General features: G+C 71.1%; 50 protein-coding genes, 2 tRNA genes and 1 riboswitch (1 of these 53 only partly in view). Of the genes, 22 read left to right on the top strand and 30 right to left on the bottom strand.

What is annotated here, in order from left to right; translation table 11 throughout:
• Positions 1-91: 91 nt before the first annotated feature.
• On the bottom strand, positions 92-550 hold the full coding sequence (locus tag AB0C59_RS29405) for a MarR family transcriptional regulator (RefSeq protein ID WP_363009906.1): 459 nt from the start codon (positions 548-550) through the stop codon (positions 92-94).
• Between the two features lie 142 nt (positions 551-692).
• On the opposite strand from AB0C59_RS29405, the gene AB0C59_RS29410 reads away from it, so the two are divergent.
• Complete coding sequence (locus AB0C59_RS29410; RefSeq protein WP_363009908.1) at positions 693-1,910, top strand: MFS transporter; 1,218 nt, start codon at positions 693-695, stop codon at positions 1,908-1,910.
• Between the two features lie 84 nt (positions 1,911-1,994).
• Here the strand turns inward: AB0C59_RS29410 and AB0C59_RS29415 are convergent, their stop codons facing one another.
• The 6 genes from AB0C59_RS29415 to AB0C59_RS29440 all read right to left on the bottom strand — a co-directional run bounded on the left by AB0C59_RS29415 (position 1,995) and on the right by AB0C59_RS29440 (position 6,814).
• A complete protein-coding gene (locus AB0C59_RS29415) occupies positions 1,995-2,864 on the bottom strand; it encodes a GNAT family N-acetyltransferase (RefSeq protein ID WP_363009910.1) in 870 nt (289 codons plus the stop codon).
• A 165-nt stretch (positions 2,865-3,029) separates the two neighbouring features.
• Positions 3,030-3,512 carry an NUDIX hydrolase gene (locus tag AB0C59_RS29420; protein ID WP_363009912.1) on the bottom strand — a complete coding sequence of 161 codons (483 nt, stop codon included), beginning with the start codon at positions 3,510-3,512 and terminating at the stop codon, positions 3,030-3,032.
• 93 nt (positions 3,513-3,605) lie between these two features.
• On the bottom strand, positions 3,606-4,514 hold the full coding sequence (locus AB0C59_RS29425; protein ID WP_363009914.1) for a LysR family transcriptional regulator: 909 nt from the start codon (positions 4,512-4,514) through the stop codon (positions 3,606-3,608).
• A 232-nt stretch (positions 4,515-4,746) separates the two neighbouring features.
• Positions 4,747-5,940: a cystathionine gamma-lyase gene (locus AB0C59_RS29430; RefSeq protein WP_363009916.1), complete on the bottom strand. Its 1,194-nt coding sequence runs from the start codon at positions 5,938-5,940 to the stop codon at positions 4,747-4,749.
• Positions 5,937-6,428 (bottom strand): low molecular weight protein-tyrosine-phosphatase, encoded by a 492-nt coding sequence (locus AB0C59_RS29435; RefSeq protein WP_363009918.1) that lies wholly within the window; start codon positions 6,426-6,428, stop codon positions 5,937-5,939. The genes AB0C59_RS29430 and AB0C59_RS29435 overlap by 4 nt, the downstream gene beginning before the upstream one ends.
• Positions 6,429-6,436: 8 nt before the next feature.
• Positions 6,437-6,814 carry a phage holin family protein gene (locus tag AB0C59_RS29440; RefSeq protein WP_363009919.1) on the bottom strand — a complete coding sequence of 126 codons (378 nt, stop codon included), beginning with the start codon at positions 6,812-6,814 and terminating at the stop codon, positions 6,437-6,439.
• 59 nt (positions 6,815-6,873) lie between these two features.
• Between AB0C59_RS29440 and AB0C59_RS29445 the strand changes: the two genes are divergently transcribed.
• The 4 genes from AB0C59_RS29445 to AB0C59_RS29460 all read left to right on the top strand — a co-directional run bounded on the left by AB0C59_RS29445 (position 6,874) and on the right by AB0C59_RS29460 (position 9,200).
• Positions 6,874-7,191 (top strand): cupin domain-containing protein, encoded by a 318-nt coding sequence (locus AB0C59_RS29445; protein ID WP_363009921.1) that lies wholly within the window; start codon positions 6,874-6,876, stop codon positions 7,189-7,191.
• Between the two features lie 165 nt (positions 7,192-7,356).
• Positions 7,357-7,569 carry a DUF5326 family protein gene (locus AB0C59_RS29450; RefSeq protein ID WP_363009923.1) on the top strand — a complete coding sequence of 71 codons (213 nt, stop codon included), beginning with the start codon at positions 7,357-7,359 and terminating at the stop codon, positions 7,567-7,569.
• Positions 7,570-7,862: 293 nt separating this feature from the next.
• A complete protein-coding gene (locus tag AB0C59_RS29455; RefSeq protein WP_363010024.1) occupies positions 7,863-8,663 on the top strand; it encodes a helix-turn-helix domain-containing protein in 801 nt (266 codons plus the stop codon).
• 99 nt (positions 8,664-8,762) lie between these two features.
• Positions 8,763-9,200 (top strand): SsgA family sporulation/cell division regulator, encoded by a 438-nt coding sequence (locus tag AB0C59_RS29460; RefSeq protein ID WP_363009925.1) that lies wholly within the window; start codon positions 8,763-8,765, stop codon positions 9,198-9,200.
• A gap of 105 nt (positions 9,201-9,305) precedes the next feature.
• Here AB0C59_RS29460 and AB0C59_RS29465 read toward each other — a convergent pair whose 3' ends face one another.
• Positions 9,306-10,730, bottom strand: coding sequence for a YibE/F family protein (locus AB0C59_RS29465; protein WP_363009926.1), 1,425 nt, complete (start codon positions 10,728-10,730; stop codon positions 9,306-9,308).
• 71 nt (positions 10,731-10,801) lie between these two features.
• Positions 10,802-10,958: riboswitch (TPP riboswitch) on the top strand.
• Here AB0C59_RS29465 and thiC point away from each other — a divergent pair.
• Positions 10,951-12,753: a phosphomethylpyrimidine synthase ThiC gene (gene thiC / locus AB0C59_RS29470; RefSeq protein WP_363009928.1), complete on the top strand. Its 1,803-nt coding sequence runs from the start codon at positions 10,951-10,953 to the stop codon at positions 12,751-12,753. (Overlaps the previous riboswitch by 8 nt.)
• Positions 12,754-12,858: 105 nt before the next feature.
• Here thiC and AB0C59_RS29475 read toward each other — a convergent pair whose 3' ends face one another.
• The 3 genes from AB0C59_RS29475 to AB0C59_RS29485 form a co-directional block, all read right to left on the bottom strand.
• Entirely contained in the window at positions 12,859-13,728 is an 870-nt protein-coding gene (locus AB0C59_RS29475) for a hypothetical protein (protein WP_363009930.1), read from the bottom strand.
• A gap of 192 nt (positions 13,729-13,920) precedes the next feature.
• Positions 13,921-15,012, bottom strand: a complete 1,092-nt coding sequence (locus AB0C59_RS29480; RefSeq protein ID WP_363009932.1) for a metallophosphoesterase — start codon at positions 15,010-15,012, stop codon at positions 13,921-13,923.
• A 245-nt stretch (positions 15,013-15,257) separates the two neighbouring features.
• The gene (locus tag AB0C59_RS29485) at positions 15,258-16,370 is read right to left on the bottom strand and encodes a LacI family DNA-binding transcriptional regulator (protein WP_363009934.1); all 1,113 of its coding nucleotides are present in this window, start codon (positions 16,368-16,370) and stop codon (positions 15,258-15,260) included.
• Between the two features lie 458 nt (positions 16,371-16,828).
• On the opposite strand from AB0C59_RS29485, the gene hisC reads away from it, so the two are divergent.
• The 5 genes from hisC to AB0C59_RS29510 all read left to right on the top strand — a co-directional run bounded on the left by hisC (position 16,829) and on the right by AB0C59_RS29510 (position 25,453).
• Positions 16,829-17,902, top strand: coding sequence for a histidinol-phosphate transaminase (gene hisC / locus AB0C59_RS29490; protein ID WP_363009936.1), 1,074 nt, complete (start codon positions 16,829-16,831; stop codon positions 17,900-17,902).
• Between the two features lie 231 nt (positions 17,903-18,133).
• A complete protein-coding gene (locus tag AB0C59_RS29495) occupies positions 18,134-19,642 on the top strand; it encodes a cytochrome ubiquinol oxidase subunit I (protein WP_363009938.1) in 1,509 nt (502 codons plus the stop codon).
• A 20-nt stretch (positions 19,643-19,662) separates the two neighbouring features.
• Positions 19,663-20,679, top strand: coding sequence for a cytochrome d ubiquinol oxidase subunit II (gene cydB, locus AB0C59_RS29500; RefSeq protein ID WP_363009940.1), 1,017 nt, complete (start codon positions 19,663-19,665; stop codon positions 20,677-20,679).
• Positions 20,680-20,743: 64 nt separating this feature from the next.
• On the top strand, positions 20,744-24,238 hold the full coding sequence (cydD, locus tag AB0C59_RS29505; RefSeq protein ID WP_363009942.1) for a thiol reductant ABC exporter subunit CydD: 3,495 nt from the start codon (positions 20,744-20,746) through the stop codon (positions 24,236-24,238).
• A gap of 156 nt (positions 24,239-24,394) precedes the next feature.
• On the top strand, positions 24,395-25,453 hold the full coding sequence (locus AB0C59_RS29510; RefSeq protein ID WP_363009944.1) for a M23 family metallopeptidase: 1,059 nt from the start codon (positions 24,395-24,397) through the stop codon (positions 25,451-25,453).
• 27 nt (positions 25,454-25,480) lie between these two features.
• Here AB0C59_RS29510 and AB0C59_RS29515 read toward each other — a convergent pair whose 3' ends face one another.
• The 4 genes from AB0C59_RS29515 to AB0C59_RS29530 form a co-directional block, all read right to left on the bottom strand.
• A complete protein-coding gene (locus AB0C59_RS29515) occupies positions 25,481-26,359 on the bottom strand; it encodes an HAD hydrolase family protein (protein WP_363009946.1) in 879 nt (292 codons plus the stop codon).
• A gap of 96 nt (positions 26,360-26,455) precedes the next feature.
• Positions 26,456-27,358 (bottom strand): LLM class flavin-dependent oxidoreductase, encoded by a 903-nt coding sequence (locus AB0C59_RS29520; RefSeq protein WP_363009948.1) that lies wholly within the window; start codon positions 27,356-27,358, stop codon positions 26,456-26,458.
• A gap of 40 nt (positions 27,359-27,398) precedes the next feature.
• Positions 27,399-27,959, bottom strand: a complete 561-nt coding sequence (locus AB0C59_RS29525) for an RNA 2'-phosphotransferase (RefSeq protein ID WP_363009950.1) — start codon at positions 27,957-27,959, stop codon at positions 27,399-27,401.
• Between the two features lie 245 nt (positions 27,960-28,204).
• On the bottom strand, positions 28,205-29,962 hold the full coding sequence (locus AB0C59_RS29530; RefSeq protein ID WP_363009952.1) for an SDR family oxidoreductase: 1,758 nt from the start codon (positions 29,960-29,962) through the stop codon (positions 28,205-28,207).
• Positions 29,963-30,208: 246 nt separating this feature from the next.
• Here AB0C59_RS29530 and AB0C59_RS29535 point away from each other — a divergent pair, with 246 nt between their 5' ends.
• The 5 genes from AB0C59_RS29535 to AB0C59_RS29555 all read left to right on the top strand — a co-directional run bounded on the left by AB0C59_RS29535 (position 30,209) and on the right by AB0C59_RS29555 (position 34,201).
• Complete coding sequence (locus tag AB0C59_RS29535; RefSeq protein WP_363010026.1) at positions 30,209-31,174, top strand: ABC transporter ATP-binding protein; 966 nt, start codon at positions 30,209-30,211, stop codon at positions 31,172-31,174.
• Entirely contained in the window at positions 31,164-32,072 is a 909-nt protein-coding gene (locus AB0C59_RS29540) for an ABC transporter permease (protein WP_363009954.1), read from the top strand. The genes AB0C59_RS29535 and AB0C59_RS29540 overlap by 11 nt, the downstream gene beginning before the upstream one ends.
• Complete coding sequence (locus AB0C59_RS29545) at positions 32,069-32,980, top strand: ABC transporter ATP-binding protein (RefSeq protein ID WP_363009956.1); 912 nt, start codon at positions 32,069-32,071, stop codon at positions 32,978-32,980. Before AB0C59_RS29540 ends, AB0C59_RS29545 begins: the two co-directional genes overlap by 4 nt.
• A 10-nt stretch (positions 32,981-32,990) precedes the next feature.
• Positions 32,991-33,710, top strand: a complete 720-nt coding sequence (locus AB0C59_RS29550) for an ABC transporter permease (RefSeq protein WP_363009958.1) — start codon at positions 32,991-32,993, stop codon at positions 33,708-33,710.
• A gap of 405 nt (positions 33,711-34,115) precedes the next feature.
• Positions 34,116-34,201: transfer RNA gene (locus AB0C59_RS29555), tRNA-Ser, on the top strand.
• 18 nt (positions 34,202-34,219) lie between these two features.
• Here AB0C59_RS29555 and AB0C59_RS29560 read toward each other — a convergent pair.
• From AB0C59_RS29560 to AB0C59_RS29600, 9 genes are all read right to left on the bottom strand, one after another.
• On the bottom strand, positions 34,220-35,050 hold the full coding sequence (locus tag AB0C59_RS29560; RefSeq protein WP_363009960.1) for an HAD family hydrolase: 831 nt from the start codon (positions 35,048-35,050) through the stop codon (positions 34,220-34,222).
• Positions 35,047-36,324 (bottom strand): serine--tRNA ligase, encoded by a 1,278-nt coding sequence (gene serS, locus AB0C59_RS29565; RefSeq protein WP_363009962.1) that lies wholly within the window; start codon positions 36,322-36,324, stop codon positions 35,047-35,049. The genes AB0C59_RS29560 and serS overlap by 4 nt, the downstream gene beginning before the upstream one ends.
• Positions 36,325-36,946: 622 nt before the next feature.
• Positions 36,947-37,879: a prephenate dehydratase gene (gene pheA / locus AB0C59_RS29570; protein WP_363009964.1), complete on the bottom strand. Its 933-nt coding sequence runs from the start codon at positions 37,877-37,879 to the stop codon at positions 36,947-36,949.
• A 69-nt stretch (positions 37,880-37,948) separates the two neighbouring features.
• On the bottom strand, positions 37,949-39,379 hold the full coding sequence (gene efeB, locus AB0C59_RS29575; protein WP_363009966.1) for an iron uptake transporter deferrochelatase/peroxidase subunit: 1,431 nt from the start codon (positions 39,377-39,379) through the stop codon (positions 37,949-37,951).
• Between the two features lie 8 nt (positions 39,380-39,387).
• The gene (locus AB0C59_RS29580) at positions 39,388-41,460 is read right to left on the bottom strand and encodes a copper resistance protein CopC (protein WP_363010028.1); all 2,073 of its coding nucleotides are present in this window, start codon (positions 41,458-41,460) and stop codon (positions 39,388-39,390) included.
• A gap of 103 nt (positions 41,461-41,563) precedes the next feature.
• A complete protein-coding gene (locus tag AB0C59_RS29585) occupies positions 41,564-41,992 on the bottom strand; it encodes a copper chaperone PCu(A)C (protein ID WP_363010030.1) in 429 nt (142 codons plus the stop codon).
• Between the two features lie 20 nt (positions 41,993-42,012).
• A complete protein-coding gene (locus AB0C59_RS29590; RefSeq protein WP_363009968.1) occupies positions 42,013-42,687 on the bottom strand; it encodes an SCO family protein in 675 nt (224 codons plus the stop codon).
• A gap of 102 nt (positions 42,688-42,789) precedes the next feature.
• The gene (locus tag AB0C59_RS29595) at positions 42,790-43,518 is read right to left on the bottom strand and encodes a YcnI family protein (protein WP_363010032.1); all 729 of its coding nucleotides are present in this window, start codon (positions 43,516-43,518) and stop codon (positions 42,790-42,792) included.
• A 191-nt stretch (positions 43,519-43,709) separates the two neighbouring features.
• A complete protein-coding gene (locus AB0C59_RS29600; RefSeq protein WP_363009969.1) occupies positions 43,710-44,558 on the bottom strand; it encodes a hypothetical protein in 849 nt (282 codons plus the stop codon).
• Between the two features lie 198 nt (positions 44,559-44,756).
• On the opposite strand from AB0C59_RS29600, the gene AB0C59_RS29605 reads away from it, so the two are divergent.
• Positions 44,757-45,212 (top strand): ATP-binding protein, encoded by a 456-nt coding sequence (locus AB0C59_RS29605; RefSeq protein ID WP_363009971.1) that lies wholly within the window; start codon positions 44,757-44,759, stop codon positions 45,210-45,212.
• Between the two features lie 15 nt (positions 45,213-45,227).
• Here the strand turns inward: AB0C59_RS29605 and AB0C59_RS29610 are convergent, their stop codons facing one another.
• From AB0C59_RS29610 to AB0C59_RS29620, 3 genes are all read right to left on the bottom strand, one after another.
• Positions 45,228-45,686, bottom strand: a complete 459-nt coding sequence (locus tag AB0C59_RS29610) for a hypothetical protein (RefSeq protein ID WP_363009973.1) — start codon at positions 45,684-45,686, stop codon at positions 45,228-45,230.
• A gap of 122 nt (positions 45,687-45,808) precedes the next feature.
• Positions 45,809-47,296 (bottom strand): aminopeptidase P family protein, encoded by a 1,488-nt coding sequence (locus AB0C59_RS29615; protein ID WP_363009975.1) that lies wholly within the window; start codon positions 47,294-47,296, stop codon positions 45,809-45,811.
• A gap of 172 nt (positions 47,297-47,468) precedes the next feature.
• Positions 47,469-48,986 carry a PP2C family protein-serine/threonine phosphatase gene (locus tag AB0C59_RS29620; RefSeq protein WP_363009977.1) on the bottom strand — a complete coding sequence of 506 codons (1,518 nt, stop codon included), beginning with the start codon at positions 48,984-48,986 and terminating at the stop codon, positions 47,469-47,471.
• A gap of 489 nt (positions 48,987-49,475) precedes the next feature.
• On the opposite strand from AB0C59_RS29620, the gene AB0C59_RS29625 reads away from it, so the two are divergent.
• Together AB0C59_RS29625 and AB0C59_RS29630 are read left to right on the top strand one after the other, a co-directional pair.
• A complete protein-coding gene (locus tag AB0C59_RS29625; RefSeq protein WP_363009979.1) occupies positions 49,476-50,141 on the top strand; it encodes a bifunctional DNA primase/polymerase in 666 nt (221 codons plus the stop codon).
• Positions 50,142-50,400: 259 nt separating this feature from the next.
• On the top strand, positions 50,401-51,012 hold the full coding sequence (locus AB0C59_RS29630; RefSeq protein WP_363009981.1) for a hypothetical protein: 612 nt from the start codon (positions 50,401-50,403) through the stop codon (positions 51,010-51,012).
• A gap of 270 nt (positions 51,013-51,282) precedes the next feature.
• Here AB0C59_RS29630 and AB0C59_RS29635 read toward each other — a convergent pair whose 3' ends face one another.
• The 3 genes from AB0C59_RS29635 to AB0C59_RS29645 form a co-directional block, all read right to left on the bottom strand.
• On the bottom strand, positions 51,283-52,248 hold the full coding sequence (locus tag AB0C59_RS29635; protein ID WP_363009983.1) for a DUF5926 family protein: 966 nt from the start codon (positions 52,246-52,248) through the stop codon (positions 51,283-51,285).
• A gap of 183 nt (positions 52,249-52,431) precedes the next feature.
• Positions 52,432-52,974, bottom strand: a complete 543-nt coding sequence (locus tag AB0C59_RS29640; protein ID WP_363009985.1) for an ATP-binding protein — start codon at positions 52,972-52,974, stop codon at positions 52,432-52,434.
• Positions 52,975-53,189: 215 nt separating this feature from the next.
• A complete protein-coding gene (locus AB0C59_RS29645) occupies positions 53,190-53,999 on the bottom strand; it encodes a glycerophosphodiester phosphodiesterase (protein WP_363009987.1) in 810 nt (269 codons plus the stop codon).
• A gap of 314 nt (positions 54,000-54,313) precedes the next feature.
• Between AB0C59_RS29645 and AB0C59_RS29650 the strand changes: the two genes are divergently transcribed.
• The 3 genes from AB0C59_RS29650 to AB0C59_RS29660 all read left to right on the top strand — a co-directional run.
• On the top strand, positions 54,314-55,858 hold the full coding sequence (locus tag AB0C59_RS29650) for a trypsin-like peptidase domain-containing protein (protein WP_363009989.1): 1,545 nt from the start codon (positions 54,314-54,316) through the stop codon (positions 55,856-55,858).
• 397 nt (positions 55,859-56,255) lie between these two features.
• Positions 56,256-56,340: transfer RNA gene (locus AB0C59_RS29655), tRNA-Ser, on the top strand.
• A 91-nt stretch (positions 56,341-56,431) separates the two neighbouring features.
• Positions 56,432-56,835, top strand: the 5' end (the start) of a protein-coding gene (locus AB0C59_RS29660) for an OB-fold domain-containing protein (protein WP_363009991.1). It continues 625 nt past the right edge of the window; only the first 404 of its 1,029 coding nucleotides appear in the window; its start codon is at positions 56,432-56,434; the stop codon falls past the right edge of the window.

The following is a 56,835-nucleotide window of genomic DNA, read 5'->3' on the forward strand; positions in this document are numbered from 1 at the left end:
AGACGATCACGTAGTGGCCCACGTGGCGGCCGTCACAGCGGCACGGGGGCTCTGTTTCACGTGAAACAGAGCCCCCGACTCATGCCGTCGATCAGACAGGAACGTTCAACGAGGACAGGGTGTGGACCAGCGGAGCCAGCTCCGGGTTCTTCGCCGCCTCGTCGAGTGCCTCGCGCAGCGCGGCGTCATTGGTGGGACGGGCCGCTTCCAGAAGCTCAAGGCCGGCGTCGGTGACGTTGGTGTAGATACCCCGGCGGTCCGTCGGGCACAGATAGCGCGAGAGCAGGCCGCGATCCTCCAGCCGTGTGACGAGCCGGGTGGTCGCGCTCTGACTGAGGACCACGGCGTCGGCGACCTGCTTCATCTGAAGATGGCCCCCCTCGCCGTTGTGCTGGCGACTGAGGACGTCCAGCAGCCCGTACTCCCGCACGCTCAGCCCGTGCTGCGCCTGCAAGGCGCGCTCGACGCGGGCCTCGATCCTCCCGTGCAGCAGGGACAGCGCACACCAGCCCTGGGCAAGGGCGGTGAGCGCGGGATCCGTCGCTGTCATGGCGTTCTCCTCCGTTCCGGAGCGGCTCCCCTTCAGGATAGAGCACCAGCGCAATAGCCAGCGCTTGCATATATCGAGCGTCTGCAATTATTGTGATGGCGTACAACAAGCTCATGCAATCGCTTGGAAGGTCTGCTGTCTTATGCCTCTCGCGCTTCTGGCCCTCGCGATCGGGGCCTTCGGAGTGGGCACCACGGAGTTCGTGATCATGGGTGTGCTGCCCCAGGTCGCCGACGACTTCGGGGTCTCCATCCCCACCGCCGGGCTCCTGGTCACGGGCTACGCCCTGGGCGTGGTGTTCGGTGCCCCGATCATGACCGCGCTCGGCACCAAGGTGTCCCGCAAGCGGATGCTGATGTTCCTGATGGGCCTGTTCATCCTCGGCAACCTGATCTCCGCGGTCGCTCCGGTCTTCGGCCTGATGCTGGTGGGACGCGTGGTCGCCTCCCTGGCCCACGGCGCCTTCTTCGGCATCGGCTCCGTGGTCGCCTCGGAGCTGGTGGCCCCGGAGAAGAAGGCCGGAGCCATCGCCATGATGTTCAGCGGCCTGACCGTCGCCAACGTCATCGGGGTTCCGCTCGGCACCCTTGTCGGACAGTCCGCGGGCTGGCGCGTCACCTTCTCGCTCGTGGCCGCACTCGGTGTCATCGGGCTGCTCGGCATCGCACGGCTCGTGCCCGACATGCCCAAGCCGGAAGGCGTCCATCTGCGCCATGAGCTGGCCGTCTTCAAGAACGCGCAGGTGCTGCTCGCCATGGCGATGACCGTCCTCGGCTTCGGCGGTGTGTTCGCGGCCATCACCTACATCGCACCGATGATGACCCACGTCGCCGGCTACTCCGAGGGCTCGGTCACCTGGCTGCTGATCCTCTTCGGCCTCGGGATGGTCGGCGGCAACCTCATCGGAGGCCGGTACGCCGACCGTGCCCTGATGCCGATGCTGTACGTGTCGCTCGGCGGCTTGGCGATCGTCCTGACCCTGTTCACCGTGACCGCTCACCACAAGGTTCTCGCGGCGATCACTCTCGTGCTGATCGGAGCCCTCGGCTTCGCCACGGTGCCCCCGTTGCAGAAGCGGGTCCTGGACCACGCCCATGGCGCCCCGACCCTTGCCTCCGCCGTGAACATCGGCGCCTTCAACCTCGGCAACGCGTTGTCCGCCTGGCTCGGCGGCATCGTGATCGCGGCCGGCCTCGGCTACACGGCGCCCAACTGGGTGGGTGCGCTCCTAGCGGTGTCCGCCCTGGTGCTGGCCTTCGTCTCGGCCGCTCTGGAGCACCGCGAGACGGCCTCCGGTGCCGTTGTGGCAGGGGCTGCCGCCGTACCCGGCGAACGCGAGCACGCCCCCGTCCACCACTGAGCCAGGCATCCCGCACAGAGCGCGCCACGTGGGTCTCCGCATGCCCGGAGACCCACGTGGCGCCGCACGGGGTCACGGCTGGGCTCAGCCGGCCGCCACGGTCAGGGGGGCGAAGCGCCGGGTCCAGTCGCCCGGGAGCTCGGGGATGCCGTACGTCATGATCGAGTTGGAGGCGACGGAGGCGAGCCCGCGCTCCTTCAACCACGTCAGCAGGTCCTCGTGCCGTACGTCGATGTCGGTGCGCAGCGGCCGGTCGGTGCGGGCGGCGACCGAGGCCACGAGCGCCTTGGCCGTCTCGGTGTCGCGGGCGACCAGCGGGCCCACGACATGGGTGTCCATGTTGGGCCAGGCGGCCACGTAGCCGGTGATCTTCCCTGCCTCCTCCGCGACCCGCAGCTGGTCCGAGAAGGCGGGCAGCCGCGTGATCATGTGGGTGCGGTCGACGCCGAACGCCTCCCTGTCGAACCGGACGAGCGAGGCCAGGTCCTCTCCCGTGGCCGGACGGGTGGCGACGGCCGGCGGGGGCCCCAGGGCGGTGAAGTGTCCGCTCAGCATGTCGGAGCTGCCGGTGACCTTGAAACCGAGCTCCTCGTAGAGAGGGCGCCCATGGGGGGTCGCGTAGAGCGTGAGCGGTGTCGTGGTGCCTGTTTCCGTCACCACATGCCGCATCAGCCGACGACCGACTCCTTGGCGAGCATGCCGTTCGGCGACGAGCACCATGCCGATGGCGCACAGATCGGGCCGCTGGGGGGAGCCGTACTCCGTCACGACGCACGCGGCGAGGAGACCTCCGTCGGGGGCGTCGATGCCGTAGCCCCTCCCCGCGGTGAGGAGGAGCCCCCACTTGTGCTCTTCCCGGGGCCAACCTCGGTCCTCGCACAGGTCGGCGCAGGCGCTGAGATCGCGATGCGTCAGACGGCGAATGGGCAGATCGGCGAGAAGAGGTGTCGACACGCAGGTCAGGCTGTCCGACCTGAGCTGGTGGTGTCCACCGGTTTGGGAGGGAACACGGCGGCTTTTCGCCCCGCCACCCACGACCGTGCAAGACAGGGCCGTATGTTTCACGTGAAACAGTGCCGACCCGATCGCGACCGGTCGCCTACGCGCCGCGCCGGGGAGTCACCCCAGATCGGGTGCGTGCATGGCTCGCACGCCCTCGATGTTGCCGTCGAGATAGTGCCTCAGCGACAGCGGTACAAGGTGGACGGAGGCGATGCCGACTCTGGTGAAGGGAACCCGGACGATCTGGTACTCGCCCGCTGGCTGTTCGACCTCCGGCCCATGGCGCAGGCTCTCATCCATGGACTCCAGGCGGCAGACGAAGAAATGCTGGACCTTCACCCCGGTCGCGCCCCCGTCCTCCCCGATGTGCTCGACCGTGTCCACGAAGCAGGGCACCACATCCGTGATCTTGGCGCCGAGCTCCTCATGTACCTCGCGGTGGAGCGCGTCGATGACGGTCGTGTCGGATGGCTCGACCCCACCCCCTGGCGTCACCCAGTAGGGATCGACGCCGGGCTTGGTGCGCTTGATCAGAACGAGGTCGTCCCCGTCGAGCAGGATGGCGCGGGCGGTGCGTTTGACCACAGGGCGAACGGTCATGGGGAGAATGTGGCCCAGCATGTTCCACGTGAAACATCCCACGCCCCGCACGGAGCCTCATTCGGGGTGAATCGCGCGGGCCAAGCCAGTGGGTCAGCCCCAGATCGCCGCCGACCGCAGTAGCCATGCGTGTGCCCGAGCGATGTGGGGCATGGCCAGTGTCCCGGTCCGTACGGCGAGGAAGTAGGTCCGCAGAGGAGGAATCAGCGGTTCGTAGAGGGTCACGATGTCGCCCCGCTCCAGTGCCGGAGCGCACAGGTAGCGCGGCAGCACGGCGAGTCCGGCACCCTTGGTGGTGCAGGCGAGGACCGCCCGTAGATCGGGGACGATCACGGTGCCCGAGGTGGCGGGGCGGGAATCGAAGACGGATGCCCAGTAGCGCGAGACGAACGGCAGAGATTCATGCACCTCGACCACCGGGACGTTCGCCAGCGCGTTCACCGTCGCCCCGAGCAGCTTCCTGATCCCGGGATCGCGGGGTGCCCAGCGGGGCGCCGCGACCAGGACATGTTCTTCGTCGCACAGCGGGGTCGCCGTGAGGAGTGCACCACGCGGCCGGGTCGTGGTGATGGCGAGGTCGTGGTGCCCGGCGGCCAGCCCCTCCAGAGCCTCCTCGGCGTTCCCGAAGGACGCGCGCAGGTCGAGTCCCTGACCGTCGTCGTCCGTCAGCTCCGCCAGGACCGGTAGGGCCCGCTCGGAGATGAACTCCGGCGGTCCGGCGAGATGGAGCGTACGGGGGGACGGGTACTCGTCGTGACCGGTCTCGGCGATCTCCACCAGGGCGTCGAGATGGGGCGCGGCCTTGTGGGCAAGTTCATCGCCGATCGTCGTGGGAGTCACCCCACGGGCCTGGCGCAGGAAGAGGGGACGGCCCAGCTGGCGTTCCAGGGTGCGGATCTGGGACGTGACCGCCGGCTGGGAGAGGCCGAGCAGTGCGGCGGCCCGTGTGAAGGATCCGGCACGGTGCACCGTCACGAAGGTGCGCAGCAGGGCCAGGTCCATGCCCGTCGTCTCCCTCCCCCCGTCTTCGCGCTCTCTCCGCAGGCCGGCAGTGACCAACTATAAATAAGTCGATAGGTCGCTGTCGCTACTGTGATTGGACTCTGACACAGAGTCAACTAGCCTTGTGGGCGCGGTTCTTCCCGCGGAGAACCGGGACGGTCCGAGCCACGAGGGGGGAGGTTCGGACCGTCCGTCGTACGGAAGGCATCCGGGCGGTAGGCCCGTAACCCGCTCACTCGGCCGACTCGTCGAGTGCGCGCAGCACATCGGCCACCAGGTCCTCCGGGTCCTCGGCGCCCACGGAGAAGCGGATGAAGCCCTCCGGGACCGCGTCGCCGCCCCAGCGCCCCCGCCGCTCGGCGGTGGAGCGCACACTTCCGAAACTCGTCGCCTGGTCGACGATGCGCAAGGCGCTCAGAAAGCGGTCGGCGTGCGAGCGGGTCGGCAGGGAGAACGACACCACGCAACCGAAGCGCCGCATCTGCCGCCGTGCGATCGGGTGCGAGGGATCCTCGGGCAGGCCCGGATAGCGCACCCCGGACACCTCGGAGCGGTCGCGCAACGCATGAGCCACAGCGAGCGCCCCCGCGCTCTGCCGGTCGGCCCGCAGCTGGAGCGTGGCCAGGGAGCGGTGGGCGAGCCATGCCTCCAGGGGACCCGGGATCGCTCCCACGATCTTGCGCCAGCGTCGCACCGAGGCCATCAGGGCGGCGTCGCGCGAGGTGACGTAGCCGAGCAGCAGATCGCCGTGCCCCGTGAGCATCTTGGTGCCGCTGGCCACGGAGAAGTCGGCGCCCAGGTCCAGGGGGCGCTGGCCGAGCGGCGTCGCCAGCGTGTTGTCGACGGCGACCAGAGTGCCCCGCGCGTGCGCCGCCTCGGTGAGCCGCCGAATGTCGCAGACGTCCAGGCCCGGGTTCGACGGGGTCTCGATCCACAGGAGCTTCACACCGGCGAGAACATCGAGCTGGGCGTCCCCGCCCGTGGGCGCGGTGCGTACGTCGATGCCGTAGGCGGTCAGCTGCTCGCGCACCAGAGGCAGCGCCTGATAGCCGTCCGACGGCAGCACCACGGTGTCGCCGGTACGCAGCTGGGAGAACAGGACCGCCGAGATCGCGGCCATGCCGGAGGCGAAGGCGGCCGTCTCCACGTCGTCCGCGCCGGGGGCCTCCAGCTCGCCGATCGCGCGTTCCAGATGGGTCCAGGTGGGGTTGTCGTCCCGCCCGTAGGTGTACGGGCCGGTCGGTTCACCGGGCAGATGGAAATGTGCGGCGAAAACGGGTCCCGGCAGGGTCGGCTCGTACGTGACCGGCTCGGGAAGCCCGGCCCGTACCGCGCGCGTGCCGTCGCCGTGTTCCGCACCGGATCCGCCGAAGGCGCCGGCGGTGTCCCCCGCGGCGCCCTTCGACCTGTCGTCCCCTGACGTCATGCCGTCCGTCCTTCCACCTGCTCCCGCACGGCCGCGAGCAGCCCCGTGCTCGCCGCTTCCACCATCTCAAGGACCGTCTCGAAGCCGTCCCGCCTCCCGTAGTAGGGGTCGGGTACGTCGAGGTCGTCGTCCGCGGCGGGATCGTAGGAGCGCAGCAGGCGCACCTTCGCCGCGTCCTCGGGGGTGGGCGCGATACGGCGCAGGGCCTTGAGATGGCCGGAGTCGAGTGCGATCACCAGGTCGAGGCGGGAGAACCAGGAGGTCTGGAACTGCCGGGCGGTGTGATCACTCTCGTAGCCGTGCTCCTCCAGGGTGCGGGCGGTGCGCGGATCGGCGCCCTCCCCCTCGTGCCAGCCGCCGGTGCCCGCGCTGTCCACCTCGACCAGGCCGTCGAGGCCGGCTTCCTCGACGCGCGCGTGGAAGACGGCCTCGGCCGTCGGGGAGCGGCAGATGTTCCCGGTGCAGACGAAACAGACTCGGTAGGTCATGGACGCTCTCAGTCCTCGTCGGGCAGCACGATGTGCAGTGCCCAGGAGACGATCGAGACGATCAGACCGCCGAGGACCGCGGTCCAGAAGCCCTCGACATGGAAGCTCAGATCCAGCTTGCCCGCCAGCCATGAGGTGAGCAGCAGCATGAGGGCGTTGACGACCAGGGTGATCAGGCCCAGTGTCAGGATGAACAGCGGGAAGGTCAGCACCTTCACGATCGGCTTGACCAGGAAGTTCACCAGGCCGAAGAGCAGCGCCACGACTATCAGTGTGCCGATCTTCTTGCCGGTGCCCGCACCGGTGAGAGTGATCTTGTCCAGGATCCATACGGCGACGGCCAGGGCCCCCGCGTTGGCGAGCGTCTTGACTACGAAATTCTTCATGTGTCTGATCGTGGCAGACGCGATCACCGGCGAGAACAGAGCGAGGACGGGCAACTTCGATGAAGGCATTCCGGCTGGATGAACTGGAAGCCGAGCGCGCGGCCAACGACGGTGCCTATCTGCAGTTCCTGCGGGAGCGGAACATGTCGGTCGGCCTGTACGCGCTCGACGCCGGGGCTCCCGACCCGCAGAAGCCGCACCAGCAGGACGAGGTGTACTTCGTCGTCAGCGGGCGGGCCTCGATCACCGTGGGCACGGAGACCACCCAGATCGCGCGCGGCAGCGTCGTCTACGTGCCGGCGGGCGTCGCGCACAAGTTCCATCACATCACCGAGGACCTGAGGGTTCTGGTGGTGTTCTCTCCGCCCGAGAGCTGACGCCCGTCTCAGGGTTTTCTAGGGGGACGATCAGGGGAGGACGGGGGGCGCGAACTGTGGGAGTGCCCCTCCGGCGGCCCTAGCATCGAAGCAGAACGAGAAACCCCGGAAGCAGTGCCACCGCGACAGGCGCGGGGCAGGGGGCGGAGAGACAAGGACAAGGCGATGCGAGAGATCTTCGCGGGTTTGCCGTGGTGGGTGAAGTGGGTCGCGGTGCCGGTCATCGCCCTGTTCGTCTTCGGAAGCGTGATCGCTACCGTCGTCGGGTTCGTCATCGGGCTGCTGTTCAAGGTGCTGCTCTTCGTCGCACTGGTCGGTGGACTGATCTACGTCGTGCGGAAGTTCATCACGGGATCGACGTCGCGCGGCGACTGGTGAGCCGCCCGGGTCCTGTGGACGGCGTACGCGTGTGCCAGGCACTGGGAAGGGCCGATCGGTCTAAAACACGCTGGCGGTAACAGAAACGGGGGGTTCCCTCGGGCGAGGGAAGTTTCCGCGCTGAGGCAGTCGACCGACCGCGGCCGACCGTTAGAGTCCGGAGTTCGACGCGCGGCAGGCCCCGCGCGCGGCGCATCCCCTCCCGTGTCCCCGCACGGGAGGCCACCCTCGCGCTCCGGGAGTGATCCTTGGCCACGGTCGGCATCGCACGCGCAGACGTACCCGCCCCGCCCCTGCAGCGGCGCGCTTCACCGGCGGAGGCGCACCTCGCGCCCGGGCCGCCGCAGTCCACCACACTCATCGGGTCCGTGCAGCGGGCGATGCGGCTGCTGGAGGCGGTGGCCGACCACGAGTACGGGGCCCCGGCCAAGCAGCTGGCCCGCGAGGTCGGCCTGGCGCTGCCCACGGCGTACCACCTGCTGCGCACGCTGACCCATGAAGGCTATCTGCGCCGGGAGAAGGGCCTCTTCTTCCTGGGAGAGGCCGCCGAGCAGCTCGGGGGGAGCGCGGCCAAGCAGAAACGTCGCAGCATGATGGACGACGCGCTCGCACAATGGCGTGATTCGATCAGCGCTCCGGTGTACTACGCCGTCTATCGCGAGGGTGAGGTCGATGTGCTCAGCGTCGCCGACACCCCGAGCAACCCCGCGGTGGAGGAATGGGCCGACTTCCGCGAGACCGCCCACGCGCACGCCGTCGGCCAGTGCCTGCTGTCCCAGCTCGGCGAGGAGGCGCGCCGGGACCATCTGGCCCGCTGTCCCGTGCAGTCGCTCACGCCCTACACCGTGCGCGACGAGCGCGCTCTGCTGCGAAGACTGGAACGCCTGGGCCGGATGGAACCCGTCGTCGAGCGTCAGGAGTACGCGCTCGGGGCGGTCTGCGCGGCCGTGCCCATCACCGTCGGGGCGACGGCCGCCACGGTGGCCTTCTCGCTGCCGGCCCATCAGGCGGACCGGCTGATGCCCGCGGTCCGTCGGCTCCAGGCGGAGATCGGAAAGCTGCTAGGGACACTCACTCTCTCTATCAGCATCTGAAAACTCACTCCTTGTGATCTGCCATGCACGTTCAGCAAACTTCCAACAGGTGTCAGGGGATCAATCCTGGCCAGTCGACGGCTACTGACGGGGTAGGCGATGCGCGAGTCGGTGCAGGCAGAGGTCATGATGAGTTTTCTCGTGTCGGAGGAGCTCTCGTTCCGCATTCCGGTGGAGCTGCGCTACGAGACCTGTGATCCGTATGCCGTACGGCTGACTTTCCATCTGCCCGGCGACGCCCCCGTGACCTGGGCGTTCGGACGCGAGCTGCTGGTTGACGGGGTCGGCAGGCCCTGCGGCGAGGGCGATGTGCACATCGCGCCGGCCGAACCGGACACGTTCGGCGATGTGCTGATCCGGCTCCAGGTGGGCGCGGACCGGGCACTGTTCAAGTCCGGGGCGGTGCCGCTGGTGGCGTTCCTCGACCGTACGGACAAGCTGGTGCCGCTTGGGCAGGAGGGTTCCCTCGCCGACTTCGACACGCATCTGGACGAGGCCCTCGACCGGATCCTGGCGGAAGAGCAGAGCGCCGGGTGAAGCCCTGTGAGGCGCGGTGACGGGCTCCTGTACGGGAGCGACGCGGATCTGGTGCCGTAACGGTTCTTCGCTCGCTCTCGGAGCGGCGCGGGCGGCCTGTGGCGCTCAGCGCTTACGGCGTCGGCCCCGCCCCGTGCGGGCCGTCGGCAGGGGCACGGGGCCGGCAGGTCCGGGGCCGCTTCGGGGGGTGCCGGTGGTGCCGTCCGCGGCGGCGGTCCTCGCCGGGCGGTCGGCGGAGACCACCAGGGCCGCGAGCACGGTGGTGACCGGAACGGAGGCCACGAGCCCGATCGACCCCACGAGCGTGCGGACGATCTCCTCGGCCACCAGCTCGCTGGTGGCGACCGTGCTCACGCCGCTCTGCGCGATCGAGAAGAGAAGCAGCAGGGGCAGTGCGGCACCCGCGTACGCCAGGACGAGCGTGTTGACGACCGACGCGATGTGATCGCGGCCGATACGGATGCCCGCTCGGTACAGCTCGCGCCAGCCCAGGGACGGGTTGGCCTCGTGCAGCTCCCAGACCGCCGATGTCTGGGTCACGGTCACGTCGTCGAGCACGCCCAGCGAACCGATGATGACTCCCGCGAGCAGCAGGCCGCTCATGTCGATGTGCGGGAACAGGCCATGGATCAGCCCGGTGCTGTCGTCCGTGTTCCCGGTCAGTGCGGCCCAGTCGATGAACTCGGAGCCCAGCAGACCGATGAGGGAAAGGGAGACGAGGGTGCCCAGCACCGCGACCGAGGTGCGTGCCGAGAGCCCGTGGCACATGTAGAGGGCGATCAGCATGATGGCGCTCGATCCGACCACGGCCACGAGCAGCGGGTTCGATCCTTGGAGGATCGCCGGCAGGATGAAGAGGCTGAGGAGCAGAAAGCTCACGGCCAGGGCGACGAGCGCCATGACACCGCGCAGGCGCCCCACGATCACCACGGCGACGGCGAAGATCCCGGCGAGCAGTGCCATGGGGAACGTCCGGTTCACATCGGTGACCGAGTACTGCAGTTCCCGGGGCGCGGAGGGCTCGTACGCGGCCACCACCTTCTCGCCCTGCCTCAACTGCCGTGACTGGTCCGGCTGGACGATCTCCGTGAAGGTACGGCCCTTGTCCTTGCCGGTGTCGACCCTGACCGTCGCCTTCTTGCAGGTGCCACCCGCCTTCTGCGGTCCGGAGGTTCCGCCGCCGGTGGAGGTGTCCCCGATCGGGGTGCCGCCCCCCGAGGCGTTCACCGACGCGCAGTCCACCTCCACGACCCGGGTGACCGTCGCCTGTTGCGTCTGCCGGTCGAAACCGAGACCACTGCGCTGGTGCGACGGCACGCCTCCGGGCCACAGCACCACGAGACCGGCCACGACCGCCGCGGTGAACGGTATGAGGATCGCGGCGATGACCTTGCGCAGCTGCCGGGAGACAGGAGCGGCCGGGCCGTGAGCGTGACTGTGGGAGTGACCGTGCCCGTCGCCGACGCCGCGGCCATGGTGGCTGGACGGCTCGGAGGAGGGGGAGAAGGGCGGGGGCTGGGTCCTGGTCACCGACGCATCATCGCAAGAAGGCCCAAGGCCTACTGGTCAGCCTCCGTAAAGAGACGCTAGCGTGAGAGAACCTTTGCACACGCGGGAGCTCGGAGCACCGGGCTGAGAGGGCGCTGACCTCCGCATACGGCGATGTTTCACGTGGAACATCGCCGGCGGACACCGCTGCGTCGACCGCTGAACCTGTTACCGGGTAATGCCGGCGTAGGGAGTAGGTCTCATGACCAACAAGGATGCACGCACGCCTGCCCTCCACCAGGACGCACAGTCCCCGGTGGACGACGGGGCCATCGGCTGGCACAAGGCGTATGCCGGGGGCTCGCGCCCCGATCTGCGCGTGCCCATCCGCCGAGTGCACCTCACCAACGGGCAGTCGGTCACGCTGTACGACACCTCCGGCCCGTACACCGATCCGCTGGTCGCGACGGACGTCCGCCGAGGACTGGCGCCGCTGCGGGAGAACTGGATCATCGCCCGGGGCGACACCGAGGAGTACGCGGGACGTCCTGCCCGCCCCGAGGACGACGGACTCAAACACACCTCGCCGCGCGGTGGACTGCGCAATCTCGACGCGGTGTTCCCCGGGCGCCCGCGTCAGCCGCGCCGCGCTCGCACCGGGGCGCCCGTCACCCAGCTCGCGTATGCGCGGCGCGGTGAGATCACGCCAGAGATGGAGTTCGTGGCGGTCCGCGAGAACGTGGCGCCCGAGGTCGTGCGCGAGGAGATAGCGGCGGGCAGGGCGGTTCTGCCGGCCAACGTCAACCACCCGGAGATCGAGCCGATGATCATCGGCAAGCGGTTCCTGGTGAAGGTCAACGCCAACATCGGCAACTCCGCGGTGACCTCCTCCATCGAGGAGGAGGTCGAGAAGATGACCTGGGCCACCCGCTGGGGGGCCGACACGGTCATGGATCTGTCCACCGGCCGCAACATCCACACCACCCGGGAGTGGGTGCTGCGCAACTCCCCCGTGCCCATCGGCACGGTGCCGCTCTACCAGGCCCTGGAGAAGGTCGACGGGAAGGCCGAGGAACTGTCCTGGGAGATCTACAAGGACACGGTCATCGAGCAGGCCGAGCAGGGCGTCGACTACATGACGGTGCACGCCGGAGTGCGACTGCCGTTCGTGCCGCTCACCGCGGGCCGGAAGACCGGCATCGTGTCGCGAGGCGGCTCGATCATGGCGGCGTGGTGTCTGGCGCACCACGAGGAGTCGTTCCTGTACGAGAACTTCGAGGAGCTGTGCGAGATCCTGGCGGCCTACGACGTCACGTACTCGCTGGGCGACGGCCTGCGGCCGGGCTCGATCGCGGACGCCAACGACGAGGCGCAGTTCGCGGAGCTGCGCACCCTCGGAGAACTCAACCGGGTCGCGAAGCGCTTCGGCGTGCAGACCATGATCGAGGGTCCGGGCCATGTCCCGATGCACAAGATCAAGGAGAACATCGACCTTCAGCAGGAGATCTGCGACGAGGCGCCGTTCTACACCCTCGGGCCGCTGACGACGGACGTCGCGCCGGCGTACGACCACATCACCTCGGGCATCGGCGCCGCGATGATCGCCTGGTGGGGCACGGCCATGCTCTGCTACGTCACGCCCAAGGAGCATCTGGGCCTGCCCAACCGCGATGACGTCAAGACCGGGGTCATCACCTACAAGATCGCCGCTCACGCGGCCGACCTGGCCAAGGGGCACCCCGGCGCACAGGAGTGGGACGACGCCCTGTCCGACGCGCGCTTCGAGTTCCGCTGGGAGGACCAGTTCAACCTGGCCCTCGATCCGGACACGGCTCGTGCCTTCCACGACGAGACGCTTCCGGCGGAGCCCGCCAAGACCGCCCACTTCTGCTCGATGTGCGGGCCGAAGTTCTGCTCGATGAAGATCAGTCGGAGCATCGCCGAGAAGTACGGCCAGGGGGCGCCCGAACCGGAATACGACGAGGCCGCCCTCCAGGGGATGAAGGCCAAGTCCGAGGAGTTCGCGGAGCACGGCAACCGGGTCTACCTCCCCCTCGCCGACTGACTCCTCGCGCCGGCGGGCCGGTCAGGGGCGCCGCGCCGGGGACGGCAGGAACAGCCTTCCCGGGGCCGCGCCCCGCGCTCGCCCGAGGCCCCTTGACCGCCGCCTCTACTCCGGTCGGTGGTCGGGGCCTCCGAAATCCGGGCTGGTGAAGTCGGGGCTGGTGTAACTGGGGCGTGTGCTTGTGCCGGAGCCGCTCTCGGGGCTGGTGAACCCCGGGCGTCCGTAGCCGAGGTTCGGCATACGGTGGGGCGTCGTCCCCGGCGGCGTACGGCTCATCGCGGTCGTGCCCGGCTCGGCCAGTGCCTCCCGCAGGAACGGCAGGATGCCCCGTTCCAGAAGAGCCTTGTGCCAGGCCTCTCTGGCCAGGGCCGTCTCCGCCACCAGCGCCTCCCTGGCACTCGTGGCCTCGGCCGGGGTGCCGTTGCGCAGGGCGGTGATCAGGAGACCGGCCGCGGCGATCAGGATCGTGGCCGCGGTCACCGCGCCGAAGATCCATCCGGTGGTCAGCAGGGTCCGTGCGAACGCCTGGTCGGGATCGACGGCCCTGAGGGTGTATCCCACCAGCAGGAAGATCGCTGCCGCGGCACCGGCCAGGAAGGGCGCGAGCACCGCCGCGACGGCACCGGGCCCGGCGCTCGATGTGGCCTCCCCCACGGTGGCGGCGAGCCCCAGGGGGTCCATCTCCGGCTCCACGGCGTCGGCGGCGGCAGGGTCGCCGACGGTGCGGGTGTCGTGGGCGGGACGGCGCAGTTCCCCGCGGACCCGCACGTAGTGGGCGTACTCGGTGGCGGCCGCCGAGGCGATGAGGGCCGTGGCGTTCAGCGCCATGGTGCGCAGTTGTTCCGGGTTGAGGCGGTGGCCCACAGCCGTCAGGTCCGGCCGGTGCGGCGCGGAGCGCAGCGCCTCATCGAGGATCCGCTCGTAGTCCTGGCGATCCTCGCTCGGCAGGTGCTGCGGAACGCTGTTCATGTGCATCCCCCGATGCTCCGTAGGGCGTGGGGCTGGGCATGCTGACGAGCCGGCGGGCAGAAACGGAGGGGAGCCTGCTACGGATAATCCGATGGTAGAGCGGCGGCGGCACGCGGTGACAGGGGATTCGCGGAAATTGGCCTCGGGCGACCACTCCTCCGCCGGTTCCGCCCGCGGGAGCGCCGGGAGCGGGAAACCCTAGTCGGCCAGGGGAAGTTGCTGGACGAGCAGTTTGCCGGCCATCGTCACTCCGCCGTCCATCGCGATGGCCAGGCCGTCCGCGTAGACATGGGGGCCTTCGACCGCGGGACCGGTGCCGTCCTCGCCCTCCTCCGAACCGACGTCGCCCAGCAGATACGGAATCGGGCTGTGGCCGTGGACGATGCGGTTACCGCCATAGGTGTCCAGCAGGGAGCGCACCGCGTCGGCGCCGCCCTCGTCGCGGAAGGAGAAGCGCTTGGTGAACTTGCGGAACAGGTCCCACACCTCGTCCGCGTCGTTGCGCGTGAGCGTCTCGCGGATGGTGTCGTTCACGGCTTCGATGGAGTCGCCGTAGTCGAGGTAGGCGGTCGTGTCGGAGTGCACCAGCAGATGGCCGTCGCACTCCTCGATCGCGTCCAGACGGGCCATCCACTGCAGATGATGATCCTGCAGGCGGTCCATGTCCGTCTTCTGGCCGCCGTTGAGCAGCCATCCCGCCTGGAAGGTGGCGGTGCCCGCCCCCGAGTTGACGGGGGTGTCCCCGAACCGCTTGGCGCCGATCAGCAGCAGCTCGTGGTTGCCCATGAGCGCCTTGCAGTAGCCACCGGCCGCGGCGGCCTCGGCGGACAGCCGCATGACGAGTTCGATGACGCCGATCCCGTCGGGGCCGCGGTCGGTGAAGTCGCCCAGGAACCACAGGCGCGCCGTCCCCGCCGACCAGTTCCCCGCCGCGTCGATGAGGCCCTTCTCCTGGAGCGCCGCCATGAGCTCGTCGAGGTAGCCGTGCACGTCCCCGACCACGAACAGCGGTCCAGGTCCCTCGCCGGGCGGCGGGGTGGGCACGGCGACGGGGTCGACGGCCACCTGGACGGTGTCGCCGCGGTCGATGATCGGGAGGTCCCGCTCGGTGGGCGTGTAGGCGTCCGGATAGCCGCCGGGGTAGTCCTCGGGCTCGGCGTCGGGAGGCACGGCGTCGGGAGGCGTGCTCTGCGCGTACGGGTCCGGCTCGTGGACGTACGCGGGTACCCGGAAATCGCGCAGCGTTGTCGTCCGCTCCGCCGCGGGTCCCTGGCCGGCCCCCTGAGTCATCGACCCCTCCACCATCGCGCCGCATCTGCACCGGATCGGACTGCCTGGTCGCAGCGGCCCGCGGTGTCGTGGGCCCATCATAGGAATGCGGCTCGCACCATGTGATGACCCAGGGGTGGTGAATCGGGGCAGGACCCCACTTCACCGCGGCATTCGCCCCAAATGGGCGGTGCGTTCCCTGCCGCGGCCCGGAATGCCGGACGTCCGCGGGCGGCGCCTGCGCCACCCGCGGGCCGCTGACGGGCTCACCGCTGTTCGGGAGAACGCGGCGGACTGACGGTCGTACGGGGCGCTCGTCGCTCGGACGAGGTGCGGACGATCAGCTCCGTCGGCATCACCTGCTCCACGGGCTGGTCCGACTCGACCCCCTCGATGGCGTCGATGAGGAGCTGGACCACCGCCGTGCCGATCCGGCGCGGCTTCAGCGAGAGCGTGGTGACGGGCGGCTCGGTGTTGGCGTACACGGTGGACTCGCTGCAGCACACGAGCAGCAGGTCGTCGGGCACCCGCAGCCCGTAGCGGCGGGCGGCGGCCAGCAGGTCGGTGCCGTTCGGGTCGAAGAGCCCGTAGACCGCGTCGGGGCGGTCGGGGCGGGCCAGCAACCGGTCGGCGGCCACGGCGCCCGCACACGGGTCATGGGCCGGGTAGGCCTCGTAGACCGGGTCCTGCCCGACGCGCTCGCACCAGTTCAGATACGCGGTCGTGGACAGATGGGTGTAGGTGTCCGTGGTGGTGCCGGTCAGGAGGCCGATCCGGCGGGCGCCGGCTTCGGCCAGATGGTCGAGGATGCCCAGGACCGCTGCCTCGTGGTCGTTGTCGACCCAGGCGGTGACCGGGAGCGCGCCCGCCGGGCGGCCGTCGGAGACGACGGGTAAGCCCTGTCGGACCAGCTCACTGACCACCGGGTCCTGGTCGGACGGGTCGATGACGACGGTGCCGTCCAGGGCCACGTTCGACCACACGTCATGGCGGGAGGTCGCGGGCAGGATGACCAGGGCGTAGCCCCGGGCGAGGGCGGCCGACGTGGCGGCCCTCGCCATCTCCGCGAAGTACGCGAACTCGGTGAAGGTGAAAGGTTCATCCCCGTACGTCGTCACGGTCAGGCCGATGAGTCCCGACTTGCCGGTACGGAGCGTGCGGGCCGCGGCCGACGGGCGGTACCCGAGTCGGTCGGCGACCTCGCGGACATGGCGTCGGGTGGCGTCCGGCAGCCTGCCCTTGCCGTTGAGGGCGTCGGAGACGGTCGTGATGGAGACTCCGGCGGCGGCGGCCACGTCTCTGATGCCCGCCCGCCCCGGCCGGCTTCCTCGGCGGGAGGTCTCCGCTCGGCTCACCTGGTGCTTCCCTGCTGCTGTCATGGCGAGCCGATAGTAGGGCTCATGCGGTGGGGTAGTGCGGACGCATATGCGCGCGTTGACAGGCACGATTCTGCATGGTCAACATCACCCAAATGCCTGGGAAGTGGCAAGAGTTGGGCGAGAACGGTTCAGTACGTGGCCCCATGGCACGCGTGCGCCTGCCGAGAGAGCCATATCGCGGAGCGGTCTCAACTCACCTTCACGGGGGATGCGCGCCACGGCGCGAGCCATGGGCGCGCGCGAGGAAGGGCGATGCGCCCCCCGTCGAAGGCGCCGCGGTGCGGCGATATGCCCGGGTGTGCCGCGCCCGACACGTCCCGGTCGGCCCGGCGGACGGGGGTGCGCGGCACAAGCGGTTGTCCACAGGCCATTCGCAGCGGCCTCGAATCCTCATAAGGTGAGGAGCATTGGAAGCCGGTGCCGGTCGTGAGCCGGTGGTGTGCGCGAGGAGGACTGCGGTGAGCGAGACGAGCCCGAGGCTGCGTGCCGAGCTGGAGGGTATTCCCACCTACAAGCCGGGCAAGCCCGCCGCGGCCGGCGGCCCGGTCGCCTACAAACTGTCCTCGAACGAGAACCCCTATCCGCCGCTTCCGGGCGTGATGCAGAGCGTGACCTCGGCGGCCGCGTCCTTCAACCGCTACCCGGACATGGCGTGCACGGAGCTGACCGCCGAGCTGGCGGAACGTTTCGGGGTGCCGCAGGCCCACGTCGCCACCGGCACGGGGTCGGTCGGCGTCGCACAGCAGCTGCTCCAGGCCACGAGCGGCCCGGGCGACGAGGTGATCTACGCCTGGCGGTCCTTCGAGGCCTACCCGATCATCACCCGGATCAGCGGGGCGACCCCGGTGCAGGTGCCGCTGACCGCGGGCGACGTGCACGACCTGGACGCGATGGCCGCCGCCATCACCGACCGGACCCGGCTGGTCTTCGTCTGCAACCCCAACAACCCGACCGGGACGGTGGTGCGCCGGGCCGAGCTGGAGCGCTTCCTCGACCGGGTGCCCGGCGATGTCCTGGTGGTGCTGGACGAGGCGTACCGGGAGTTCATCCGCGACGCCGACGTCCCGGACGGCGTGGAGCTCTACCGTGACCGGCCGAACGTCTGCGTGCTGCGCACCTTCTCCAAGGCGTACGGCCTGGCCGGGCTGCGGGTGGGGTTCGCGATCGCCCATGAGCCGGTGGCCGCGGCACTGCGCAAGACCGCGGTCCCGTTCGGCGTGAGCCAGCTGGCGCAGGACGCCGCGGTCGCCTCGCTGCGTGCGGAGGACGAACTGCTCGGGCGGGTCGGTGCGCTGGTGGGCGAGCGGACCCGGGTGGTCGACACGCTGCGCTCCCAGGGCTGGACGGTGCCCGAGACCCAGGCGAACTTCGTGTGGCTGCGGCTGGGGGAGCGCACGGTGGACTTCGCGGCCGCCTGCGAACAGGCGGGTGTGGTCGTCCGGCCCTTCGCGGGCGAAGGGGTGCGGGTGACCATCGGTGAGGTCGGGGCGAACGACATCTTCCTGAAGGTGGCCGAGGGGCACCGCGGGTAGTACCTCCGGGGCCCTGCCGACCTGCTGCCGCCACGCGGAGCCGTTTCCCGGCAGGGCCCAGGGAGGGACGGGGGGTGAGGGACCCCCCTCTGTTCAGGGTCGAACTCCTATGCGCCATAATTGCTTGTGAATGTGAACGCGTTCACAAAGTTGCCTGGATTGTCCCCGTGATACGGGGCGAAACAGGTCAAGCTGCCGCTTGACCCCACGGCGATGTAAGGAGAAGACGACGTGGACATAGCTCTGGCACCGGAGACTCTGGCGCGATGGCAGTTCGGTATCACCACCGTCTACCACTTCCTGTTCGTCCCGCTGACCATCTCGCTGGCCGCGCTGACCGCCGGTCTGCAGACCGCCTGGGTGCGCACGGAGAAGGAGAAGTACCTCAGAGCGACCAAGTTCTGGGGCAAGCTGTTCCTGATCAACATCGCGATGGGTGTCGTCACCGGCATCGTCCAGGAGTTCCAGTTCGGCATGAACTGGTCCGACTACTCGCGGTTCGTCGGTGACGTCTTCGGTGCCCCACTCGCGTTCGAGGCCCTCATCGCCTTCTTCTTCGAGTCCACCTTCATCGGGCTGTGGATCTTCGGTTGGGACAAGCTCCCGAAGAGGCTCCATCTGGCCTGCATCTGGATGGTCTCCCTCGGCACCGTCCTGTCGGCGTACTTCATCCTCGCGGCCAACTCCTGGATGCAGCACCCCGTCGGCTACCGGATCAACAAGGCCAAGGGGCGCGCCGAGCTCACCGACTTCTGGCACGTCCTGACCCAGAACACCGCGCTCGCCCAGGCCTTCCACACCCTGACGGCCTCCTTCCTCACGGGGGGCGCGTTCATGGTCGGCATCGCAGCCTTCCATCTGCTGCGCAAGAAGCACATCGCGGTGATGAGGACCTCGCTGCGGCTCGGGCTGATCACCGTGGTCATCGCCGGGCTGCTCACGGCGGTCAGCGGCGATCTGCTCGGCAAGGTCATGTTCAAACAGCAGCCGATGAAGATGGCGGCGGCCGAGGCCCTGTGGGACGGCCAGAAAACCGCCCCGTTCTCGATCTTCGCCTACGGAGACGTGAGCCAGGGGCACAACAGTGTGGAGCTGTCCGTCCCCGGCGTGCTGTCGTTCCTCGCCGACGACGACTTCAGCTCCTACGTGCCCGGCATCAACGACACCAACAAGGCCGAGCAGCAGCGCTTCGGCCCGGGCGACTACCGACCCATCATCCCCGTCACCTTCTGGGGCTTCCGCTGGATGATCGGCTTCGGCATGGCGTCCTTCGCCATCGGGACGGCCGGTCTGTGGCTGACCCGCAAGAAGTTCATGCTGCCGAGCCATCTACGGGTGGGCGAGGACGAGGTGCCCCACCTGGTCCTGTTCACGGGCAAGCCGCTCGGACCGACACTGACCACCTGGTGCTGGCGTGTCGCGGTCTGGACCCTGGGCTTCCCGCTGATCGCGAACTCCTGGGGCTGGATATTCACGGAGATGGGCCGCCAGCCATGGGTCGTCTACGGCGTCCTGCGCACCCGTGACGCCGTCTCCCCCGGTGTCTCCCAGGGCGAGGTCATCACGTCCATGACCGTGTTCACCCTGCTCTACGCGATCCTCGCGGTCATCGAGGTCAGGCTGCTCGTCAAGTACGTCAAGGCCGGACCGCCGGAGCTGACGGAGGCCGACCTCAACCCGCCCACAAGGATCGGCGGCGACCCCCGGGACGCCGACAAGCCGATGGCCTTCTCGTACTAGGCCGAGGGAGCGCTCATCTCATGCAACTTCATGACGTCTGGTTCGTCCTCATCGCGGTTCTGTGGACCGGCTACTTCTTCCTGGAGGGCTTCGACTTCGGAGTCGGGATCCTCACCCGGCTGCTTGCCCGCGACCGGCCCGAGCGGCGTGTGCTGATCAACACGATCGGCCCGGTCTGGGACGGCAACGAGGTATGGCTGCTGAGCGCCGGCGGCGCGACCTTCGCCGCGTTCCCCGACTGGTACGCCACCCTCTTCTCCGGGTTCTATCTGCCGCTCCTGGTCATTCTGGTCAGCCTGATCGTGCGCGGTGTCGCCTTCGAGTACAGGGCGAAGCGGCCCGAGGAGAGCTGGCAGCGCAACTGGGAGATCGCGATCTTCTGGTCCTCGCTGCTCCCGGCCTTCCTGTGGGGTGTGGCCTTCGGCAACATCGTGCGGGGGGTGAAGATCGACCAGCACTTCGACTACGCGGGTACCGTCTGGGATCTGCTCAACCCGTTCGCGCTGCTCGGCGGACTGGTGACGCTGACCCTGTTCACCTTCCACGGCGCGGTGTTCACGGCACTGAAGACCGTCGGTGACATCCGGGAGCGGGCGCGGAAGCTGGCCCTGCGGGTGGGTGCGGCCACGGCCGTCCTGGCGTTGGTCTTCCTCGGCTGGGCACAGGTCGACCGCGGGGACTCCGGGAGCCTGGTCGCCATGATCGTGGCCGTGGTCGCGCTCGCGGCGGCACTCGTGGCGAACCAGGCAGGACGCGAGGGGTGGTCGTTCGCCCTCTCCGGCGTCACCATCGTGGCGACGGTCGCGATGCTCTTCCTGACGCTGTTCCCGAACGTCATGCCCTCCACGCTCAACGCGGACTGGAGTCTGACAGTGAGCAACGCCTCGTCCAGCCCCTACACCCTGAAGATCATGACGTGGTGTGCGGGGATCGCCACTCCGATCGTCCTGCTCTATCAGGGGTGGACCTACTGGGTGTTCCGTCGGCGCATCGGCACGCAACACATCGCCGATTCCGCCGCCGGAGCCGTGCACTGAGTTCTGGTGGGGTGGGGTGTTTCACGTGAAACACCCCACCCTCGACCGGAAGGGCCTGTTTCACGTGAAACCGATCGATTCCCGTCTGCTCCGCTACGCCCGTGGCACCCGCTTCTTCCTGATGGCGGTCATCGGGCTGGGCGCCGTCGCGGCGGCCCTGGTCATCGCCCAGGCGATGCTGATCGCCGATGTGGTGATCGGGGCCTTCCAACGCCACCAGTCGGCCCCGGACCTGCGCACCTCTCTCCTCCTCCTGACGGCCGTCGCGGCCGGCCGGGGACTGGTCGCGTGGCTCACCGAGCTCGCGGCCCATCGGTCGAGCGCAGCCGTGAAGTCCGAGCTGCGGGGACGGCTCCTGGAGCGGGCCTCGGCCCTTGGCCCGAGCCGGCTGGGGCAGCAGCGCACCGGCGCGCTGGTCACCCTGGCCACCCGGGGGATCGACGCCCTGGACGACTACTTCTCACGCTATCTGCCCCAGTTGGGGCTCGCGGTGGTCGTACCGGTGGCGGTGCTCGCCCGTATCGTCACGGAGGACTGGGTCTCGGCAGCGATCATCGTCGCCACCCTCCCCCTGATCCCTCTCTTCATGGTTCTGATCGGCTGGGCCACCCAGTCCCAGATGGACCGCCAGTGGCAGTCGCTGTCCCGGCTGTCCGGCCACTTCCTCGATGTGGTCGCCGGACTGCCCACCCTCAAGGTGTTCGGCCGGGCCAAGGCGCAGGCCGAATCCATCAAGCGGATCACGGGGGACTACCGGCGTGCGACCGTACGGACCCTGCGCATCGCCTTCCTGTCCTCCTTCGCGCTGGAGCTGCTCGCCACCATCTCGGTGGCGCTCGTCGCGGTGACGATCGGCATGCGGCTCGTCCACGGGGAGATGGACCTGTACACCGGGCTGGTCATCCTGGTGCTGGCGCCGGAGGCCTATCTGCCGCTGAGGCAGGTGGGCGCGCAGTACCACGCGGCCGCCGAGGGGCTCTCCGCGGCCGAGGAACTGTTCGCCGTGCTGGAGACGCCCGTGCCGGTGCCCGGCACGCAGCTTCTGCCCGCCGGTGGGATCGCCTTCGAGGACGTGACCGTGCGGTATCCGGAGCGCACGTCCGACGCGTTGTCGGAGCTGTCGCTGACGGTCGGCCCCGGTGAGACGGTCGCTCTCGTCGGCCCCAGCGGGTCCGGCAAGTCGACCCTGCTGAACGTGCTGCTCGGGTTCGTGCCGGTCACTGAGGGGCGGGTACGGGTCGGGGGCGTCGATCTCGCCTCGGCCGACCTGGAGGAATGGCGTTCACGGATCGCGTGGGTGCCGCAGCGCCCGCATCTGTTCGCGGGCACCGTCGCGGAGAACGTCCGGCTGGCCCGGCCGGACGCGGACGACGCGGCGGTCGACCGTGCGCTGGCGGATGCCGGAGCGCTGGAGTTCGTCGGAGCGCTGCCGGCCGGCACGGCCACGGTGCTCGGTGAGGACGGGGCGGGACTGTCCGCCGGGCAGCGCCAACGCCTCGCTCTCGCCCGCGCGTTCCTCGCCGACCGGCCGGTCCTGCTGCTGGACGAGCCGACGGCGTCCCTGGACGGGGCGACGGAGGCGGAGGTCGTCGAGGCCGTGCGCCGACTGGCCGCCGGCCGGACGGTGCTGCTGGTGGTGCACCGGCCGGCGCTGCTCGGGGTGGCCGACCGGGTCGTGCGGCTCGACCTGGAGGAGCACGACCCGGCACCGCGCACCGGGGCCCGGGCCGGGGGTGTGCCGTCACCCCGCAGCGAGGCAGCCGTCGTGGTGCCGGACGGCGGCGACGGCGAGATGTCCACCGGCTCCTCGACGGCGGGGCGGGGCGGTGCCCTCGCCCGGGTCCGCGCCATGGCGGGCCCCCGTCGCGGCCGGTTCGCGCTCGCCCTGCTGCTCGGCACTCTCGCGCTCGGCAGCGCCGTCGGCCTGATGGCCACGTCCGGCTGGCTGATCTCACGAGCCTCGCAGCAGCCGCCCGTGCTCTATCTGATGGTCGCCGTGACGGCCACGCGCACGTTCGGTATCGGCCGGGCCGTGTTCCGGTACGCGGAGCGGCTCGTGTCGCACGACGCGGTGCTGCGGATGCTGGCGGACACCCGGGTCGCCGTGTACCGGCGTCTGGAACGGCTGGCCCCGGCCGGGCTGAGGGCCACGCGGCGTGGTGATCTGCTGTCGCGGCTGGTCAACGATGTGGACACGTTGCAGGACTACTGGCTGCGCTGGCTGCTGCCCGTGGGAACGGCGCTGGCCGTGTCGGCCGGCTCCATCGGGTTCACCGCGTGGCTGCTGCCGGAGGCCGGCGGTGTCCTGGCCGCCGGGCTGCTGGCGGCGGGTGTCGGCGTGCCGCTGGTGACCGCCGCCGTGGCTCGCCGTGCGGAGCGCAGGCTGGCTCCCGCTCGGGGAGAACTGGCGACCCGGGTGACCGATCTGCTCACGGGCACGGCCGAACTGACGGTCGCGGGGGCACTGACCGAACGGCGGGCCAGGGCGCGCCGTGCCGACGGGGTGCTCACCCGGATCGCCTCCCGCGCGGCGGCGGCCACCGCCCTCGGCGACGGACTCACCGCGCTGGTGACCGGACTGACCGTCGCCGCGGCCGCTCTCGTGGGGGCTCAAGCCGTTGCCGACGGCAGGCTCGGGGGTGTCGTCACGGCCGTCGTGGTCCTGACACCACTGGCCGCGTTCGAGGCGGTCGCGGGGCTGCCGACGGCCGTCCAGCACCGCCAGCGGGTGCGCAGGAGTGCCGAGCGGATCCACGAGGTGCTGGACAGTCCCGAGCCCGTGCGTGAGCCCGAGCGTCCGCGGCAGGCGCCCGCCTCGCCCTTCCCGCTGGTGCTGGACGGACTGACCGCGCGTCATGACGGGCAGCGGGACCAGGCGCTCCGCGGCTTCGGGCTGACACTCGAGCAGGGGCGCAGGGTCGCCGTCGTCGGTGCCTCGGGTGCGGGCAAGACGACGCTCGCCCAGGTCCTGCTGCGGTTCCTGGACGCTGAGAGCGGCAGCTACACGGTGGGGGGCACGGACGCGCACACGCTCGACGGCGACGACGTCCGGCGGCTGGTGGGGCTGTGCGCCCAGGACGCACACCTCTTCGACAGCTCGGTACGGGAGAACCTGCTGCTCGCACGGAAGGACGCGAGTGAGCGGCAGTTGCGCGACGCGCTCGGACGGGCGCGGCTCCTGGAGTGGGTCGAGGGGCTGCCGGACGGCCTCGACACGCTGATCGGGGAACACGGCGCGAGGCTGTCCGGCGGGCAGCGGCAGCGGCTCGCCCTGGCGCGTGCGCTGCTCGCCGACTTTCCCGTGCTGGTCCTCGACGAGCCCGCGGAGCATCTCGACCTGCCGACGGCCGACGCGCTCACGGCCGATCTGCTGGCCGCGACCGAGGGGCGTACGACGGTGCTGATCACCCATCGGATGGCGGGACTTGAGGCGGTCGACGAGGTGGTGGTGCTGGCGGAGGGGCGCGTGGTGCAGCGGGGCACGTTCGAGGAGCTCAGCGCGACGGAGGGGCCGTTGCGCGGGATGGTGGAGCGAGAGATGTCCTGCGACGCGGTGTGAACCGCTGCGGTTCGACGGGCCTCGCACGGGCGCCCGCGGCCGTGGTGGCCAAGGCACTCCGGTGGGGGATGGCGATCGGCCGATCGTGGTGCTTTCTTGGGCCGGCCGTGGGACGTCGGCAGGACGGTGGAGGCGACACGGGTCACGATCGTTGACATGCGATCATTTCACCGTTTTCTCCTGGTTCTCTCCCTCTCCCTGTGCACGGCCGCGGCGCTGCCCGAGTGGTCCGCCGCGGCGGCCGGAGGCGGGACGTCGGGCGTGGGCGCGGACAGCGGGATCAGCGCCCGGGTGGCGCGCCTGTCCGCGGACACGGTCACCCTGACCCGGCAGTACGAGACGGGACGCCGCGACGCCGCGCGCCAGGAGGCGATAGCGTGGCGCGACCAGCGGCTTCTCGCCGGGGAGCACCGACTGACAGCCGTTCTGCACATGGACCTCGGCACCATCCTGCGCGCCGAGGACCAGCGGGGCGGGGCGGCTCCCGATGTCCTGCGTGCCCTGCACCCGGACGACAAGCAGGAACTGACCCGGGATCACGCCCCCCTCGCACAGGGGGACCTCGCCCTCGGGGACGCGACGATGAGGAGCCGCCTGGTGGAGGCGGGCATCGCCGAGGAGGGAGCGCGGGCCTCGGCGCGGTGGCGGGAGCTGCGGAAGAGGACCACGCGGTTGGCCACGACGCGGCGGACGCTTCTGGCGCGACTGGAGGCGGCGCGGTGGACCCTGCAGAGGCAGGCCGACGCGTCCGCGGCGGCGGGAAAGTGCCGGGGAGCCGTCCGCTTGGGGCTCCCGGGGCGCAGGGCCGCCCGCCCGTGGGTGACACCGGTGGACGACTACCGGCTCACCGCGGGCTTCGGCAACGGCGGTGAGCACTGGGCGCACCGGCACACCGGCCAGGACTTCGCGGTGCCCATCGGGACGCCCGTGCGGGCGGCGGGGGCCGGCTCGGTGGTGCGGGTGACCTGCGGGGGCGCGTTCGGCATCGAGATCGTGATCAAGCACGCGGCCGGCTGCTACACCCAGTACGCCCACCTCGCCGCCGTCACCATCGACCCGGGTGACCGGGTGAGGACCGGCCAGTGGATCGGGCAGTCGGGGACGACGGGCAACTCGACCGGGCCGCATGTGCACTTCGAGGTGCGCATCACCCCGCAGTTCGGCTCGGGCGTGGATCCCCTCCCCTGGCTGAAGGCCCACGGAGTGAAGGTGTGAACCGGGGCGCGGGCGCCCCGGACCGACCTACGGCCGTGCCGCGAGGAACTCCTCGACGACCACGGCGACCCCGTCCTCGTTGTTGGCGACCGTCCGCCCCGAGGCGGCGGCCACGGCGTCCGGGTGCGCGTTGCCCATGGCGTAGGACCGGCCCGCCCAGGTGAGCATCTCCACGTCGTTCGGCATGTCGCCGAAGGCGACGACCTCCTCGGGGGAGATCCCGCGCTCGGCGCAGCACAGCGCGAGCGTGCTGGCCTTGGAGACGCCGGGCCCGCTGATCTCCAGCAGGGCGCTGGGGCTGGAACGGGTGATGGTCGCGTGGTCGCCGACGGCGAGGCGGGCCCGGGCGAGGAAGACGTCCGGGTCCAGTTCGGGGTGGAAGGCGAGGATCTTCAGGATCGGCTCCCCCGCGCCGGGCGCGTCCGGGGCGAGCAGCTGCTCGGCGGGTGCGAGGTGGTCCGGGATCTCCATGTGGAGCTTGGGGTAGGACGGTTCCTGGTAGAAGCCGTAGGTCTGCTCGATGGCGTAGACGGTGCCCGGTGCGGCGTCCCGCAGCAGGCGTACGGCTTCGAGCGCGTTCGCGCGGGGCAGTTCCCGCACCTTGACGAAGCGGTGGGCGCCGGGCCCGCCGTGCAGGTCGACCACCGCGGCGCCGTTGCCGCAGATCGCCAGGCCGTGGCCGTGGACGTGGTCGCTGACGACATCCATCCAGCGAGCCGGGCGGCCCGTGACGAAGAACACCTCCACGCCGGCCGCCTCGGCCGCGGCCAGCGCGGCGACCGTGCGCTCGGAGACCGACTTGTCGTCGCGCAGGAGGGTGCCGTCGAGATCTGTCGCGATCAACCGGGGCGGCACTGCGGGGGCCGGGGTGGCGGGCTTCTCGGGCTGTCGGGTCGCTGAGGTCACGGGCCTCATTCTCGCGCATATGCCCGTACGGGCGTACGAGGGTGCGGGCGACCGGATGGTGACACTCCTCACCCGTGAGCGCACCCACCGTCACGATCAGGCCAGCTGTGCGGGCGCTTCCAGGGCGATCCGCTCGAAGACCTTCACATCCGCGGCGAAGTCGGAGTCGGGGATCGGCCAGTGCAGGACGATGTCCGTGAAGCCCAGTTCCTGGTGCCGGCCGGCGAAGTCGACGAAGGCGTCCAGGGACTCCAGGGGCCGGCCGCGGTCCGGGGTGAAGCCGGTGAGCAGGACCTTGTCCAGCTCCGTCACGTCGCGGCCGATCGCGGCGCACGCGCCGGCCAGCTTCTCGGTCTGGGCGCGCAGGGCCGCCACGGACTGCTCCGGGGTGCCGTCCTCGTACAGCTTCGGGTCCCCGGTCGTCACCCACGCCTGGCCGTGGCGCGCGGCGAGCCTCAGGCCGCGCGGCCCGGTCGCGGCGACCGCGAACGGCAGCCGGGGCCGCTGGACGCAGCCGGGTATGTTCCGCGCCTCGTGCGCGGAGTAGTGGGTGCCCTCGTGGGTGACGGAGTCCTCGCTGAGCAGCCGGTCGAGCAGGGGGACGAACTCGGCGAGCCGGTCGGCGCGCTCACGCGGGCTCCAGGGCTCCTGGCCGAGCGCGGTGGCGTCGAAGCCGGTGCCGCCCGCGCCGACGCCCAGGGTGATCCGGCCGCCGGAGATGTCGTCCAGGGAGATCAGCTCCTTGGCCAGGGTGACCGGGTGCCGGAAGTTCGGCGAGGTCACCAGGGTGCCCAGGCGCAGCCAGTCGGTGGCTGCCGCGGCGGCGGTGAGCGTCGGGATAGCGCCGAACCAGGGCCCGTCGCGGAAGGAACGCCACGAGAGGTGGTCGTAGGTGTACGCGGTGTGAAAGCCGAGCTGTTCCGCGCGCTGCCAAGCGGAACGCCCGCCCTGGTGCCAGCGGACGTACGGCAGGATCACGGTGCTCAGACGCAGACTCATGGTTCGAGCGTAAGCGAAGCCGCACGATCACAGGTCTGTGTCAGTGGGGGCCTGGAAAGCGCAGGTAGCCCGGGGGCACCGTTCTGGTGAGCCATACGCCGTTGGCGCTGAAGTGGAAGACGTGTCCGTCGCGGTGCATGGCGCCCGTGTCCACGGTGAGGACGACCGGACGGCCTCGGCGGGCCCCGACGCGCGTGGCGGTCTCACGGTCCGCCGACAGGTGTACGTCGTGCCGGTTCATCGGCCGCAGTCCCTGAGCGCGGATCGCGTCCAGGGCGCCCGCCACGGTCCCGTGGTGGAGGTGCGCGGGCGGGGTCGCCTCGGGCAGTCCCAGCTCGACGTCGATGCTGTGGCCCTGGCTGGCGCGGATACGGCCGCCCTCGACCGCGAAGCGCTGCTTGTCGTTGGTGGCGACCACATGGTCCAGCTCCGCGCGCGTGACGGGGAAGCCGTGCGCGTCCATCGCGGCGAGCAGCGCGTCGATCCCCACCCAGCCGCCCTCCTCGAGCGTGAGCCCGATCCGTTCCGGCTGATGCCGCAGGTGCTTCGAGAGGTACTTCGACACCTTCACGGTGCGTCTCTCGTCCTTCCCTTCCGTCATGCCTCCAGAGTGCGGGAGCGACGCGGATCACGCACATGGATTTTCGCTCGGAGGTTTGATCCACAGCCAAGTACGGTTATCCACAGCTCACTTGACGCTTCTGTGGACAACTCCGTTGCGTGATGACCCAGTTCGTCAACTGTGCGTGCTTTGGGCGTGAGTGGTGCCTGTCCGGGCAATCCCGCTACGCCACAGGTCTGTTGGATGCGTTCAACCGATCAGAACTGACGCATCGTCATATCGATTCACCACGGTGGATCCAGACGGGCGAGACCTCGCAACAGACCGGGAGAGACACGGGAGATGAGCCGCGCGCCCCGCGCCTCCGGTGTGACCGGCACAACTGCCTGGTTCCGTACGACGGCTCGCAGCACCGCGTCCGCCACCTTCCGCGGGGGATAGCCGCGCATCCCGTACAGCCGCGCCGCCCTCCTGCGGCGCCGCTTCTCCTCGGCGGCGTCAACGCCGGTGAAGCGCGCGGTGGATGTGATGCCGGTGTCGACGATGCCGGGGCAGATCGCGGAGACCCCGATCTCCTTGCCGGCCAGCTCCGCGCGCAGGCACTCGCTGAGCATCAGCACCGCCGCCTTGGACGTGCTGTAGGCGGGAAGCGTCCTCGACGGCTGGAACGCCGCGGCGGAAGCGATGTTGACGATGTGGCCGCCCTGCCCGCGTACGGCCATCTGCCTCCCGAAGAGCCGGCAGCCGTGGACGACGCCCCACAGGTTGACGCCGAGGACCTCGCGCCAGTCCTCGGTGGAGGTGTCGAGGAACGAACCGGCAAGCCCGATACCGGCGTTGTTCACCAGAACGTCGACCACCCCGTACTCGGCCGCGACCCTCTCGGCGAGCTTCTCCATGGCCTGTTCGTCGCCGACGTCGACCGTCTCCGCCCACGCCCGGGCGGCGCCGCTGCGCCGGGCCAAATCGGCTACCTGGGCTGCCGCTTGCGCGTCCCGGTCGACGACCACCACCCGCGCTCCGGCCTCGGCGAAGGCCAACGCGGTGGCCCGCCCGATGCCGCTGCCCGCGCCGGTGACGAGAACCAACTGCCCGCCGAACCGGTCCGCGTGCGGTCCCGTCGCCCTGAGTGCACTGGTCCCGCTGTCCACTGAGGTCGCGAACTCGGATATCCAGGAGGCCAGTTGGTCGGGCCTGGTGCGCGGGACCCAGTGCTTGGCGGGCAGGGTGCGCCGGGTCAGCCGCGGCGCCCAGGCCTCCAGGCCGTCGTAGAGCCGCTGGGACAGGAAGGCGTCGCCGAGCGGGGTGATCAGCTGCACGGGCACGTGTGCGTACGCGTCGGTGCGCGGGCGGCCGAGCCTGGCCCGTACGTTGTCGCGGTACAGCCAGGCCCCGTTCGCCGCGTCCCTGGGCAGCGAGGAGGTGGGGTAGTCGCCTGCGGGCACCTTCTCGAGGCGCTGGAGGATCTTCGGCCAGCGCGTGCCGAGGGGGCCGCGCCAGGCGAGCTCCGGCAGCGCCGGCGTGTGCAGCAGGTACACGTACCAGGACTTCGCTCCCTGGCCCAGCAGTTGGCCCACCCGGCGCGGAGTGGGGCGGGTCGTCCGCTGCTTGATCCAGTGCCCGAAATGGTCGAGCGAGGGCCCGGACATCGACGTGAAGGACGCGATGCGGCCCTTGGTGCGCGCGACGGTGGCGAACTCCCAGGACTGCACCGAACCCCAGTCGTGCCCGACCAGATGCACCGGCCGGTCCGGGCTGACGGCGTCGACGACCGCGAGGAAGTCGTCCGTCAGCTTCTCCAGGGTGAACCCGCCGCGCAGCGGCTTCGGCGCCGTGGACCGGCCGTGGCCGCGGACGTCGTACAGCACGACATGGAAGCGGTCCGCCAGGCGCGCGGCGACCTCGGACCAGACCTCCTTGCTGTCCGGATAGCCGTGCACGAGGACCACCGTGGGCGCTTCCGGGTCGCCCAGCTCGGCGACGCACAGCTCGATTTCGCCGGTCCGTATCCGGCGCTCGCGCGCCCCCTGGAGAGTCGTCATGCCACCGCCCACCCGTCCGCGCCCCTCGCGCTACGCACCCGTAACGTGACATCGGAGAATCTCGCAGTTGTTAGAGATCCCGTCAACAGCATCACTCTGCGCGTGGACAACCCGGGGCACAGGCCCCGGGCGCGGTTCGACCTCAGGGGGATCCCTCCGGGGCCGTACTACTGGAGTCTGATGCCAAGACGGCTCTGGGGTCTGACGACCGGCGTGGTCCGGGTCACTACCGTCGAGGACGTGACTGTGATCGCGACCGAAAGCCTGAGCAAGCGGTTCCCCAGGGTGACCGCCCTTGACCGGCTCTCCCTGGACATCGGACCCGGAGTGACGGGGCTCGTCGGTGCCAACGGGGCCGGCAAATCCACACTGATCAAGATCCTGCTGGGTCTGTCCCCCGCCACCGAGGGCCGCGCCGAGGTGCTCGGGCTGGACGTCGCCACCAAGGGCGGCGCCATCCGCGAGCGCGTCGGGTACATGCCGGAGCACGACTGCCTGCCGCCGGACGTGTCGGCCACGGAGTTCGTGGTCCACATGGCGCGCATGTCCGGCCTGCCCCCGGCCGCCGCCCGTGAGCGCACCGCGGACACCCTGCGCCACGTCGGCCTGTACGAGGAGCGCTACCGGCCCATCGGCGGCTACTCCACCGGCATGAAGCAGCGCGTCAAGCTCGCCCAGGCCCTGGTGCACGACCCGCAGCTGGTCTTCCTGGACGAGCCGACCAACGGTCTCGACCCGGTCGGCCGTGACGAGATGCTCGGCCTCATCCGCCGCGTCCACACCGACTTCGGCATCTCGGTCCTGGTCACCTCGCATCTGCTGGGCGAGCTGGAGCGCACCTGCGACCACGTCGTCGTGGTCGACGGCGGCAAGCTGCTGCGCTCCAGCTCCACCCGCGACTTCACCCAGACCACCACGACCCTCGCGATCGAGGTCACCGACTCCGACGCACACCCCGACGGCACCCAGGCGGTGCGCGACGCGCTCCAGGCGCGCGGGGTGAGCACCCAGGACGACGGCGGCGGCCTGCCGGGCGCCGGGCGCGTCCTGCTGCTGACCGGCCAGGGCGACCAGACGTACGACCTCATCAGGGACGTCGTCGCCGACCTGGGCCTGGGCCTGGTCCGCATGGAGCAGCGCAGGCACCAGATCGCGGAGGTCTTCACGAACGAGGACGAGCAGCGGAAGGAGGCGATCGGCCATGGCGGTTGAGCAGCCCGCGGCCCGTGAGGCCGAGCAGACCCGGATCCACAACATCGGCTACCGCGCGTACGACGGCCCGCGCCTCGGCCGCGCCTACGCCCGGCGCTCCCTCTACTCCCAGTCCCTGCGCGGCGCCTACGGCCTCGGCCGGTCGGTGAAGTCCAAGGTGCTGCCGATGCTGCTGTTCGTGGTCATGTGCGCGCCCGCACTGATCATGGTGGCGGTCGCCGTCGCGACCAAGGCGAAGGACCTGCCTGTCCCCTACACGCGGTACGCGATCATCATGCAGGCCCTCATCGGCCTGTACGTCGCCTCGCAGGCACCCCAGTCCGTCTCCCGCGACCTGCGCTTCAAGACCGTTCCGCTGTACTTCTCGCGGCCGATCGAGACCGCCGACTACGTCCGGGCCAAGTTCGCCGCGCTCGCCTCGGCCATGTTCCTGCTGACGTCCACGCCGCTGCTCGTGCTCTACGTGGGCGCGCTCCTGGCCAAGCTCGACTTCGCGCACCAGACCAAGGGGTTCGCCGAGGGACTGGTCTCCGTGGCCCTGCTGTCCCTGCTGTTCTCGGGCATCGGCCTGGTCATCGCCGCCACCACACCCCGGCGGGGCTTCGGCATCGCCGCCGTGATCGCCGTCCTGGTCATCTCCTACGGTGCCGTCTCCACGATCCAGGCCATCGCCGTCGTGCACTCGGGCAACTCGAACACCGCGTTGTGGATGGGCCTGTTCTCGCCCATCACGCTGATCGACGGCGTCCAGACGGCCTTCCTCGGCGCGGTCTCGTCCTACCCCGGAGGCCACGGCCCCTCGGCCGCTCAGGGAGTCGTCTTCCTCCTCGTCCTCCTGGGGCTCATCGCGGGCAGCTACGGTCTGCTGGTGCGCCGCTACCGAAAGGCCGGACTGTGACCACGCTCTCCATCGACCACGTCTCCCGCTGGTTCGGCAACGTGGTCGCCGTCAACGACGTCACGATGACCATCGGCCCCGGCGTCACCGGCCTGCTCGGCCCGAACGGAGCCGGGAAGTCCACCCTCATCAACATGATGGGCGGCTTCCTCGCCCCCTCCACCGGCACCGTCACCCTCGACGGGGAGGCCGTGTGGCGCAACGAGGAGATCTACCGGCGGATCGGCATCGTCCCCGAGCGGGAGGCGATGTACGACTTCCTCACCGGCCGCGAGTTCGTCGTCGCCAACGCCGAGCTGCACGGGCTCACCGCGAAGGAGGCCGCGCGCGCCCTCGCCACGGTCGAGATGGAGTACGCGCAGGACCGGAAGATCTCCACGTACTCCAAGGGCATGCGCCAGCGCGTGAAGATGGCGTCCGCCCTGGTGCACGACCCGTCCCTGCTGCTGCTCGACGAGCCGTTCAACGGCATGGACCCCCGCCAGCGCATGCAGCTCATGGACCTGCTGAGGCGGATGGGTGCCGAGGGGCGCACGGTGCTCTTCTCGTCCCACATCCTCGAGGAGGTCGAGCAACTCGCCTCGCACATCGAGGTGATCGTCGCCGGACGGCACGCGGCGAGCGGTGACTTCCGCAAGATCCGCCGGCTGATGACCGACCGCCCCCACCGCTATCTCGTGCGCTCCAGCGACGACCGGGCGCTCGCCGCCGCGCTGATCGCCGACCCGTCGACCTCCGGGATCGAGGTCGACCTCGGTGAGGGCGCGCTGCGCGTCCAGGCGGTCGACTTCGGCAGGTTCACGGCGCTGCTGCCCAAGGTCGCGCGCGACCAGGGGATCCGCCTGCTGACGGTGTCACCGTCCGACGAGTCCCTTGAGTCCGTCTTCTCGTATCTCGTCGCGGCGTAGGAGGCCGAAGATGTACGACCCCACAGTCGCCCGGCTCACCTATCGTGGCCTGCTCGGCCGCCGCCGGGCCTTCATCCTCGGCGCGCTGCCCGTGCTGCTGCTCGTGATCTCCTCGGTCGTCCGGGCGCTGACCGGCGCCGACGACCAGGTCGCCCACGACGTCCTCGGCGGATTCGCCCTCGCGACGATGGTGCCGCTCATCGGCGTCATCGCCGGCACCGGTGCGATCGGGCCCGAGATCGACGACGGCTCGGTGGTGTACCTGCTGGCCAAGCCGGTGAAGCGGTCCACGATCATCTTCACCAAGCTGATCGTCGCGATCGCGGTCACGATGGCGTTCTCGGCCCTGCCCACGTTCGTCGCGGGCATGATCCTCAACGGCAACGGGCAGCAGATCGCGGTCGCCTACACCGTCGCCGCGCTGGTCGCCTCCATCGCGTACGCCGCGCTGTTCCTGCTGCTCGGCACGGTGAGCCGGCACGCCGTGGTCTTCGGCCTCGTCTACGCGCTGGTCTGGGAGGCGCTCTTCGGGTCGCTGGTCTCCGGGGCGCGCACGCTCAGTGTCCAGCAGTGGGCTCTCGCGGTGGCCCAGAAGGTGTCCCACAGCGCGCTGGTCACCTCGGACGTGAAGCTGCCCACGGCGACGGTGCTGCTGGTCCTGGTGACCGTGGCCGCCACCTGGTACGCGGGGCGGAGGCTGCGGGCGCTGACGCTGGCGGGCGAGGAGTAGGCCGCGCCACGGCGCGGTGCGGTTCCGGGGGGTGCGGCCGTGGGTGGCCGTACCCCCCTCGCGCGTGCCCGGCCGGGCACGTTGCCGGGTGCGGGTACGTCGTGGCCGCGAGGGGTAGGGGCGCGGGGAACCGCGCACAGGTCCGGTCGGGCCGCGCGGAAAACCGGTGGTCTTCTCGGGGCTCCCACGGCACAGTGGAGTCGTTGCACCGCGCCGGATCCGTCCGGCACCGCACGCTGGGAGAGGAGGTCGGCGATGTCCATGCACGGCAGTACGCCGAGCTCCCGGCAGGGCGGCCCGCGGCGGGCTCCGGAGTAACCACCCCTCCGTCGAGCCCCGTCGCACAGGGCACCGCCCGGGGCGGCCGCTTCGAGCGCGCGACAGTGTCGCGCGGGCCGCCCACCCGGAGGATTGGCCGAGTGGTAAGGCACCGGCTTGCTAAGCCGTGGTCGGGGTCATCCCCCGCGCGCGTTCGATCCGCGCATCCTCCGCGACACCTCAGGCACCACTCACCGCAGCAGGCGTTCCAGCACGACCGCGATGCCGTCCTCCTCGTTGGACAGCGTCACCTCGTCCGCGACCGCCTTGAGTTCGTCATGGGCGTTGGCCATGGCCACGCCGTGCGCGGCCCAGGCGAACATCGGGAGATCGTTCGGCATGTCGCCGAACGCGATGGTGTCCTTCGCCTTCACCCCGAGCCGACGCGCCGCGAGCGACAGGCCCGTCGCCTTGGACAGGCCCAGCGGGAGGAGCTCCACGATCCCCTGGCCCGCCATCGTCACCCCGACCAGGCCACCGGCGGCCTGCCGCGCGGCCTCGGCCAGTTCCTCGTCGCCCAGCGTCGGATGCTGGAGGTACACCTTGTTCAGCGGCGCCGACCACAGGTCCGCCGCGTCCCTGATCGGCTGGTGGGCCACCGGGCCCTCGTGGAACCGGTAGCCCGGACCCACCAGGACCTCGCCGTCCAGCCCGTCCCGGCTCGCGGCCAGCAGCAGCGGGCCCACCTCGGCTTCGATCTTCGCCAGCGCGATCCCCGCGAGCTGCCGGTCCAGCGTCACCGACGTCAGCAGCCGGTGCTCGGCCGCGTCGTACACCTGTGCTCCCTGGCCGCACACCGCGAGGCCCCGGTAGCCGAGGTCGTGGAGGACGGGACGGGTCAGGGAAACGGGGCGGCCGGTGACGACGAGGTGCGCGGCACCCGCCGCGGTGGCGGCGGCGAGCGCCTCCCGGGTGCGCGGGGAGACGGTCTCCCCGGCGCCCAGAAGCGTCCCGTCGAGATCGGTCGCGACCAGCTGGTACGGGAATATGGACGAGGAACCGGTGGTGTCGGACGCGCTCACTTGGCGGTGGGCTCCAGCAGCTCCCGTCCACCCAGGTAGGGGCGCAGCACCTCGGGCACCCGCACGGATCCGTCGGGCAGCTGGTGGTTCTCCAGGATGGCCACGATCGTGCGCGGCACGGCGCACAGCGTGCCGTTCAGCGTCGCCAGCGGCTGCACCTTCTTGCCGTCCCGCATGCGCACCGACAGCCGGCGCGCCTGGAAGCCGTCGCAGTTGGAGGCGGACGTCAGCTCACGGTACTTGCCCTGGGTCGGGATCCAGGCCTCGCAGTCGTACTTCCGCGACGCGGACGAGCCCAGGTCGCCCGAGGCCACGTCGATGACCTGGAAGGGCAGTTCGAGCGAGGTCAGCCACTGCTTCTCCCACTCCAGGAGCCGCTTGTGCTCGTTCTCGGCGTCCTCGGGGGCGACGTACGAGAACATCTCGACCTTGTCGAACTGGTGCACGCGGAAGATGCCCCGGGTGTCCTTGCCGTAGGTGCCGGCCTCGCGGCGGAAGCACGGCGAGAAGCCGGCGTAGCGCAGCGGCAGGCTGTCCGCCTCCAGGATCTCGTCCATGTGGTACGCGGCGAGCGGCACCTCGGACGTGCCCACCAGGTAGTAGTCGTCCTTCTCCAGGTGGTAGACGTTCTCGGCGGCCTGGCCGAGGAACCCGGTGCCCTCCATGGCGCGCGGGCGGACCAGGGCGGGCGTCAGCATCGGGGTGAACCCGGCCTCGACGGCCTGGGCGATCGCGGCGTTGACGAGCGCCAGCTCCAGCAGCGCGCCGACGCCCGTCAGGTAGTAGAAGCGCGAGCCCGAGACCTTGGCGCCGCGTTCGACGTCGATCGCGCCGAGCGCCTCGCCGAGTTCGAGGTGGTCCTTGGGCTCGAAGCCCTCGGCGCCGAAGTCGCGGACGGTTCCGTGCGTCTCCAGGACGACGAAGTCCTCCTCGCCGCCGACCGGTACCTCCGGGTGCACCAGGTTGCCCAGCTGGAGCAGCAGGCGCTTGGTCTCCTCGTCGGCCTCGTGCTGTTCGGCGTCGGCGGCCTTCACGTCGGCGGCGAGCCGGCCCGCCCTCTCCAGGAGGGCGGCCTTCTCGTCGCCGGAGGCCTTGGGGATCTGCTTGCCGAGTGTCTTCTGCTCCGAGCGCAGCTCGTCGAAGCGGACGCCGGACGACCTGCGCCGTTCGTCGGCGGAGAGAAGGGCGTCGACGAGGGCGACGTCCTCTCCACGGGCGCGCTGGGAGGCGCGGACACGGTCAGGGTCCTCACGGAGCAGGCGAAGGTCGATCACCCCTCAAGGCTACCGGTGTGAAGTTCCCGCTCACGACTCCGTATTCGGATCCGTGACCCGAGTTCCGTTATGGGTTAATTGCGGTACGTGTCAAGAAAAGCGGCGCGGGCCCTCGAAGGGGGCATGGCCGCGTTGGGATCTTGACCCGACTTCCCTGCGAAGAGCGGGATTTGGGTCAGGCTTGTCCACAGGTATCCACAGCCCCGGAGGTTATCCACAGGCTGTGCGAAAGATCTGTGGATTCCGGAGGTGATCATTCCGAGAGTCGCCCCCGACGGCGAGAATTCCTGGTACAAACCGCGATCGGTAGCACTTTCGGGTGTAAAAGGGTCGCCCCGAAGTGTTGATCGAAAGAAACGGGTGGACAACTCTCGCGGACATCGCGGTGGTCGGCCGAAGGCTCGTGGAACCCTGTGTCGACACGATCGCGCTGCGTTGTCGACTTGTCCCCAGATCGAGAAGCTCACCTGTGGATAACTTCTGTGGACAGCGAAAATGTGCAGGTAGGACAGGACGCTGTCGTATCTGAGTCTAGAACGATCTAGAACCGGTCAGGAACCGGTGGGGAATCGGTCGCCCCGCCGACGCCCGCCAGCGGCCGCCGACGCCCGCGCGAGGGAGCCTAGAACCTGCCGTCCTGGCAGCGCGCCACCCAGTCGGCGGCGGACATGAAGTCGGCGTCCGAGGTGCCCGGCCGCGGAACCTGCGCGGCGTCGGGCCTGAGGTCCGCGCGCGGGTACGAACCGAGGTACCGCACCTGAAGGCACAGCCGCTTGAGACCCATCAGCGCCTCGGCCACCCGACGATCGGAGATGTGACCCTCGGCGTCGATGCAGAAGCAGTAGTTGCCGATGCCCGCCCCGGTCGGACGGGACTGCAGCAGCATCAGGTTGACCCCCCGCACGGCGAACTCGCCCAGCAGGTCGCGCAGTCCACCCGGATGGTCGGCACGCTGCCACAGCACGATGGACGTCTTGTCCGCGCCCGTCGGAGCCGCGGGCCGGGCCGGCCTGCCCACCAGCACGAACCGGGTCTGCGCGTTCTCCGCGTCGTGAATACCGGTCTCCAGGGGTGTCAGACCGTACCGCGCGGCCGCGAACTCCCCCGCGAACGCCGCGTCGTAGCGGCCCTCCTGGACCAGGCGGGCGCCGTCCGCGTTCGACGCGGCCGACTCCCACAGGGCGTCCGGGAGATGGGCCTTCAGCCAGTTGCGCACCTGCGGCTGGGCGGCCGGGTGCGCGGTGACCGTCTTGATCTCCGAGAGCCGGGTGCCGGGTCGGACCAGCAGCGCGAAGGTGATCGAGAGAAGCACCTCGCGGTAGATCATCAGCGGCTCGCCCGCCACCAGTTCGTCCAGCGTGGTGGTGATGCCGCCCTCCACCGAGTTCTCGATGGGCACGAAGGCGGCCTCGACCTCACCGGCCCGGACCGCGTCGAGCGCCGCCGGGACCGACACCATCGGGACGAGCTCCCGGGTCGCGGCCTCGGGCAGCGTACGCAGGGCGACCTCGGTGAAGGTGCCTTCGGGACCGAGATACGCATAGCTGGCTGGCATGACCTCACCCTAGTGGTGCCCGGCCGGGGGCGTCGGCTTCCCCGGGGAAGGGCACCCCCGCGGGGGATCTCAGCCCTCCAGCAGCCGCTGCCCCACGTACTCCCCCCGCGCCGCACCGCCCGGCACCGCGAACAGGCCGCTCGCCTCATGGCGGATGAACGCCGACAGCGCGTCCCCCCGGTCCAGCTTGCGCTGCACCGGGACGAAGCCGCGCAGCGGGTCCGCCTGCCAGCAGACGAACAGCAGACCCGCGTCCACCGTCCCGTCGGGATCGAAGCCGTCGTGGAAGGAGAAGGGACGGCGGAGCATCGCGGCCCCGCCGTTCTGATCGGGGCGGGTGATGCGCGCGTGCGCGTTCAGGGGGACGACCAGGCCCCCGTCGGGGCCGGCCTTCTCCAGATCCATCGCCGTCGTCTCGGTGCCGCCGCTGAGCGGCGCCCCGGTGGCCTTCCGGCGCCCGATGACCTGCTCCTGGCCGCTGAGGGAGAGCTTCTCCCAGTCGTCCAGCAGCATGCGGATCCGGCGTACGACGGCATAGGAGCCGTTCGCCATCCAGCTCTCCGGATCGCCGGAGGCCGGTGTCCCGGGCACGAAGACGCGCTGGTCGAAGTCGGGATCGGCAGGCCGCGGGTTGCGGGTGCCGTCGAGCTGGCCCATCAGATTGCGGGCCGTCATGGGACGCGCGGTCGCCCCCGGGGACCGGTTGAAGCCGTTCATCTGCCAGCGGAGCCGGGCCGCGCTCCCGGCGTCCTTCTGGATCGCGCGCAGCGCGTGGAAGGCGACGAGAGCGTCGTCGGCACCGATCTGCACCCACAGGTCGCCGTCGCTGCGCGAGGCGTCGAGATGGTCGGAGGAGAAGGCGGGCAGGGGGTCCAGCGCGGCGGGGCGCCGCTTCTGAAGGCCCGTCCGGGAGAAGAAGCTGTGTCCGAAGCCGAAGGTGAGGGTCAGGGACGAGGGGCCGGCGTCACGGGCGACGTCGGTGTCGTCGTGCGGGGTGCTCTCCCCTGCCATCAGCCGCTCGGCGGTGGCCGACCAGCGGCGCAGGAGCGCGGCGGCCTCCTTGCGGCCCGCGCCCGCGGCGAGGTCGAAGGCGACGAGGTGACCGTGCGACGGGAGGGCGTCGGTGATGCCCGGCTGATGTTTCCCGTGAAACATCACCTGGTTCGCGCCGAGCGACGTCAGGGGCGTCGCCTTCTCGTCGGGCGCCGCCGCGTACCCGGCGGCCCCGCCCGCCGCGCCCAGCGCGAGCCCGGTGGCGCCCGCCGTGGCGAGGAGGCGCCGCCGTGAGACCGGACCGGCGGCGGGAGTGCCGCCGTCGGAGGTGGCGCCCGCGGTCGCGCCCTCGGCGGTCGCCCCGTGCGCACCCTCCGGCGTGTGCGGGGCCGTGCCGGTCGGCGTGCCCCCGGACCCGGACTCGGACCCGGTGCCGTCGCCGTACGGTCCCCGGCGGGCGCCGCCCTTCGCGGCGGCGCGGCCCTTGTTCGACGTGCTGTGAGCCATGGTGTGGGTCAGCCGATCTTCGCGTTCTTGGTCACGGTGGTCTCGTCGATGTCGGACGTCCGCACGGTCACCGCGACCTCCCAGTCGCCCCCCATGGGGATCTGCACACCGGCCGCCGACCAGTGTCCGGTGGCGATGCGGTCAGGGACGACCGACAGCGGGCCGATGGACTTCGCCTTCAGGGTGAGGGCGAGCTTCACCTCGGGGACGTCGAAGGCCGCGCCGTTCGGCCGCCCCACGTAGACGTGCAGCTCGTTGCCGCCCACGCGGGACGGGTCGAGCGTGACCTGGACGGTTCCCCTGCCGTCCTGGCCTCCTGTGTCGAAGGGCAGCTTCAGCGACAGCGGCTCGGACCGCTGGGACGTGGACGAGCCCAGGGCCTTGACGGCCTCCTCCGTCCGCCCGGGTTCGGTGGCCGTCAGGGCGGTGGTGACGGCGAGCACCACGATCGCCACGGCCGCCTCGGCGAGCACGGAGCGGCGCAGGCCCGACCGCAGGGGATCGGAGTCCCGCAGCCGCTTGGCCCGCGCGGTGACCATCGCCTCCCGCTGGCGGGCGAGCTGGGCGGCCCGCGCGGAGTCGCCGGACGCCGTGGCGGCCGTGGCGGCGGCGCCGGTCGCGGCCGGGGTCTCGCCGTCCTGGGACGACGCGTGCGCGGCGACCGTCGCCGGCTCCCTCGCGTCCGCTTCCCCCGCACCGTCCGCTTCCTGCGCACCGTCCGCGGCCACCGCACCGGCCCGCGCGTCCGTCAGCCGTGTCGTCCAGCGGCGGGAGAACCAGGCGAGGCCGACGAGCACGGCGACCAGGGCGACCTTGACGAGCAGCAGCTGCCCGTATGCCGTCCCGGTCAGTGCCGACCAGGAGCCGAGCTGCCGCCAGGACTGGTAGACGCCGGTCGCGGCCAGCGTGAGGACGCTCGCGAACGCGAGGCGGGAGAAGCGGTGTACGGCCGCCGCCTCGATCGACGGCGCCCGGTACAGCGCGACCAGCAGGGTCGTCAGTCCACCCAGCCAGAGCGCGACGGCCAGCAGGTGCAGGACGTCGACCGGCATCGCGAGGCCGGTCTGGATCCCGGTGGACGCGTGCTCGGCCATCGCCCAGGTCGCCGCGAGCCCCGCCGCGATGACGGTTCCGCCGATGGCGAGCCCGAAGGTGAGGTCCTTCCGCTCGGCGTCGAGAGCGTCACGTTCGTCGAGGCCGTCACGCTCGTCGAGATCGCCGCGGCTGTCGGGATCGCGGTCCTCCGTCTCCCCGGCCCCGGCCCCGGTCCCGTGCTCCGGGGCGGCCTCGGCGCCTTCGATGCCCTCGGACCCGTCGGCCGCGCGCTTCGCGTACGCACCGAACATCACCGCGATGAACAGCGCCCCCGCCGCGAGGAGCAGCAGCCGGGAGACCAGCGCCGCCCCCGTCTTGGTCTGGAGGACCTGTGCGAGCAGGGAGAGGTCGACGATGTCGCCGACCTTCCCCGACCCGGTGTACGCGCCGCGCAGCAGCAGCAGGGCGAGCGTGGCGGCGGTGAGCGCCAGCCATCCCGAGACCACCAGCCGCTGCACCGCCCGCACCCCGGCGCCCCGCTGCCAGCAGGCCAGCACGAAGGCCGCGCCGCCGGTCAGCACGATGAACCCCGCGTACGACACATACCGCGCGAAGGAGTAGAGCCCGCCGACGACCCCGCCGCCCACGGTCTGGCCCGAGGTGCTGACCGAGGTCGCGGACGGGGCGCCGACGGAGAACGTGTAGGCGCCCGCGACGGGGTGGCTGTCCGCGGAGACCACCTGGTAGGTGACGGTGTAGGTGCCCCGGGGCAGCCCCGCGCGGACCTTCACGCCGTACATCGTCCCGGTCAGATTGGACGCCGCGCCGGTGTCGACGCGCTGCCCCTTCGGATCGAGGACGCGCAGCGAGCCGTCGGAGAGCGCCACCTTCTCGGAGAAGGTGAGGGTGATCTGGGTGGGCGCCGTGCGGACCACCGATCCCTGCGCGGGGTCGCTGCCGAGCAGCGCGGCGTGCGCGGAGGCGGGTGCGGCCCCGCCGAGCAGCGCGCCCGCGGCACCGAGGGCGCCGAGCACGAGCGCGAGCAGGGCGCGTGCCGCCCGGGTCCGGAGCGTACGCGGGCGGGCCGCCCGGGCGGTGCCCGGGACGTACCCGTCGGGAGCGATGGCCTGCGTCACGGTGATCCCTTTCTCAGTGCCCGGTCTGAGGGTTGTACGTCGGCGACTTCACCGGCATCTCGACCGTGACGGTTCCGGACTTGGCAAAGTGCAGCCGCACGGTCACCTTTTCGCCCTGTTTCGGCTTGCGGGTGAGCTTCTCGAACATGAGGTGGTTGCCGCCGCTGGCGAAGTCGAGTTCGCCGTCGGCGGGCACGGCGAACGACTTCTCCTCCTCCATCGCGCCGTTCCTCGTGGAGTGCATCGTGATGTCGCCGGCGACGGAACTGGTGACGGAGGTGAGGGTGTCGGCGCCGCCGGAGTTGGTGACGTTGAAGAACCCGGCCGCCATGTCGCTCGTGACGGGGGCGGGCATGTAGGAGCTGGTGACCTTCAGCCGCGGCTCGGCCGAGGAGGAGCCGCCCGGCCCGCCGCAGGCCGTGAGCGCCAGGGCGGCGACCATCACCGTGGTGAGACGGCGGTTCACGGGTTCTCCCCCTTGATGATCTTGGGGAGGTCCTTGGTGTAGTCGTCCACGGTGGTGTTCTGGTTGTAGACCACGTAGCCCGCGTCGGTCTTCGGGGAGAAGGCGATGACCTGGCTGCCGTGCGTGGAGACGATCTTGCCGTCCTTGCCCTTCCTCGGCGGGTCGATGCTGATGCCGAGGCTGCGGGCGCCCGCCTGGATCGTGGCGAAGTCACCGCTCAGACCGACGACGTCGGGGTCGATGCCCTTGAGCCAGGCGCCCAGTGCCGAGGGCGTGTCCCGTTCGGGGTCGGTGGTGACGAACACGATGCGCAGCGAGTCCTTCTGCGCCTGGGTCAGCCGCGTGCTCCGGTCCACCTCCTTCCTGGCGACGGCGAGGTTGTTCATCGTCAGGGGGCATTCGTCGGGGCAGTGGGTGTAGCCGAAGTAGATGAGCGTCGGCCTGCCCTTGGTCTCGGTACGGAGGTCGTACTTCTTGCCGTGGGTGTCGGTGAGCACGAGGTCCGGCTTGGTGAAGGGCTGGTCGAGCACGGACCTCGCCTGGTCCGAGCCGTCCTCGGCGGAGATCGACACCACCGGTTTGTCGCCGCCGTCGCTCGACCCGCAGGCGGAGAGGGTCAGCGCGGCGGAGGCCAGGAGCGCCGCCGCGGCGAGCGTCTTCTTCTTACGCATGGAGAGATGTCCCAGATGTGAGTGCTTCGGTGTGCGCGGGGGCCGCGTGCCGACGCTACGGCGCCGGCGGACGGCCCCCGCGCGGGACCGGGGGTGGGGCCGTCAGACCTCGGTGGTGCGCCGGCGCCCGGCGAGCACGCCGTACGCCACGCCCGCGGCGCCCACGACGATGCCCACGACGCCGAGCACGCGGGCCGTGGGGTCGCTGTCGTCGCCGGACGCCTGGGCCGCGGTGTCCTTGTGTGCCGAGGCGGCCGGGGCGCCCTGGGCCGGGGCGCCCCCGTGGCCGTCGTCCGAGGCGGCGGTCAGCTGGAGCACCGGGGCCGGGTTCTCCGGCTCCTCCTGGCCGTCCTTCTGCGCCTCGATCCAGCGGACGACCTCGCCGTTGGAGTACGTCTGCAGGGCCTTGAAGACGAGCTGGTCGGTGTCCTCGGGCAGCGTGCCGATCGACAGCGGGAACTTCTGGAAGTAGCCGGCCTCGACACCCTTGCCGGTGGCGGTCCAGGTGACCTTGGTGACGGCCTCGTCGATCTGCTTGCCGTGCATCGTGATCGGTTTGGCGAGCTTGGACTTGGTCACGTCGACCTTCCAGCCGGGAACCGGCTGGGGCATCACCGAGGCGAGCGGGTGGTCGGCCGGGAGGTTGACCTCCAGCTTGGTGGTCGAGGCGTCGTCGCGCTCGTTGGGGACCTTGAAGTCGACGACCGCGTACGAGCCCTTGGCCGCGCCGTTCTCCGGCTGGACCGTGACATGCGCGAAGGCGGGCACGGACAGGGCGAGGACGGCGGACGCGGCGGCGGTGCCGACGACGGCGACACGGGACGCCTTCAGGGAACCCTTGATGGCCTTCATGACAGAGAGCACTCCACTCCGAGTGAGAGTCCGTTGAGGAAGAGGTGCGCGTGCACGGCGGTGGCCCCGGGTGGGGCGAGGACGGGCACGCGCGTGCCGCACGACGGCGGCAGCTCCTCCAGGAGGTCCCCAGGACGGATGAGTCGGAGGGGGCGGAGTCGCGCGTCGTGTCAGGCAGCGAGGATGCGGAGCGTGGAGAACGGTGGCCCGCGCCGGGTCACCGAGTGCCGCAGAGGCGCCGTGTGGGGGCCGGGCGGTCCGAGGAAGGCGGGGTGCGGCGGCCGCGGCCCGGTCCCCGGTGCCCCGGGAAGTCCGGCCAGCAGGGCGCGTATGAGCGCGAACGCGGAGCGCAGGGATCGTACGAACGCCCCCTCCGCGATTCCGTGCGCCGACAGCCGCATGATCCGCAGCAGCGCCATGTCCCCGTGGCGCAGCACCCATCCCGCGGCGACGGCCGCGAGGACGTGGCCGAGCAGCATCGGCACCGAGGGCAGCATCGACCACCATGCGCCGGAGGCCGCCGACAGGGCGTCCGCCGGATGGTGCAGGGCCACCGTGCCCGCTCCCGCGCCCGGGCCCGTCCCGAGCCGTGCGTCGGAGAGGATCCTCTGCGCCTGTGCGGGGGAGAGCGTCGCCGCGCCGGCGCCGCACAGGACGTGGGCGGCCCGCGCCACGAGGGCGGCGTCGGACCCGGACGTCGGGTCCGGCGTCATCCGCATGCCGCCCGCCATGGACATGGTGCCGCCCTGACCGAGCCCGAACAGCGTGTGCAGCACGGTCTGCCCCACCGCCAGGCAGGCGGCGATGCCCGGCAGCGAGCGCTCCCGCCCCGCGAGGGGAACCGTGACGGCGCACACGCACAGGAACCCGGCGCCCAGCGTCCACAGCGGGATCGCGGCGCAGGAGGCGACCTCGTGTCCCGCGGCGGCCAGCACGACGCAGACCGCGGCGAACACCGCGGCCCGCAGGATCCGGAGTCCGTGTCCGGCGCGCGCCGTGCGCGGGTGGGGGGCACTCATGGCGGGCTCATCATCCCACTGGCGTCAACGGCTCCCCGCGGCAGGTCCGGTATGCGGCATCCGCTCCCCGGCGCATACACCGCCCCGGCTCCCCGGCGCATCCCCCGAGTGGGCGGGATCCCGTGCGGGGGGTGATTGCACCTGTGCGGCGGTGGCAATACGTAACGGTATGTCGAGCCGCGGCCAGGAGGCTGGAGCATGAGCATCTGGTGGTCACTCCATCTGCGCCGAGAAGCCGCGAGCGTGCCCCTCGCCCGGCGGCTGCTCCTGGGCACGATGGAGACCGCGGGCGTCGACCCGGACATCTCCTACGATCTCTCCGTCGCTCTCAGTGAGGCCTGCGCCAACGCGGTCGAGCACGGCGGCGGCGCGATGCACGGCGGCGCCACGGAGGCGTACCGGGTGACGGCCTACCTCGACGGCGAGAAGTGCCGGATCGAGGTGGCCGACTCGGGTCCCGGGTTCCCCCGGGCGGGCTCCCGTCCGCCGATCCGCCCGGCGTGCACCGACGCCGAGGGCGGCCGGGGCCTGTGCCTCATCCAGGAACTCGCCGACCACGTCCACATCGACAGCGCGCCGGACCGGTGCGGGGCGGTCGTGAGCTTCGACAAGGTCCTCAAGTGGCGGCAGGACGCGCCGCTGATGGCGGTGTGAGCCCCGGCCCGGCGGTCACCGTCCGTCGAGCTCGCCCACGGCCGCGCGAAGATGGCCGTCGGCGTCCTCGCGCGGGCCCGCGCACCACCAGGACAGCCGGCCGGCGACCTCCCGCGGGTGCAGGCCGAGGCCGTGCGCGGTGCACAGCGGCCACGCCTGCCAGAGCCGCTCGCTGACGGTCTCCTGGGCGGCGTCGGCGACGGCGTCCACGGCCCGGGCGCGGTCCGCCGCGGAGTCCGGGGGCAGGGCGTTGCCGTGCCAGGTGCCGTCGGACATCGCGACGTGCACGTACTCCGCGCCGTCCTCGTCCCCGCCGAACGACGGGAGGGCCACGAGCCGGAGGGGCTCCTGCCCCGGCAGGGTCGCCAGCAGATCGCCGTTGAGCAGCGCGAGCGCCGCGTCCCACAGCGGGAATTCACCGGGCGCGACCACACGGGGCCCGACACGGTCGAAGGAGCCGTACATGCCGGTCATCCTGGCACGCTGCCCGCGGCCCGGGTCCCCTGTTTCCGGACCGCGCGGACGTGCGGGTGTGCGGCGTGCGGACGCGCGGACGGCCGGGCACCCGAGAAGGTGCCCGGCCGTCCGCCCACGCCTCAGCCCTGCTTCAGGGCCGCCATCCACGCCTCGACCTCGTCGGAGCGCCGGGGAAGGCCCGCCGACAGGTTCCGGTTGCCCTCGTCCGTGACCAGGATGTCGTCCTCGATGCGGACGCCGATGCCGCGGTACTCCTGCGGGACGGTCAGGTCGTCCGTCTGGAAGTAGAGACCCGGCTCGACGGTCAGCACCATGCCCGGCTCCAAGGTGCCGTCCACATAGGCCTCGACGCGCGCCGCGGCGCAGTCGTGGACGTCCATGCCGAGCATGTGGCCCGTGCCGTGCAGCGTCCAGCGGCGCTGCAGACCCAGCTCCAGGACGCGCTCCACCGGGCCCTCCACCAGGCCCCACTCGACCAGCCTCTCGGCCAGGACGCGCTGGGAGGCGTCGTGGAAGTCACGGAACTTGGCGCCCGGCCGCACCGCCGCGATACCGGCCTCCTGGGCCTCGTACACGGCGTCGTAGATCTTCTTCTGGATCTCGCTGTAGGTGCCGTTCACGGGCAGCGTGCGCGTGACGTCCGCGGTGTAGTACGTGTGCGTCTCCACGCCCGCGTCCAGCAGCAGGAGGTCGCCGGAGCGGACCGGGCCGTCGTTGCGCACCCAGTGCAGCGTGCAGGCGTGCGGGCCCGCCGCGCAGATGGAGCCGTAGCCGATGTCGTTGCCCTCGACGCGTGCGCGCAGGAAGAACGTTCCCTCGATGTAGCGCTCGGAGGTGGCCTCCGCCTTGTCGAGGACCTTCACCACGTCCTCGAAGCCGCGCACGGTCGAGTCGACGGCCTTCTGCAGCTCACCCACCTCGAAGGCGTCCTTGACCAGACGGGCCTCGGAGAGGAAGACGCGCAGCTCCTCGTCGCGCTCGGCGGTGACCTTGTCGTGCAGGGCCGCCTCGACGGCCGCGTCGTGGCCGCGCACGATCCGGACCGGGCCGGTGGCCTCCCTCAGCAGCTCGGGCAGTTCACGCACGTCCGAGGCGGGGATGCCGTACAGCTGCTCGGCCTCGGCCAGCGAGTGGCGGCGGCCGACCCACAGCTCGCCCTGGCCAGAGAGCCAGAACTCGCCGTTCTCGCGGTTGGAGCGGGGCAACAGGTAGAGCGTCGCCTCGTGCCCCTCGCCGGTCGGCTCCAGGACGAGGACGCCGTCCTCGGTGTGGTTTCCGGTGAGGTACGCGTACTCGGTGGCGGCGCGGAAGGCGTACTCGGTGTCGTTCGAGCGGGTCTTCAGCCGGCCCGCGGGGATCACCAGGCGCTCGCCCGGGAAGCGGGCGCCGAGCGCGGCACGGCGGGCGGCGGTCTCGGCGGCCTGGGCGATCGGCCGCAGGCCGTGCAGCTCGGTGTCCGCCCAGCCCGACTTCATGTTCTCGGACAGCTCGTCGGACACGCCTGGGTACAGGCCGTTCTTGCGCTGCTTGATGGGCTCTTCGGTCTGCTCCGGGTCCGCTGCGTCGGCAGCGGATTCCGACTCGGCCGGCGTGAGCTCGTCCGCCACGGTCATCCTCCTTCACTACGGCACTGGCACTACGGCACTGGGCCTCGTCCATCGTACGGTCGCACCGCGCACAGCGAAGGGGTCCGGCGGGAGGAGAGCCCCTTACATAGGGGGCGGCGGGGCGGCCGGGGGCCGGGGTTCCAGGGGGACTCGGGGCGCCGGCCGCGCGGGGTCAGTCGAAGCGGGCTGCGAGCAGGATCACGTCCTCCGTGCTGTCGACCTCGTCGAGGCCGTCCGGGAGCACCGTCCGCAGGACGTGGTCGGCGACCGCGCCCGGGTCGCCCCGCAGCGGTCTGGGCACGCTCGCCGCCGCCGCGTGCAACCGGGCGAAGGCGCGGTCCATCGGGTCCCCGGTGCGCTGCAGCAGGCCGTCCGTGTAGAACAGCACGGTCTCGCCGGCCTCCGCGGTCACCTCCACGCTCGGCGCCTCCCAGCAGGCCAGCATCCCCAGCGGCGCCGACAGGGACGTCTCCACGAACTCCGTGCGCCGGGGGCCGATCACCAGCGGCGGGCTGTGCCCCGCCCCGGCGAGCGTCAGCTTGCGCAGCGCGGGCTCGCAGTACGCGAACAGGGCGGTGGCCGACCGCGCCGACTCGGTCAGCCGCAGCAGCAGCTCCAGATCCGACAGGACGGCCACCGGGTCCTCGCCCTCCATCACGGCGTACGCGCGCAGGGAGGCCCGCAACCGACCCGTCGCGGCGAGGGCGCCGGGCCCCGAACCGGTGACGGACCCGACCGCGAGACCGAGCGCCGCGTCGGGCAGCGGCAGCGCGTCGTACCAGTCGCCGCCGCCGTGCGGGCCACTGCGCCGCCGCGCGGCGAGCTGCACGCCGGGCACCCGGGGGAGCCGGGAGGGCAGCAGTTCCTCGGTGATGGTGGTCAGGCACGCGCGTGCGCGTTCGACCTCGACCATCCGTGCCACGTGCTGCGCCGCGTAGCGGGTGTAGATGCCGGCGAGATGGCGCTGGCGCTCCAGCGGCTCGGCCGGCTCGTCGTAGAGCCAGACCGCGGCGCCGAGCGCGCCGTCCCGGTCGGTGCACAGGGGCAGGGCGTAACTGGCGGCGTAGCCGAGCCGGGCGGCCACCTCGCGATGGCGCGGGTCAAGACCGTCCTCCGAGAACAGGTCGGGCTGGGCGATCTCCCGCTCCCCGCCCGGTGGCCCGTCCAGGAGCCTGCCGTACGCCATGCAGTCGCGCGGCACGGTCTCGATGTGGCCGAGGTCGGAGCGGGCGAGGCCCAGCCCGGTCATGGAGTCGGGGCCCAGTCCGTCGCACGGCTCCACCACGACGAGGCCGCGCCGGGCGCCCACCAGGGCGGCTCCGGCGTGCAGGAGCTCCTGGAGTGCTTCGGTGAGGGATGCCGTGCGGGCCAGACGCTCGGTCAGTTCCTGGAGGGTCGTGAGGTCCGAGACCCAGCCGGCGAGCCGGTCCTGGAGGAGCGCTCCGGGGTCGGCGGGGACGGGCGGTGCGGCCTGAGGGACACCAGGGGCGGCGGGTGCCGGCGCGACAGTGTGTGCGGGCGAGGGAACCGTCGCATCGATTCCGGCCACTTTCGAAGGGTGAGGGGCGTTCATGGCGTGCGGCTTTCGGACCGGTGCGTATTGCTCGATAGCATCGCAAACCCCCATGTCAATCTGCGCCGCTAGCAGTGGCTCCACATGTACACGCACTCGTGAGGGGATGTCCAGCATTGTCCTGCGGGGATTCCTGGTGTCCAGGAGGCTCCGGTTACGGTCTTGCGGACAGGCGTACGGAGGAGCAAAGTTGGCTCAAAACAGCCTCGGGGATCCTCGTACTGCGGTCGACTGGCCTCGTTCGACGGAGCGTCACAGCGGTTGTGTTGGGTACGTACTCGGTAAGGGCCGGGGGTGGCCGGGGGTCACCCGGAACCCGGCGCCGGACCCGGACGTCCTAACCATCGACGATCGAGCCCCTTCTCCTTCGGTGGAGACGGCCGGTATGTGCGGGACGGCACATCGCCAGGTGCCGCCACCCCACGCCATGCCCATGCTCACGGTGGGCGCAGTATGGACGCGGACGCAGCCGATGCTCGGCTTCCATGGGGTTCCCCTTGTTCCGGACAAGGGCGTGATGCGCCAACAGGTACGCAGAGTGAAGTGATCGACACATGATGTGATCCTCGGTGTTGCCATGCGTGCAACGGAAAGGAACGAGCGCTCATGCGCGAGATCCCCGGAAAGCGACGCAGGCTCCTGTCCAGGCGGAACGGCGGGGGGTCTGAGAAGGTCGACGCGGCCCTGACCTACGCGACTCGATGGCGGTGGCCGATTCTCCCGGGTGTGGCGGCCGACGCACAGGCGCCCGCCCGCTGCGCGTGCCCCGACCCGGAGTGCACGGTTCCCGGTGCGCACCCCTTCGACCCCGGGCTGCTCGCGGCCACCACCGATGAGCGCATGGTGCGCTGGTGGTGGACCAACCGGCCTTCCGCGCCGATCGTGCTGGCCACCGGGGGGCACGCGCCCTGCGCGGTCAGCCTGCCCGCACGCGCGGCCTCGCGCGCGCTCGAGGTGGTGGAGGGCAAGGGCCTGCGTCTCGGCCCGGTCGTGGCGTCGCCCCACCGCTGGGCGATCCTCGTGGCCCCCTACTCCCTGGAGCGGCTCGGCGAGTTGCTCTACGCCAAGGACTTCGTCCCCGGCGCCCTGCGGTTCCACGGCGAGGGCGGCTATCTGGCGCTGCCGCCGTCCGCGACGGGCCACGGGGAGATCCACTGGGAGCGCGCGCCGCTGCCCGGATCCGCCTCGCCCTGGGTTCCCGACGTGGAGGCGGTCGTGGACGTCGCCGTGGACGTCCTCACTCGTACGGGTGTGAGCGCCCCCGAGTTGTAGGGGGCGACCGGCTCGCGGGGCGGACGCTCCGTGATGGCCCGATATCGTCGATGACATGCTGATTCGTCCTGGGGGACGGCCGACGGGGCGCGGGATTCGGGGGCATGGGGAGGCGGCCGAGGGCGTCGCACCCGCCGACGGCGCGGGAGTTGCCGGAACCGGCGGGGCCGCCGCGTCCGCCATCGCCCCTGTCTCTGGGCCCGTCACCGCGTCCGCCACCGCCTCCGGATCCGCTCAACACGGGCGATCCGCCGGGGTGATGGGGGCCCTCGGTGCTTTCGCCGGCGGAAGTCCGCCGCCCGCCCGCAACGGCCTGTGGCTCGCCCTGGCGGGTGTGGTGCTGGTCGTCGCCGCGTTGCCGTTCGCCGTCGCGTCCGCCGGCGCCGTCGGCGGTGTGGGCGGCGGCACCGAGCGGGTCGCGATCCGCGTGCCGGAGACCGAGGACGCCGAGGGTGCTGAGGGCGCCGCCGACGCCGGGCCCCGAGGGCGCTCCGCCCGCTCCCCGCTGTCGGGCCTCGGCCTGGCGGTGGCCGTCGGCTGCGGCCCCCAACTCTCCTCCGCCGACGGCATCGAGGCGCAGACCTGCGTCATGTGGCAGGGGCGGCAGACCTGGGCGCGCACCTACTACCGCAATGCGACCGGCGAGGAACTGCGTTCCGTGCTGAGCTTCATGGGGCCCGGCGGGCGCAGCGTCGAGACGCACTGCGTGGTGGCGGCCGCGGACGAGCCGGAGACCTGTGAGACACCCCGGGAGCGGCTGCGCGGCGCGCCGGGGTCGTACACGGCGGTGGCGGAGTTCGCCGGTGCGGACGAGGACGGGCCGCTGCTGCTGCGCTGCGGAAGCGAGGGCGCCGGTATGCCGATGCGGTAGCGCGCCGACAACTCGGCGGACTTCCCGGGTAGTTGCCGACAGTCTCCGGCGGGCGGCGGGAGCGGCGGGCATGCAAAGACCCGGTTGCTGGCGACGGGGGATGCACCAGCAACCGGGCTAATGGAACGGTAACAAGAGATCGGCGGTTCGCAAATTCGATCCGGCCTATTCGGACACGGAACTGCCCGTCACCGCACGGACTTGTGACGGGAGTCACCCGTGAGGGGGCCCCTTGGGCAGGCTGACCGGTCGTTCAGCAGGGTTCCCCGGTCAGCTGAGCGTCACCTGGCGGTTGGTGAGCCCGCCGCGGGCCCGGCGCTCGTCCGCGGTCAACGGGGTGTCCGATGCGAGGGCGCTCGCCAGACGCTCGGCGAACTCGGCCGCCGGCTTCTCCACGTCGTCCGCGCTCATACCCGTCGGCAGGTCCCACACCGGGACCGTGAGCCCGTGCGCGCGGAAGGAGCCGACCAGGCGCGTGCCCTCGCCGAGGCCGGACCGACCGGCTGCGTGCAGCCGCGCGAGGGCGTCCAGAAGCTCCTCCTCCGCATGCGGCATGACCCACCGCAGGTGGTTCTTCTCCGGCGTCTCGCACCAGTACGCGGCGTCCACACCGGCCAGCTTCACGGTGGGGATCGCCGCCGCGTTGGCCCGCTCCAGGGAGGCGGCCACCTCCGGCGTCGCGTTCTCCGCGTCCGGCACCCAGTACTCGAAACCGCTGTGCACGACCGGCTCGAAGGCGGCCTGCGGGTCCAGCAGGTCCTGCAGCCGCGGGCCGTCGGCGGGCGCGCGGCGGCCCTTGACGGGGGTGCCGGGCTCGGCGGTCAGCGCGCGCTCCAGGGTGTCGGCGAGGTCCCGGCTGATGTCGCCCGACGCCGTGTCGTTCTGCAGGCCGAGCAGGATCGAGCCGTCGTCGCGGCGCAGCGCGGGCCAGGCCATCGGCAGGACCGTCGCCAGCGTGACCGACGGGACGTCCTCGGGCAGCGGGGCCCGGAGCTTCAACTCGACGGTCGCCGCCGGGACCAGCTCGCGCAGCGCCACCCAGTCGCCCTCGCCCGCGAGCCCTTCGAACGGACGGTGCACCAGCTCGGTCACCGCCTGCGCGGCGGCGCGGCCGTGGCAGGCCTTGTAGCGCCGGCCGCTGCCGCAGGGGCAGGGCTCGCGGGCGCCGACGACCGGGATCTCAGCATCCTTGAGCTGCGGGCGTTCGGCCTTGGTCTGGGGTCGCTTCTTGGCCATCGTGGGTCGTCTCCCGGTTACGGCTCGTTTCGTACGGCGTGAGCCTAGTCGCTAGTGGAGCGGTCGACGGGATCCTGTGGACAACGCACCGAGTCGTCCCCGAAGGGATGCGTCACACCGCGCGAACGGCGGCGCCCCCGCACGCCTTTCGGCACCGAACCCCCCCGCTGCCCCCGTACCGCATCAGTCCGCCTCGTCGAACACGTCCGCGAAGTCCAGTCCGGACAGCTGCGGGACGACGGGCGCGGTGACGCGCGTAGCGAAATCGTCGCGGCGGTGTGCGGACGCGACGTCGTCCTGGACGACGACCCAGACCGTGACCTCGCCCCGGGCGTCGTCCCGTACGCCCCAGTCCTTGGCCAGCGCCGTGATGATGTTCAGCCCCCGGCCGCCGCGCGCCGTGACCGACGGGGTCGCGGGCACCGGCCGGGTGGGCCCGCCGCCGTCCGTCACCTCGACCGTGATCCGGCCGGTGAGGTCGAGGCGCCACGCGGCCCGGACGTCCCCGTCACCCGCGAGACCGTCCCCCAGCGGCCGGCCGTGTCGGCAGGCGTTGCTGAGCAGCTCCGAGAGAATCAGTACGGCATCGTCGATGACCGATTCCGACACGCCACCGGTGCGCAGCTGATCGCGCATCCGGTGCCTCGCCTTCCCCACGCCCGCAGGACCATGGGGTACGGCCATGCTCGACGACGTGGGCACTTCCTGTGCCACCACCAACGCCACCCCCGAGACCTCCTTCGCCCCACGCCACGGTGTGGATGCCCCATCGCATCGGACCGGAAACCGACCCTCCGCGTGTGCTGACGCACTCGTGGCGATCGGACACGCTCCCCGCGCGCCGGAGCACTCCCCGTGGTGGCGTGGCCGAATTCCCGCCCCGGGAGAGGTCCTTGGGCCGCCCGCCCGCCCGCCGCGTCGCAGCGCGCGGCGACGCGGCGCTACCGCCCCAGCTGGTGCAGCACCGCCCGCGGACGGTTGGTGATGATCGCGTCCACGCCCAGCTCGACGCAGAGGTCCACGTCCTCCGGCTCGTTCACGGTCCACACGTGCACCTGGTGACCGGCTTCCTTCAGCCGCTGGACGTACGCCGGATGGTTGCGCACGATCCGCATCGAGGGACCGGCGATCCGCACCCCCGCGGGCAGGCGTCCGTCGCGCAGCCTGAGCGAGAGGAACTGCAGCAGGTACACCGTGGGCAGCGTCGGGGAGGCCGCCCGCACCCGGTGCAGCGAGCGGGCCGAGAAGCTCATGATCCGTACCGAGGAGGCGTCCGGGGCCGTCGGCGCGTCCAGGCCGAACCGCTTCAGCAGGTGCAGCAGCCGCTCCTCGACCTGACCCGCCCAGCGCGTCGGGTGCTTCGTCTCGATGGCGAGGTCGATGGGGCGCCCGGCGTCGGCGACGAGTTCGAGCAGCCGCTCCAGGGTGAGGACGGAGGTGTCCCCGGGATCCTGCGGGCGGTGCTCCCAGTCGGGCTCCTCGTCGCGGCTCTTCCAGGAGCCGAAGTCCAGCGCGGCGAGATCGGCGAGTTCCAGAGCGGAGACCGCGCCTCGGCCGTTGGAGGTACGGTTGACACGCCGGTCATGGACGCAGACGAGATGTCCGTCCGCGGTCAGCCGGACGTCGCATTCGAGGGCGTCGGCACCGTCCTCGATGGCCTTGTTGTACGCGGCCAGGGTGTGCTCGGGGGCCTCTTCGGAGGCGCCCCGGTGGGCGACGACCTGGACCGGGTGCTGTGGTGCGTGGGTCACCGCGACATGGTGTCACCGTTACGGGAAACGTGTGAGGTCGGGAGGCGACGCGACGGCGTCGGCAAGGTGTCGGGAATGCAGATGTGTGTTCGGGTACGTCCGGTATAAAGGTGCGCGGGATCCCCACAGCCGCCGCTTATGGTGCCCTGACGCCTTGTGGGAAAAGCTTGACGACGTACAACAGGACACGCGTAGCCAGACACACGCGCGGCTGTCGGCGCCCGGCAGCCGCGCGGGCCGAGCGGGCGTGACCGCGTGCGACCCGTGTGATCCAAGCGACCCAGAAAGACAGCCGTGGAACGAGGAGAAGAGCTGTGAGCACCGAGAACGAGGGCACTGCGGTACCCCCGGCCCCGTCTGCACCTCCCGTGCCGGTGGACGCTCCCGCTTCCGCACCGGGTGCCGCCCCTGCGGGGCACGCTCCGACCGCGGGGACTCCCGGTCCGGACGCGGGGGGCGCCCCGCCCCCGCCGGGCTCGCCGTACGGGCCCGGCGGCGCGCACCAGGAGGGCGCCCCGACCACCCCGATGCCGGCGACGCAGCCCCAGGCGCCCGGCCAGGCACCGATGCCGGCGCCGCCCGCGGGCCAGCCCATGGCGCACCCGGGTCAGCCCACGGCCGCCGAGGCGGGCTGGCCGCCTCCGGCACCGGTGGCGCCCGCCTACGCGAGCGGTGCCGGCGGCGGCGCCACGGGCGTCTGGGGCGCGGCGTACCAGCAGCCCGCCCCGAAGCCGAGGAGCGGCCGTGGCGGACTGATCGCGGGGATCCTCGTCGCCGCGCTGGTCGCGGGCGGCGTCGGCGGCGGGATCGGCTACCAGCTGGCCAGGACCAGCGACTCCAGCGGGTCCACGACGGTCTCCGCCGCGACCACCGGCGGCGACGTGAAGCGCGACAACGGCACGGTCGCGAACGTGGCCGCCAAAGCGCTGCCGAGCACGGTGACGATCGAGGCCGAGAGCACCAACGGCCAGGGCGGCACCGGCACCGGCTTCGTCTTCGACAAGCAGGGCCACATCATCACCAACAACCACGTGGTGGCGGACGCGGTCGACGGCGGCAAGCTCACCGCGACGTTCCCGAACGGCAAGAAGTACGACGCCGAGATCATCGGTCACGCACAGGGCTACGACGTCGCCGTCATCAAGCTCAAGAACGCGCCCGACGACCTCAAGCCGCTCGCCCTCGGGAACTCGGACGAGATCTCGGTGGGCGACTCGACGATCGCGATCGGCGCCCCCTTCGGCCTGTCGAACACGGTGACCACGGGCATCATCAGCGCCAAGAACCGTCCGGTGGCCTCCAGCGACGGCGCCTCCGGCAGCAAGTCGTCGTACATGAGCGCCCTGCAGACGGACGCCTCGATCAACCCCGGCAACTCCGGCGGTCCCCTGCTGGACGCCGAGGGCGCGGTCATCGGGATCAACTCGGCGATCCAGTCCGCGGCGAGCGGCAGCGGCATGGGCGGCGGCGGACAGGCCGGCTCGATCGGCCTGGGCTTCGCGATCCCGATCAACCAGGCGAAGTACGTGGCCCAGCAACTGATCAGCACGGGCAAGCCGGTCTACGCGAAGATCGGTGCCTCCGTGTCGCTGGACGAGTCCACCAACGGGGCGAAGATCACCGATCAGGGCGCGAGCGGTTCCGCCGCGGTCGAGGCCGGCGGCCCGGCGGCGAAGGCGGGCCTGAAGCCGGGCGACGTGATCACCAAGCTGGACGACGTGGTGGTCGACAGCGGCCCGACCCTGATCGGTGAGATCTGGACCCACAAGCCGGGCGACAAGGTCACCATCACCTACCAGCGGGGCGGTTCCACCCACACGACCACGGTCACCCTGGCCTCCCGCTACGGCGACAACTGACCCCACCACCACTCCACCACCGCTCAGGGGCGCCCCTCGTCGAGGGGCGCCCCTTCTGTGCGGCCCTGTCCCGCTGGATGGCCCTGTCTCGCGCGGGGCCGGCGGGGCGACATGCCCCGGGGACTTCGCCAGCGCCCCCGGCACCAACGGCGTCGCGGGCGGCGGAGGCGGCTGCAACGCCTTTGACGGAAGCGGCACGCTCGGCTCGGCGGGCGGCAGCGGTGGATCCAACCTCGTCCCCGCGGGAGGCACTTCAGGCACGGCCACCGGACCGGCCGAGGTGACGATCACCTACACCCAGCACAAGCAGCACGGCTGGCACGGCGGGTACGGCTGGGCCTGGTGGCCGTGGAACGCCCGGTAGGCTGTACCCGCCCCGCCCTGACGGCCGGGGCGAGGTGGGTTGCCCGAGCGGCCTAAGGGAACGGTCTTGAAAACCGTCGTGGCGCGAGTCACCGTGGGTTCAAATCCCACACCCACCGCGTAGGTGTACGGGCCCCCGACCGGGGATTCAGGTCGGGGGCCCGTCCGTGTCTTGACAGCCGCTTCGTATCTGACGGACAGTCAGAAACTGTGACGACGACCGAGGACTGCAGGGCCTTCACCGCGCGTCTGAAGGCGTACGAGGGGCGCCCGGCCGCGACCGGGGGCATCGGCAAGGACCCCGTCAACGCGCCGATGATCAGGCACTGGTGCGAGGCGATGGGCGATGCCCACCCGGCGTACACCGGGCCGGACGCCGTCGCCCCGCCCACCATGCTCCAGGTGTGGACGATGGGCGGCCTCTCCGGCCACACCGGGCGGGCGGGGGCGTACGACGAACTGCTCGCTCTTCTCGACGGCGCCGGGTGCACCGCGGTCGTCGCCACCGACTGCGAGCAGGAGTACCCGCGTCTCCTGCGCCCCGGGGACGAGGTCACCTTCGACGCGGTGATCGAATCGGTCTCGGACCGCAAGCGGACGAAGCTCGGCACGGG

It is taken from the genome of Streptomyces sp. NPDC048664, from assembly GCF_040650555.1.
Classification (GTDB): domain Bacteria; phylum Actinomycetota; class Actinomycetes; order Streptomycetales; family Streptomycetaceae; genus Streptomyces.

What these genes read in the sequence shown, in the direction of transcription:
- AB0C59_RS29480 (WP_363009932.1), bottom strand. Translation starts at nt 15,012, where the DNA reads ATGACTCAGGGGGCCGGCCAGGGACCCGCGGCGGAGCGGACGACAACG.
- AB0C59_RS29440 (WP_363009919.1), bottom strand. Translation starts at nt 6,814, where the DNA reads ATGAAGAATTTCGTAGTCAAGACGCTCGCCAACGCGGGGGCCCTGGCC.
- AB0C59_RS29475 (WP_363009930.1), bottom strand. Translation starts at nt 13,728, where the DNA reads ATGCACATGAACAGCGTTCCGCAGCACCTGCCGAGCGAGGATCGCCAG.
- AB0C59_RS29630 (WP_363009981.1), top strand. Translation starts at nt 50,401, where the DNA reads ATGGGGGCCCTCGGTGCTTTCGCCGGCGGAAGTCCGCCGCCCGCCCGC.
- cydB (WP_363009940.1), top strand. Translation starts at nt 19,663, where the DNA reads ATGCAACTTCATGACGTCTGGTTCGTCCTCATCGCGGTTCTGTGGACC.
- AB0C59_RS29600 (WP_363009969.1), bottom strand. Translation starts at nt 44,558, where the DNA reads ATGAGTGCCCCCCACCCGCGCACGGCGCGCGCCGGACACGGACTCCGG.
- AB0C59_RS29405 (WP_363009906.1), bottom strand. Translation starts at nt 550, where the DNA reads ATGACAGCGACGGATCCCGCGCTCACCGCCCTTGCCCAGGGCTGGTGT.
- AB0C59_RS29610 (WP_363009973.1), bottom strand. Translation starts at nt 45,686, where the DNA reads ATGACCGGCATGTACGGCTCCTTCGACCGTGTCGGGCCCCGTGTGGTC.
- AB0C59_RS29425 (WP_363009914.1), bottom strand. Translation starts at nt 4,514, where the DNA reads ATGGACCTGGCCCTGCTGCGCACCTTCGTGACGGTGCACCGTGCCGGA.
- AB0C59_RS29450 (WP_363009923.1), top strand. Translation starts at nt 7,357, where the DNA reads ATGCGAGAGATCTTCGCGGGTTTGCCGTGGTGGGTGAAGTGGGTCGCG.
- AB0C59_RS29445 (WP_363009921.1), top strand. Translation starts at nt 6,874, where the DNA reads ATGAAGGCATTCCGGCTGGATGAACTGGAAGCCGAGCGCGCGGCCAAC.
- AB0C59_RS29460 (WP_363009925.1), top strand. Translation starts at nt 8,763, where the DNA reads ATGCGCGAGTCGGTGCAGGCAGAGGTCATGATGAGTTTTCTCGTGTCG.
- AB0C59_RS29525 (WP_363009950.1), bottom strand. Translation starts at nt 27,959, where the DNA reads ATGACGGAAGGGAAGGACGAGAGACGCACCGTGAAGGTGTCGAAGTAC.
- AB0C59_RS29430 (WP_363009916.1), bottom strand. Translation starts at nt 5,940, where the DNA reads ATGACGTCAGGGGACGACAGGTCGAAGGGCGCCGCGGGGGACACCGCC.
- AB0C59_RS29435 (WP_363009918.1), bottom strand. Translation starts at nt 6,428, where the DNA reads ATGACCTACCGAGTCTGTTTCGTCTGCACCGGGAACATCTGCCGCTCC.
- AB0C59_RS29550 (WP_363009958.1), top strand. Translation starts at nt 32,991, where the DNA reads ATGTACGACCCCACAGTCGCCCGGCTCACCTATCGTGGCCTGCTCGGC.
- pheA (WP_363009964.1), bottom strand. Translation starts at nt 37,879, where the DNA reads ATGCCAGCCAGCTATGCGTATCTCGGTCCCGAAGGCACCTTCACCGAG.
- AB0C59_RS29540 (WP_363009954.1), top strand. Translation starts at nt 31,164, where the DNA reads ATGGCGGTTGAGCAGCCCGCGGCCCGTGAGGCCGAGCAGACCCGGATC.
- AB0C59_RS29520 (WP_363009948.1), bottom strand. Translation starts at nt 27,358, where the DNA reads ATGAGTCTGCGTCTGAGCACCGTGATCCTGCCGTACGTCCGCTGGCAC.
- AB0C59_RS29585 (WP_363010030.1), bottom strand. Translation starts at nt 41,992, where the DNA reads ATGGTCGCCGCCCTGGCGCTCACGGCCTGCGGCGGGCCGGGCGGCTCC.
- AB0C59_RS29485 (WP_363009934.1), bottom strand. Translation starts at nt 16,370, where the DNA reads ATGACAGCAGCAGGGAAGCACCAGGTGAGCCGAGCGGAGACCTCCCGC.
- AB0C59_RS29420 (WP_363009912.1), bottom strand. Translation starts at nt 3,512, where the DNA reads ATGACCGTTCGCCCTGTGGTCAAACGCACCGCCCGCGCCATCCTGCTC.
- AB0C59_RS29410 (WP_363009908.1), top strand. Translation starts at nt 693, where the DNA reads ATGCCTCTCGCGCTTCTGGCCCTCGCGATCGGGGCCTTCGGAGTGGGC.
- AB0C59_RS29635 (WP_363009983.1), bottom strand. Translation starts at nt 52,248, where the DNA reads ATGGCCAAGAAGCGACCCCAGACCAAGGCCGAACGCCCGCAGCTCAAG.
- thiC (WP_363009928.1), top strand. Translation starts at nt 10,951, where the DNA reads ATGACCAACAAGGATGCACGCACGCCTGCCCTCCACCAGGACGCACAG.
- efeB (WP_363009966.1), bottom strand. Translation starts at nt 39,379, where the DNA reads ATGGCTCACAGCACGTCGAACAAGGGCCGCGCCGCCGCGAAGGGCGGC.
- AB0C59_RS29605 (WP_363009971.1), top strand. Translation starts at nt 44,757, where the DNA reads ATGAGCATCTGGTGGTCACTCCATCTGCGCCGAGAAGCCGCGAGCGTG.
- AB0C59_RS29530 (WP_363009952.1), bottom strand. Translation starts at nt 29,962, where the DNA reads ATGACGACTCTCCAGGGGGCGCGCGAGCGCCGGATACGGACCGGCGAA.
- AB0C59_RS29590 (WP_363009968.1), bottom strand. Translation starts at nt 42,687, where the DNA reads ATGCGTAAGAAGAAGACGCTCGCCGCGGCGGCGCTCCTGGCCTCCGCC.
- AB0C59_RS29510 (WP_363009944.1), top strand. Translation starts at nt 24,395, where the DNA reads ATGCGATCATTTCACCGTTTTCTCCTGGTTCTCTCCCTCTCCCTGTGC.
- AB0C59_RS29625 (WP_363009979.1), top strand. Translation starts at nt 49,476, where the DNA reads ATGCGCGAGATCCCCGGAAAGCGACGCAGGCTCCTGTCCAGGCGGAAC.
- AB0C59_RS29620 (WP_363009977.1), bottom strand. Translation starts at nt 48,986, where the DNA reads ATGCTGGACATCCCCTCACGAGTGCGTGTACATGTGGAGCCACTGCTA.